This window comes from Kaistia sp. MMO-174, assembly GCF_037147815.1.
Classification (GTDB): Bacteria; Pseudomonadota; Alphaproteobacteria; order Rhizobiales; family Kaistiaceae; genus Kaistia; species Kaistia nematophila.
This window is the reverse complement of sequence record NZ_JBBCUO010000002.1, coordinates 845,543-903,051: the sequence shown is the minus strand read 5'-3', so window position 1 is coordinate 903,051 and position 57,509 is coordinate 845,543. Positions and strand designations below refer to the sequence as shown.

Sequence of the window (57,509 nt, the reverse complement as noted above, 5' to 3'; positions counted from 1 at the left end):
TGATCATGGCCGAGTGCCACCTGGCCGCCTATCACGAGGCCGGTTTCCCGGTCGTCGCGATCGCCTCGCGCACCAAGGCGAACGCCGCCAAGGTGGCCGAGCGCTGGTCGATCCCGACCGTGCACGAGACGCCGGAAGCGCTGATCGAGGATGAGACGATCGAGATCCTCGACCTCGCCTTTCCGCCCGACCAGCAGCCGGCGCTGATCCGCCACGCGCTGAAGCAGAAGCACATCAAGGGCATCCTGGCGCAGAAGCCGCTGGCGCTGACGCTGGAGGAGGCGATCGCGCTTCGCGACGAGGCCAAGGCCGCCGGCAAGATCCTCTCCGTCAACCAGAACATGCGCTACGACCAGTCGATGCGCGTGCTGAAGCAGATCCTCGACAAGGGCGAGCTCGGCACGCCTGTCATCGCCACCATCGAGATGCGCGCCATCCCGCACTGGCAGACCTTCCTGGAAGAGTACGACCGACTGACGCTCTCGAACATGAGCGTGCATCACCTTGATGTGCTTCGCTTTCTGTTCGGCGAGGTCGACGAGATCTACACCGCCGCCCGCACCGATCCGCGCACCAAGTTCGAGCACAAGGACGGCATCACCGCCTCGACGATCAAGTTCGCCTCGGGCGTCTTCGCCGTGTCGCTGGAGGACGTCTGGTCCGGCCCGCGCGAGGAAGGCTTCGACAGCGACATCTACATCAAGTGGCGGGTCGAGGGCACGGACGGTGTCGCCCAGGGCACGATCGGCTGGCCGACCGGCGCCGCCTCGACGCTGTCCTATGCCTCGAAGCGCACCACCGGCGGCAAGTGGGTCACGCCGGAATGGGACACGATGTGGTTCCCGCATGCCTTCAAGGGCGTGATGGAGCAACTGCAATACGCGGTGAAGACGGGCGATGCCCCGGCGCTCACCGTCGCTGACAACGTCAAGACCGTGGCGCTCATCGAGGCGGGCTACCGCTCGATGGCCGAGGGCCGCGCCGTCAAGCTTTCCGAAATCGCTATCTGAAGTTCAGGGAGGAACTCGATCATGATGCAGACCGGCATTTTCACCGGCTATTTCCCCTACGGCCTCGATGAGACCGCCAAGAAGATCAAGGGGCTCGGCTTCAACACCGTCCAGCTCGACCTGCACTTCAAGGATCTCGACCTCTCGGCCGGCCAGATCACCAAGGCCAAGGCCAAGCAGGTCAAGGACACCTTCCGTGACCACGACCTGCCGATCTGCTGCATTTCCGGCTACACCAACATCATCCACCCGGACAAGGATGAGCGCGCCCGCCGCGTCGGCTACCTGAAGGAGATCATCCGCAACGCGCGCGATCTCGGCAGCCCCTATGTCATCTCGGAAACCGGCACCTACAACACCGACTCCGACTGGGTGCACGACCCGAAGAATAAGACCGAGGAAGGCTTCGAGGAATGCCGCAAGGTCATCGCCGAGCTGTCGCAGGAGGCCTATGACCACGGCGCCGTCTTCCTGCTCGAGACCTACGTCAACAACGTCGTCGGCTCGGTCGAGGAGACCGTCCGCATGTTCGCGCAGGTCGATCATCCCGGCCTCGGCCTGCTGATGGATCCGACCAACTATTTCGAGACCCACAACATCGACCGCATGGATCAGATCCTGAACCAGGTGTTCGATACGCTGACGGACAAGATCAAGATCGCCCATGCCAAGGACGTGAAGCGTTCGGGCGACGACAAGAGCGAGAAGCACGCCGATATCGGCGATTCCGATGCACTCGAGAGCCACACCTTCCGCGGTGTCGGCGAGATCGAACTGCCGGCGCCGGGCCTCGGTTCGCTCAATTACGACCTCTACCTGCAGCGCCTCTCGGAAAAGCACCCGAACATCCCGGTGATCATCGAGCACCTGTCGGAAGACGACGTGCCGCGCGCCAAGAAGTTCCTCGACGGCAAGCTGCGCGCCAACGGTCTCTGATCCGGCGGGCTCGTCGAGCCTGGGGACAGACAGAAAAATTCCCTCTCCCGTTCGCGGGGGAGGGTCGGGCGAGACTTCCTTGCCCTCCACGAAACAGGACAATCAGGACACGACCATGGTGCAACTTTTCGGGCGGACTTTTTCGCGACGCGAACTGGCGGAGCATTCCGGCATGCTGTCGCAATTCGCGGGCGTCCGGCTGACGACGCTCGGCGACGGCGTCGAGCGCGGCATCCGCATGCTCGAATTCCGCACCGGCGCCGGCCTGCGCTTCACCGTGCTCGTCGACCGCGCGATGGACATCGCCGATCTCGATTATCAGGGAACCTCGATCGGCTGGCATTCGCCGGCCGGCTTCCGCAACGCCTTCCTGCACGAATATGAGGGTGAGGGCGGCCTCGGCTGGATGCGGTCCTTCTCCGGCCTGCTCGTCACCTGCGGCCTCGACCACATCCTGTTTATGCATGAGGCGCCGGCCGACAGCTATGTCTACGGCCCGCGCAAGACCGTGAAGCATTCGCTGCACGGCCGCGTCGGCACTATTCCCGCCCGCCTCACCGGCTATGGCGAGGCCTGGGACGGCGACGAGTGCACGCTGTGGGCGGAAGGCGTCGTGCAGCAGTCGACCGTCTTCGGCGAAGACCTGCACCTGATCCGCCGCATCGAGGCGAAGGTCGGCTCCAACGAGATCAAGCTCACCGACCGCGTCGTCAATCACGGCTTCTACAAGACGCCGCACATGTACTGCTACCACATCAATCCGGCGGCGCCGCTGCTGGAAGAGGGCGCCCGCTATGTCGCGCCGATCGAGGAAGTGGTCTGGGCAGCCCATGCCGGCGCCGACTATCGCAAGCAGGGCGTCGGCTACCGCACGCTGCCCGCGCCGCAGAAGAACTTCCATGAGCAGGTCTGGCAGCACGAGATGAAGGCCGACGCCAACGGCCTGGTGCCGGTGGCGCTGGTCAACGACCGTCTGGGCCTCGCCTTCGAGGTCGAGACCCGCAAGGACCAGTTCCCCTGCCAGTTCGAATGGCAGAACCTGCAGGCCGGCCAGTATGCCGTCGGCCTGGAGCCGTCGACCAACCACGTGCTCGGCCAGACCTATGCGCGCGAGCACAATGAACTGATCTGGCTCGAGCATGGCGACGAGCGCCGCTACGACACGACGTTCCGCATCCATGCCGGCAAGGAAGCGACGGCGGCGCTGGAGAAGCGCATTGCCGGTCTCGCCGTGCAGCCGACCGAGGAATACCCGGAGCCGACGGGCAACCACCGTCCGATCAAGGGACGCTGATGCGCGCTTCTGCCCGTCGCCCCAACTCGCCGTCATCCCCGCGAAAGCGGGGATCCCTCCCGCCGCTCAGTCGGGAATCTGGCGCCTCTCCTGTTGGCGATACGGCTGAATGGATCCCGGGTCGCGCTGCGCTTGCCCGGGATGACGGCAGAGTTTGCGATATTTGGAACTGACAGATGACCATCCAGAACAAGACCATCCTCTATACCGGCGCGGCAGGCGGGCTCGGCCTGCCCTCGACGCTGGCGTTCCTCGCGGCCGGCGCCACCGTGGTCGCCATCGACAACGACCCGGCCAAGGGAGAACTGCTCCGGGCGGCCGCCGCCGAGGCGGGCCATGACCGGCTCATCTTCCGGGCGCTCGACCTTTCCGATCTCGCCGGGCTGAAGACGGCGCTGGAGGCGATCTCCGCCGAGGTCGGCGGCTTCGACGTCGTCATCAACAACGCCGCGATCTACCCCTCGAAACCGTTCGAGGAGTACACGATCGAAGAGCATCAGGCGGTGCAGCGGATCAATGTCGATGCCGGCATCGTCTGCGTGCAGGTCGCGCTGCCCTCGATGCGCGCCAAGGGCTTCGGCCGCATCATCAACATCGCCAGCGTGACGCTCTCGGGCGGCTGGGCTAACCTGTCGCCCTACATCCAGTCGAAGGGCGCGCTGGTCGGCCTGACGCGGGCCTGGGCGCGCGAGTTCGGCCCCTATGGCGTCACCGTCAACGCCATTTCGCCCGGTGCCTTCCCGACCGATGCCGAGAAGATCCATCCCGATCCCGAAGGCTACACCCGCCACGTCCTCGACCATCAGGCGGTCAAGCGCCGGGGCGAACCGGCGGATATCGCCAACGCGCTGATCTTCTTCGCCTCCGAAGGCTCCGGCTTCGTCACCGGACAGACGCTGAACGTCGATGGCGGCTGGTGGATGACGTGACCCATTCGCATGCGCGCCGCCGTCATCCCGGGCGGAGCGAAGCGGAGACCCGGGATCCATGCGGCCTCCTCCAACGGGCCGGATGGATCCCTGCTTTCGCAGGGATGACGGATAGTTCGGATCTTTGAGGTTTTAGAAAATGGGCATTCTTTCCGGGTACCGCGTGCTCGATTGCTCGATCGCCATGGCGGGGCCGTTCGCGGCGCAGCGCCTGGGTGATCTCGGCGCCGACGTCGTCAAGGTCGAGCCGATCAATGGCGAGTGGCAGCGCCATGTCGCGGCCGGCGGCGCGCGCGGCAATAAGGTCAACGTCTCGTTCCTGTCGCTCAACCGCAACAAGCGCTCGCTCGCCATCGACCTGAAGAACCCTGACGGCAAGGCGATGCTGCTGGAACTGGTGAAGACGGCTGACGTCTTCCTGCAGAACTATCGTCCCGGCGTCGCCAAGCGGCTCGGCGTCGACTACGAGAGCCTGTCGAAGATCAATCCGAAGCTGATCTACGTCTCGATCTCCGGCTATGGCGAGGACGGGCCCTATCTGCACCGCCCGGGCCAGGACCTCGTGCTGCAGGGCATGTCGGGCGCCATGCTTTCGTCCGGCCGCGACGGCGAGCCGCCGACCGCCGCCGGCCAGTATCTGGTCGACGCGATCACCGCCTACACCGCCTTCGAGGGCGCGCTGGCGGCGCTGCTGCATCGCGAGCGGACGGGCGAGGGCCAGTTGGTCCAGGTCAACATGCTGGACGCGATTACCACGATCCAGATGCAGGAACTCTCCGTCTTCACCGTCGCCGGCAAGCCGCAGACCCGCTCGGCCGAGCCGCATGCGCATGTCTACATCCGCGCGCCCTACGGCGCGTTCGCGACGACCGACGGCTACATCATCGTCTCGTTCCCGAAGCTCGCGACGCTTGGCGCCGTGATCGGCGAGGACAGTTTCCTCACCATGGACGACGAGATCGACACCTGGGAGAAGCGCGACGAGATCTTCGCCAAGACGCGCGACAAGCTGAAGACCAAGTCCTCGGCCGAATGGCTGGAGCTCTTGCGCGCGGCCGATATCTGGTGCGGCCCGGTCTACGGCTATGCCGATCTCGTCGAGGACGAGCAGATCAAGCACAACGGCACCTTCGTCGAATATGACCATCCGACCGAAGGCCATGTGAAGACGCCGGGCTTCGCGATCAAGTTCTCGAAGACGCCTTCGACCGTCGAGCGCGGCGCGCCGCTGACCGGCGAGCATACGCGTGCCGTTCTGGCGGAGGCCGGTCTCGACGAGGCCGCCATCAACGACCTGATCGCCAAGGGCGCGGTGGGCGAGGGCGCAGCATGACCGACGACATCCTCTTCACCGTCGACGGTCCCGTCGCCACCATCACGCTGAACCGGCCGCAGAAGCTCAACGCCGTCACGCCGGAAATGTCGAAGGCGATCGTCGCCGCCGTGCAGGAATGCAATGACAGCGACACGATCCGCGTCGTCATCGTCACCGGCGCCGGCGAGCGGGCGTTCTGCGCCGGCTCCGACATCAAGGAGCTCGACACTTACGAGACGCCCTGGCAGTTCCGCAATCGCGCCGATTATTGCGACGCGATCCGCAAGCTGCTGAAGCCGACCATCGCGGCGGTGAACGGCTACGCCTTTGGCGGCGGGCTGGAGACGTCGCTCTCCTGCGACATCCGCATCGCCTCCGAGAATGCCCAGTTCGCGGCACCCGAGATCAAGCTCGGCTGGATCGGCGGCGGCGGCATGGCGACCTTCCTCGCCCATTCGGTCGGCCCGTCCAACGCGGCGCTGATAATCATGACCGGCGATCCGATCCCGGCCGAGAAGGCGCTGGCCTGGGGCCTGGTGTCGGAGGTCGTGCCGCAGGCGGACCTGCTGGCCCGCGCACGGGCGATCGCCGACGTGATCGCCAGTCGCGCGCCGATCGCGGCCGAAACGGCGAAGCTGAACCTGCAGGCGGCTTTCACCATGCCGCAGGAGCAGGCGATCCACTACGAGCGCGACCTGCAGACCATCTGCTTCGCCACCGAAGACGCCGCGGAAGGCCGCGCCGCCTTCAAGGAAAAGCGCCAGCCCACCTTCAAGAGACGCTGATCCATGACTGCTGCCAATGTCGTCCGCTTCGTGCGGACGCGCCGCGAGGCGACCGTTCTCGCGATGCTCGTTCTTGTCTTCATCGGCCTGACCTTCGCCAGCGAGTTCTTCCTGACGGGGCGCAACCTTTCCAATGTCGCGCGCCAGATCTCGGTCGTCGGCATCGTCGCGCTCGGCCAGGCTCTGGTGATCATCGCCGGCGGCATCGACCTGTCGGTCGGCTCGGTGATCGGCCTTTCGGCCGTCACCGGCGCGATCGTCTCGGCGACAACCGGCATGCCGTCGTTTGGCATCGCCGGCGCGATCGGCATCGGCATGGCGATCGGTTTCGCCAATGGCGTGTTGATCACCAAGCTACGGATCAATCCGTTCATCACCACGCTCGGCACGCTGTCGATCGCGCGGGGCGCGGCGCTGCTGATCACCAACGGCAATCCGCAGCGCTTCGACAACTGGGCGGCGTTTCTCGGCTACGGCAAGATCGGCGGCTTGCCGGTGCAGTTTATTCTGCTCGTCGTGCTGACGATCCTCGTCTGGCTGTTCGCGACGCGGACGCGCTGGGGTCGCAACGTCTATGCGGTCGGCGACAATGCCCGCGCCGCGCGGCTCGCCGGCATCGACGTGGCGAAGACGCGCATTCTCGTCTTCACCGTCTCGGGCAGCCTCGCCGGCCTCGGCGGCCTGCTGCTCGGCGGCATGCTGACCAACGCCAATCCCAATCTCGGCCTCGGCTACGAGCTCGACGTCATCGCCGCGGTCATCCTCGGTGGTGTCGCCCTGGCCGGCGGTCGCGGCTCGATCGGCGGCGTCGTTATTGGCGCGGCGCTGATCGGCCTGCTCCGCAACGCGTTCGTCCTGCTCAATGTCTCGGGCTACTGGCAGACCATCACCATTGGTCTCGTCGTCATCCTCGCCGTTGGCGCGGACAGCCTGAACCGCCGCAGCGAAGAAGACTGAGGCGGTCGCGACCGCCGACGTCTCACCAAGTTCAACTCTGGAGGAAACCATGACTACATTCGATCGCCGCCGCTTCCTGATGCTCTCGGCAGCCGGCCTCGCCTTGCCGCTGGTGCCGCGCCTGGCGCTGGCCGAGGAAGCAGCCCTCTCCGAAGCCGCCAAGGCCGTTGGTGGCACCATCGTCGCCCAGGGCCCGGCGCCGAAGCCGCTCCGCCTCGCCGTGCTGTCGTTCCAGGGCTCGTCCTTCTGGGAAGCCGCCGATAAGGGCATCGTCGCGGCGACGGAATACCTGAAGCCGCTCAACACGGCGGTCGACTACATCCAGCTCGGCACCGGCCTGACCGCCGAGGTCATGGTCGCCGGCATCGATGGCGCGCTGACCAAGCAGTATGACGGCATCGCCGCCGTGCCGATCTTCGACGGCACCGTCGCCAAGGTGAACGAGGTGGTCGCCGAGGGCGTGCCGTTCATCTCCTTCATCGCCGACTCGGCCGAGAAGTCGAACCGCAACGTCTCGATGGGCATGCTCGCCTATGACGCCGGCGCGAAGGCGGGCGAGTTCATCGCCAAGCAGACCGGCGGCAAGGGCAAGATCGCCGTCATCACCGGCTATCTCGGCGCGGCCCAGCACGACGCCCGCATGAACGGCGCGCTCGACCTCATCAAGAAGAACTACCCCGACATCACCATCGTCGGCCCGTTCGAGTGCAAGGACGACGACGCCACCGCCTATTCGCAGGCGACCGACGTCATGACCTCGAACCCGGACCTGTCGATCATCTACGTGACGGCGGGCGGTTCGGAAGCGGCGGCCAAGGCGGTGCGCGACGCCAAGGCGACCGGCAAGGTCGGCGTCGTCGGCTACGACAACCTGCCGGAGAAGCAGCAGTACAAGGACGGCGGCGAGATCCTCGCGCTGATCGATCAGGCGCCGGCGCGCCAGGCCTTCGACAGCATCGTCATGCTGCACAATATGCTGGGCTTCGGCGCCACCTATCCGGCCGAGATCGCGATCGACGCCCCGGTCGTGCTCGGCAAGGGCGCCAAGACCTGAGCCTCCGGCGCTTTCGCCCCATCGCAAACTCCCTCTCCCGTACGCGGGGGAGGGTTCCAATCCCCAATCCGAGATCCCCATGACCGACTGCCTTCTCTCCGCCCGCGGCATCGCCAAGTCCTTCGACCAGAACCGCGTCCTGCACGGGGTCGATTTCGATATCTCGGCCGGGCAGGTCGTGGCGCTCCTCGGCGAGAACGGGGCCGGCAAGTCGACCTTCGTCAACATCCTCTCCGGCGCGCTGCCGCGCGACGGTGGCACGATCGCCTGGAACGGCGCGGAGACGGTGTTCCGCGACACTCGCTCGGCGCTCGACGCCGGCATCATCCACATCCACCAGGAACTCTCGCTGATCTCCTCGCTGTCGGTGATGGAAAACCTGTTCATCGGCGACTACAGGACCGGCAGGTCCGGCTTCATCGACCGCAAGTCGCTGGCCGCCAAGGCGCGCGAGCTACTGGCGCGGGTGGGCGCCGCGCATATCGATCCGCGCGTCGAGGCCGGTTCGCTGTCGACCGCCGAGCAGCAGATCGTCGAGATCGCCAAGGCACTGGCGCGCAATGCCCGCCTGCTCATCCTTGACGAGCCGACCGCCTCGCTGACGCCGCATGAGGCCGAGGCGCTGTTCGCGATCGTGCGGGACCTCCGCGCCCATGGCGTCGCCATCATCTTCATCAGCCATCGCTTCGACGAGGTGTTCGCGATCTCCGACCGGGTCGTGGTGCTGCGCGATGGCCGCGTCGTCGGCGATCGGCCGGTGGCAGAGACCACCCGGGCCGGCATCATCGCCGACATGACCGGGCGCGCCTTCACCTTCGATGCGCTCGATGCGCCCGCTATCGCGGCCGATGCGCCGATCCGGCTGAAGGCCGATGCGATCGCCGACAAGGGCCGCGTCGGGCCCGTCTCGTTCGCGCTTCGCAAGGGCGAGATCCTCGGCATCTTCGGCCTGGTCGGTGCCGGGCGCACGGAACTTCTGGAACTCCTCTGCGGCATGCGGCCGCTCGCCGTCGGCTCGATCTCGCGACCGGACGGCGTCGTGCCGGGGAATGCCACCGAGGCGTGGCGAAGCGGCCTGGCGCTGCTCCCCGAAGGCCGCAAGACCAACGGCATCCTGCCCAGCCTGTCGCTGGCCGAGAACGTCGCCGTGGCGAAGCGGCAGAAGAGCAGCGGCATCCTCGACCTCGGCGCCGAAAAGTCGCTGTTTTCCCGCTTCCGCGAGGCGCTCGGCATTGTCAGCGAGGGGCCGGAGCAGCCCATCCGGCGCCTGTCCGGCGGCAACCAGCAAAAAGTGATCTTCGCCCGCTGCCTCGCCTCCGAGCCGGATATCCTGTTCCTCGACGAGCCGACGCATGGCGTCGATGTCCGCACCAAGGCGGACATCTACAGGCAGATCCAGGATCTGGCGAAGAAGGGCATGAGCGTCGTCTTCGTCTCGTCGGAGCTGCCGGAAGTGCTGGCGCTCGCCTCGACCGTCATGGTGCTGTCGCGCGGCCGGCAGACCATGCTCGCAGCCAACCAAGGGTTGACCGAGAACGACGTCCTGACCGCCGCCTTCGCCCAGGCCTGACCGCGAGCTTCGCCTGGGAAGAGCCCGCCGCAGTCCCGAACATCGCTCGCGGCGGTGCTGGCAGAGCGTTGCCAGTTCCGCTACCTTTGCGCGGCAAAGTTCGCGCATCCGAAGCTGCCTTCTCGAAGGCCGGCGCGGCGTGTGGAGCGGTGGAGACGGTTGGTTGGACGCGAGCATCTGTTCGAGGATTGCACAACTCTATGATGCTTCGGATGTCCTAGTCGCGGTCTATGACGGCTTCGACCGGCTTCGCTATGCCAATCCGGCCTTTCGCGCCGCCTATTTCGTCGAGGCGGACGAGGCGCCGACCTGGGCGGAGATCATGCGCCGCAACCATGCGCTCGATCGCGGCACGGTTCTGCGTGTCCCTGATCTTGAGTCCTGGCTGACCTCCACCCTGTCGCGTCGCGGCAAGACGGGTTTTCGCGCCTTCGAGACGGACCTGCATGACGGACGCTGGCTCTGGATGACGGAGACGGTCGAAGGCGATGGCTGGATGCTCTGCATCGCCAGCGACATCAGCCATATCCGCGCCGACGAGCGCTCGGTTCGCCAGGCGCGCGACGTCGCCATCAAGGCGTCCTACACCGACGACCTGACCGGCGTCGCCAACCGGCGATTCCTGACCGCCCGGATCGAACAGATCCTTGCCGATCATCATGTCTCGCCCCAGCATGCCGGCTGCCTCGCGGTGATCGACCTCGACAATTTCAAATTGGTCAACGACCGCTTCGGCCACCAGACCGGCGACCTTGTGCTGCAGGACTTTGCCAGCAAGATCCAGGGCCAGCTGCGGCGGTCGGACTGTTTCGGGCGCATGGGCGGCGAGGAGTTTGCGCTGACTTTCCCGGATACGCCGCTGGAACACGCCAGGCTGATGCTGGAGCGGATGCTGACCGTTGTGCGCCTGTCGAAGCCGCTCGCCAACTATCCCGACTTTTCCTACACTTTCTCCGCCGGCCTCACGTCGAGCCGTCCGGACGACGTGTTGAGCGACTTCTACCGGCGCGCCGACGATGCGCTCTACCGGGCCAAGGTGTCCGGGCGCAACCAGGTCCAGGCCTCGGACGGCTCGATCGATTGGGCCGAAGCGCGTTAGCCCGCAATTTCCAGACAATCGCCGATATTTCTAGCCTTTCGGCTGAGGGCTTGATCTTCACGGCCTCGAAATGGAGCTTCTGATGTCCGGTGTTCTCTTGTTCGACCTCGACGGGACGCTGCTCGATATCGATCACCTGCACTACGAGGCCTGGCGGCAACAGGTCGCCCGTCTCGGTGTCGCGCTCGACCCGCAGCGCTACCGGACACAGGTAATGGGCTTTCCGAACGAAACCATTCTCGCCGATCTCGTGCCCGCGCTTTCCCGCGAGGAGGGAGCGGCGCTGGTCGAGGCGAAAGAGGTACTCTTCCGCTCGCTGGCGACCGACCTCGTGCCGGCCGAAGGGCTGCTCGATTTCCTCGGCTGGGTCGACAATACCGGCGCGCGCTACGGCGTGGTCACCAACGCGCCGCGTCCGAATGCCGAGCAGGAACTCGCCGGCATCGGCCTTGCCGAACGGTTCGCGACGGTGGTCATCGGCGATGAACTGGCCCACGCCAAGCAGCATCCGCTGCCCTATCTCGTCGGGCTGGAGCGCCTAGGCGGCTCGGCCGCGCACAGCGTCGCCTTCGAGGATTCGATCTCCGGGATCCGCGCCGCCGTGGCTGCGGGGCTTGCCGTCGTCGGCCTTACGACGGGCCTGCCGGCCGAACGGTTGCTGCAGGAGGGAGCGGGGCTCGCCATCCCGCATTTCGACGATCCGCGTCTCCGACCGTTCGTCGCCGCCTGCCTGGAGGGCGTCCCGGCCTGACCGAGCCGCTTCAGGCCGAGGCTCGCATCACCAGCTTGCCCTCGAGACGTAGCTGCTGCGGCGGCCGATCGCCGTCAGCGGCATCCTCGCTCTCCACGCGCTCCAGCAGGATCGAGACGGCGTTCTGGGCGAGCTGGTCGAAATCCTGCGCCACCGTCGTCAGCGGCGGGCAGCCATAGCGGCTGTGCGGCTGGTCGTCATGGCCGGCAATGCGGATGTCGCAGCCGGGTTCGCGGCCGATGCGGAGACCATGCTGGAAGGCCGCGGCCATGACGCCGACGGCGCAGCGGTCATTGGCGCAGAGAACCGTGCGGGTCGGGAAGCCCGGCCCCCGCAGGACGCGCTGCGCTTCCTCGAAGGCTATATCCTCGAAGCGCCAGTCATTCTTGGCCGTCACCGCCACCACCTCGGGCTTGAGGCCGAGGCGCTGCATGGTCGTGACATAGGCCAGCTTGCGCTCTGGCCCGTTCTGGTTGACGGCCGGCATGTCGAAATAGGTCGGCGCGTCGCCGCTGCGGCACAGATACTCGGTGATCAGCGGGACGCTCTGGAAATTGTTGGTGCCGACGAAGGGCGTGTCCTCGTCGAGGCTCGAATCAAGGAAGACCATCGGGATTCGCGCCCTGAGGCTGCGGATCAACTGCTGGTCGGAGTGGACGCCAAGCGGGGCTACGATGGCGCCGGCGATCTTCAGCGACAGCAGCGTCTCGATCGAGCGGGCCTCCAGCTGCGCATCGCCGCGCGACGAAAGCACGATCGCGAGGTAGCCGCGCTCGACGCAGCGCATCTCGATCCGGCGCACCAGTTCGGAGAAGAACGTGTCGGCCGTGTCCGGCACGATCAGGCCGACGATCTTCGGCCGCTTCTTGTTCAGGTTCACCGCGAAGAGGTTGGGGCGGTACTCGTATTTCGCCAGCGCCTTCTCGATCTGCGCGCGGGTGGATTTGCGCACGCTGTCGGGGTCGTTGAAATATTTCGAGACCGTCGGTCGCGAAATGCCGCTCAGCGCCGAGAACTCCGCCATGTTCTTGATGGTGCGATCGGTCATTCGCGTTCTTTCAACTTCAGGCTCTGGCGGGGCATGCAGCCGTGCTTCACGGCGGCCGAGATAGACGTCCCGTCGACGCGTCGAGACGCCTTGCCGAATTTTCGGGCAAGGCCGGACGGGAGACGTAAAGGCAGACTAACAGACTGCTTTACGCGTGCAAATTTCCAAGTTGACGTACTGGGGCGGAATGTTAGCCTCCGGGAAGGGTTGCGGGACCGGGAGGAGGCGCGGGACTGAATGTCTCGCGCGCGGGCCCAAGCCAGCACGCATCATCGACGAAGCGCCGAAACCGGACGGACGTTCCGGCGGCCTGCTCCGTCGTGCGACCGGGGAGGGTCAGCATGAGCCGTGATCTCAAGGGAAAAGTCGCGCTGGTTACCGGCGCGAGTTCAGGCATCGGCCGCGCCATGGCGCGCATGTTGGCCGGGCAGGGGGTGCGTCTCGCGCTCGTCGGCCGTTCGGCGGAACGTCTTCAGGCGGTTCGCAGCGAATTCCCGGATGCCGAGGCGCTTGTCATCGCCGCCGACCTGACCAAGCCGGCCGAGGTCGAGCGCACCATCGCCGAGACCGTCGCCCGCTTCGGCCAGATCGACATCCTGCTGGCCAATGCCGGCCTCTATCTCTCGGGCGATCTCGTCGACGGCAAGGCCGACGATTTCGACGAGGTGATCGGTGTCAACATCAACGCCGTGTTCCGCGCCGTGCGCGCGGTCTTGCCCGGCATGATCGAACGCGGCTCGGGCGAGGTGATCGTCACCAGCTCGGTCGCCGGCCATCAGGCGATTCCGTGGGAGCCGGTCTACAGCGCCACGAAGCATGCGGTGCAGGCCTTCGTGCATGGCGTCCGCCGCCAGGTCGCGCCGCACGGCGTGCGGGTTGGCGCCGTCGCGCCGGGCGTCGTTCTGAACGAGCTCTGGGGCTATTCCGACCCGGGCGTGATCGCCGCCAAGGCGGCGGCGCGGGAGGGATTGCTGTCCGAGGACATCGCCGACGCGGTGCTGTTCATGTTGACCAGGCCGGCCAATGTCACGATCCGCGATCTGGTCATCCTGCCGCAGAACCAGGACATCTGACCCGCTTTTCGCGGCCGGGACGCGGTGAGCAACGCTCGCCGCGCAAGGTGGCCGGCTCGGAATTGGCGGGAATCTGCCAATTCCGCTTGGGTATGCCCTAGAGGCAGGCGTGCAAACTTAGCTTGCGTAAAATATCGGATTGACCTCGTCGAAGCGCGCATCTAGGCTTCCCTCAACAAATAAGAAATGGGAGGGCTTGGCTCTGCGGGGCCATCAGCCGGATTTGCTGGATTAGTCTCGGCGTTGCCTGTGATAGAGCGCGATCAGGATTATTTTGTCTGACGTTTGATGCGTCAGTCTGTGACGTTGCTTGCCGAAATTCTTCGCTATTCGATTTTCAGTTCCGGCGCGCATGGCGCGCCAGCGCCCAATCAAGGTCGCATCGGTCGCCGCAGGCGCCGTTGCCGGCCGAGACCATCCGCACGAACAGTCCCGAAGAAGGGCGTCGGCGGATGAACCACCGTTGCTAGGCAACAGCTTGCAATTCAAGGCAAACACGAGGGAACGCCATGAAGAGAATCGTTACTGCACTTGCGGCTCTTGCTGTCGGGGCGACCGTCCTGACCAGCTCGATCGCGGCCCACGCCCAGGACAAGAAGTTCACCGTCGCCCTGATCCCGGGCCTGACGACGGACGGCTTCTACATCACCATGCGCAAGGGCGCCGAGGCTGCGGCCAAGGCGGTCGGCGCCGAGCTCGTCTTCCAGGGCGCGCCGGAATTCAACCCGGTCCTGCAGGTTCCGGTGCTTGACGCCATCATCGCCCGCAAGCCCGACGCGATCCTGATCGCCCCGACCGACAAGGTCCAGCTGGTCGAGCCGCTCAAGAAGGCCCAGGCGGCCGGCATTCCGGTCATCACCGTCGATACCTTCATCGGCACCGGCAACTATCAGACCGGCGCCGGCGATGCCGACTTCCCGCTCGCCTACATCGCCTCGGACAACGTGCTCGGCGGCCGCATCGCCGCCCGCTCGCTCGCCAAGGCAATCGGCGAAAAGGGCAAGGTCTTCGTTTCGAACGTCAAGCCGGGCGTCTCGACGACCGACCAGCGCGAAGAAGGCTTCAAGGACGAGATGAAGAACTTCCCGGGAATCGAAGTCCTGGAAACCCAGTTCAACGACAACGACTCGAACAAGGCAGCCTCGCAGCTGCAGTCGGTCTTCGCCCGCAACCCCGACCTCGCCGGCGTCTTCGGCGCCAACCTGTTCTCGGCCCTCGGCGCCGCCAATGGCGTCCAGCAGGCCGGCCAGACCGGCAAGGTCAAGGTCGTCGCCTTCGACGCACCGCCGTCGATCGTGGACAACATCAAGTCGGGCCTGGTCGATATCGCCATCGCCCAGCATCCGGCTGAAATCGGCTACTACGGCCTGATCTCCGCCTTCGCCCATCTCACGGGCCAGTCGATCCCGGTCTCGATCGGCACCGGCTTCACCGTGATGGACAAGGATAACGTCGACAAGCCGGAAATCGCGCAGTTCATCTACAAGGATTGAGCCGCCGGCGCCGTCGGGCCACCGGTCCGGCGGCGCTCCCCTTCTGTTCGATACCTGTTACGGAGTGGCGCATGTCCGCCCATACGTCTACGGAATCGCGCGCGGACCCCACCCAGTCCCGGTCACGTCAGCTGATCGTTCGCATTGCGGCCCTGCGCGCCTGGCTGTTCCTCGCTCTGCTGCTGATCTTCTTCGAGACATGGTCCCGGGTCAGCTATGGCCAGACCTTCCTGTTCTCGGCCTATAACGCCCAGTCGATCGCGATCTTCGCCGTCGCCCCCCTGCTTCTGGCGCTCGGATCGACCTTTGTCATCATTTCCGGCGGCATCGATCTTTCGGTCGGCTTCATCATGGGCCTTGCCGCCGTCATCGCGGCGCATGCCACCAATCTCGCCGGCCATTCGCTGCCGCCCTTCGCGGCGATGCTGGTCGGCATCCTGGCCGGCCTCCTGGTCGCGCTCGGACCGGGCTTCGTCAACGGCTTCCTGATCTCCAAGCTGAAGGTGCCGCCCTTCATCGGCACGCTCGGCATGTTCGGCGTGGCGCGCGGCGTCGCCTTCCTGCTTGCCGGCGGCACCACGGTCCCGGTCGCCAATGCCTGGTTCGCCTCGCTCGGCAACGGCCGCATCTTCGGCATCCCCGTCATCGTCGTCATCACGATCCTGTTCGTGCTGCTGATGCACTATGTCCTGTCGCAGACCCGCTTCGGCCAGCACACCTATGCCATCGGCGCCAACGAGCAGGCGGCAATCCGCTCCGGCATCAACGTGCCGCGCCATATCCGCAAGCTCTACCTCCTCTCGGCGCTCTGCGCCGGCCTCGGCGGCGTGCTCTACGCGGCGCGCTTCACGGCAGGTGCGGCGCAGGCCGGCGAACCATTGCTGCTCGACTCGATCGCTGCGGTCGTGATCGGCGGCGCCAGCCTGTTCGGCGGCTCGGGCACCATCCTTGGCACGGTTGCCGGCGCCCTGGTGATCGCGGTGATCCAGTACGGTCTCGTCTTCATCAATGTCGAGCCGTTCTGGCAGTTCGTCGCCGTCGGCGTCGTCATCATCATCTCCGTGCTCGTCGACCAGACGCAGCGCAAGCTCGGTGGGGATCGCTAGATGTCCGTGCAAACCAGACTGCCGTCCCAGGAGCCCGTGCTTGACGTCCGCTCCGTCTACAAGCGGTTCGGCGGCGTGGAGGCCCTGAAGGGGGTCTCGATGTCGCTCTACCCCGGCGAGGTCGTGGCGCTTGCCGGTGACAACGGCGCCGGCAAGTCGACCCTGATCAAGACGATCTCCGGCGTGCATGGCCCCGATGGCGGCGAAATCCGTTTCGGCGGCGAGGTGGTCAACTTCGCCACGCCTGAAGCCGCCCGCGCGCATGGCATCGAGACGATCTACCAGGACCTCGCGCTCGCCGATAACCTGTCGATCGGCGCCAACATCTTCCTCGGCCGCGAGCCGATGAAGCGCGTCTTCGGCTTCATCCCGGTTCTCGACCGGCCGGCCATGGCCAAGGCCGCGAAGGAGACGATGGCGCGGCTCGATTTCCATGTGAACCGGCTCGATGCGCCGGTCGGACGGTTCTCGGGAGGGCAGCGGCAGGCGGTGGCGATCGGGCGGGCGATCTACTGGAACGCCCGTGTCCTGATCATGGACGAGCCGACCGCGGCGCTCGGCGTGCCCGAGCAGCGCAAGGTCGTGTCGCTGATCCAGAACCTGAAGGCGCAGGGTCGGGCGATCATCTTTATCTCGCACAATCTGCAGGACATCTTCGCGGTCGCCGACCGCATCGTCGTCCTGCGTCGCGGGTCGCTCGCCGGAGAACGCAAGATCGCCGACACCAACCCGGACGAGATCGTCAAGCTGATGGTCGGCGGCTGAAATCGACCTCCAGCACCGTTTCGACTTCCAGCCTGTGGCGGCCGCCTTCGCGCGGCCGCCATTTTCGTCCGGATATCGCGTCAGAGGCTGTCCAGCACCGCCTGCGCCGTGCGGACGTCGGTCACCAGCGCATTGACGAGCCCGGCCCGGACGGCGCCGAGGATCGCCGGCACCTTGCCGGCCGAGACAGCAACACCGATCACCAGCGGCGTGGCGCGCAGTTGCGACGGCGAGATGGCGATCAGGCGGTCCTCACCCTCCCAGGGCAGGGCATGGCCTTCGACATCGAAATAGTGGCGGACGACGTCGCCGGCGGCGTGGGCGAGCGCCTGCTCGTGCGGCGTCGCCGAGGAGGGGCCCTCGGCCGTATGCGTCAGGCCGATGCCGACGAGCGCTGCGTCGAGCCTTTCCCAGAGCGCGACGTTCTCGCGGATGATCGGATCGCTCAGGAAGGCGTCGCGGGTCTCCGGCGAGGGCAGGTAGGGCGCATGGATGAAATGTGGCGTGCCGGCCATCTGCTCGGCGGCGAGGCGGACGAACTCGTTGATCTGGAAGTGCGCGGCCGACTGCTGCATGCCGCCGGTCGCCGGCACGGTGATGACGCCGGGAAGGCTCGGCAGGCCGGCCTGGATCACCTCGCGGATGGCGCGGCCCCAGCCGATCGCCAGCACCGAGTCCTGTTTCAGCCCGGCATCGCGCAGAAGATTGCCGACCGGGGCGGCGAGAGCCGCCATGACGCCCGCCTCGGGTGCATCGACCACCGCCGCCTGCTTCAGCCCGAGCGCCTCGACTAGCCGCTGGTTGAGCTCTTCCGGCGTCGCGATGTCGGGGATCTCGATCCGCACGATCCCCTCGTCGCGCGCGCGCCGCAACAGCCGGGAGATCGTCGCCGCCGAGACGTTCAGCCGACGCGCGATCTCGACCTGCGAGAGGTCGGCCTCGTAGTGCAGCTTGGCGACGGTGTGCAGCATCGTGCGGGTCGCAGCGGTGTCCTGGGATGACGAAGAGGACAGCTTGAAATTCCTTTCTGAAAGATGATACACATACACGCATCAGCTTGAGGGAGCCACCGCAGAGACGCCGCGTGCTCGAACCGCCAGCCTTCCGTGCATAGTCCATTCGGGCAGGGGCGGTCCATAAAAGCGACGGGCATCGGCAAGGGATCGGGATTTCGCCGCCAGTTGCGGTAGAATGGACCGGTTCGGTGGCTTGAAGAACTTCGCCAGCGCCCGGCAAGGCCGGTGCCCAAAATCGGACCGCGCAGCATGACCCGTATGTCGACATCGGAATTCCGTGGCTACCAGCAGATCTGCGGGCGCGACGGCGCCATGATGGTGATCGCCTGTGACCAGCGCGGCGGCATGCGCACGCTGCTCGCGGCGTCTCCGGAAGAACAGGCGAAGATCAGCAACGACATACTGGGCGAGACCAAGTCGGACATCACCCGCTATCTCGCCAACGAGGCTTCCTGCGTGCTGCTCGACCCGCTCTGCGCCGTGCCGCATGTGATCGAGAACGGCTCGCTGGCGCGCGATACGGCGCTTCTGATCGGCCTCGACGCTTCCGGCTGGAACACCTCGCCCGAGGGCTATCGCCTGTCGACGCTGGTGCCGGGCGTCACCGCCCGCCGCGTCCGCGAACTCGGCGGCACGGGCGGCAAGATCATGGTCTATCTCCGCGCCGACAGGCCGGAGGCGAACATCGCCAATATCGAGATCCTGCGCCAGTCGATCGAGGATTTTTCCCGCGAGGACCTGCTGCTGGTGGTCGAGTTCCTGACCTACCAGCTCGAGGGCGAGAGCAAGGAAGACTACAAGGCGAAGACGCCCTGGCTGATCGAGGAAGGCGTGCGCATCTCGCTGGAACTCGGCGCCAAGGTGCTGAAGATCCCCTATCCCGGCACGGCGGAATCCTGCGCCAGGATCTCGGCCATGGCCGGTGACGTGCCCTGGGCCGTGCTCTCGGCCGGCGTCGACCACGAGACCTTCCTCGGCCAGGTCGAGATCGCCATGCAGAACGGCGCGTCGGGCGTGATCGCGGGCCGTGCGCTCTGGAAGGACTGCATCCATCTCGACCGGGACATCCAGCGCGAGCGGCTGACGACGATCGCCGTGCCGCGCCTGCGCCAGATCCAGGAAGTGCTGGCGCGCTATTCGGCCCAGGCGCGCAAGGCGGCCTGATCCAATCATCTTACGGCGACCGGGTGCATCATGCCTGATACGTCAACAGCCATCGGCATCGACATCGGCGGGACTAACCTCCGGGCCGCCCGCGTTTCCGCCGCGGGTGAGATCCTGGAGCGGGTGTCCGAGCGGATCGACCGCGACGCCGACACCGCCATCGGCCGCATCATCGAACTGGTGCGCCAGCTCGATCGTCCGGACGTCACGTCGATCGGCATCGGCGTGCCGGGCCGCGTCGACGCCCGGCGTCGAACCGTGCTTTCCGGCGGCTATCTGAACCTCGCCGGCGCGGCGCTGGCCGAGAGGGTCGAGGCGGCGACCGGCAAGCCGGTCATCATCGACAATGACTGCAACATGGCGCTCGTCGCCGAGATCGCCGTCGGCGCCGGACGCGGCCGCGAGAACGTGGTCATGTTCACGATCGGCACCGGCATCGGCGGCGCCATCGTCCAGGAAGGCCAGATCCTGCGCGGGCGCGGCACCGCCGGCCAGCTCGGCCACATCACCGTCGATGTCCATGGCGCGGCCTGCGTCTGCGGCCGTCGCGGCTGCGTCGAGACGACCAGTTCGGGCACGGCGCTCGCCCGCCATATCCAGGAAGCCGGCCTACCGGCCGATACCACGATCGACGACATTTTCCGCCGTGCTGCGAAAGGCGGCCAGGCTGCCCGCCAGGTGCTGGACGCCTGGGCCGGCCCGCTCCGCGCCGCGATCGACAGCGCCTCGGCCGCCTTCGATCCCGACCTCGTGCTTCTCGGCGGTGGTCTCGGCAAGGCTGCCCACAAGGCGCTGCTCAAGATCCCGGCGCTGGCGCCCTGGTATCAGTATCCGGTGCTGGCGGCCGAGCTCGGCGACGATGCCGGCGTCATCGGCGCCGCCGTCTGCGCCCTGATCGAGCATCGCGTGCCGCTGCCACCGCCAGCGCTCGCAATGCCCGCTGCGCCGAACCTGCTCGAGCGGTCCGCGTGACTTCATGAAGCGCGCAGTCCTCGTCAACGGCATCCCCGCCACGGGAAAGAGCACGGTCGCCCGCGCCATTTCAGGTCGGACCGGCTGGATCATCCTGACGCTCGACACCATCAAGGAGCCGTTCTTCGATCAACTCGGGGTCGGTGACCGGGAATTCAATCGCGCGCTCGGGCGGGCGAGCTATCACGCCATCTGGTCGATCATCCGCGACGCGCCGGATGGCTCGAGCTTCATTATCGACGCCTGGTTCGGCTTTCAGCCGCGCGAGGTGCTGGAGGCGCACATCGAGCGAGCCGGCGTCGAGGCGACGGCGGAGATCTGGTGCCATGCGCCGGGCGAGGTGCTGGCGAAGCGCTATGGCGACCGGCTCGACCAGCGCCATGCCGGCCATCCCGGCGCCGCGTTCATTCCGGAGTTGATCGAACTCGCCAAGCGCGCCGCGCCGGTCGATCGCGGTCCGCGCTTCGACGTCGACACCACGCAGCCGACCGATATCGAGGCGATCCTCGCCTGGCTCAAGCCGGCGCTGAGGCTGGAGTAGCCCCTAGGCTGCCCCAGTCGTCTCCACCCCGACGCCGAACTCCCGCCGCATCCCCAGGATCCGCCGCACGAAGATCTGCGTGTAGAGGCCGGGTCCGCTCGAATAGGTGCGCCAGCCGCCGTCGACGGCGATCGCGCCCTCGCGCACCCGGCTCCATTCGGCGCTCGCGTGGTAGCGGTCGCGGAAGGCCGCGTCGCTCGAGCTGAAATAGGTATTGCGCTGGCGGAGCGAGGCGTGCGGCAGCCGTTCCGTCACCGTGATCGGATTGGCGAGCGCCAGCGCCGCGCGCGCTGCGTCGACATCGCCGCTGACGGCCAGCGCCTCGCCATAGCGCAGATGCGCGTGCACATACATGAGACCGATCTCGCGGCCGAAGAAGGCGGCGGATTCAGCGCGCCGGAACAGCGTCTCGACGCCGCCATGATAGGCGACGGGCTTGTCCATCAGCCGCGCCCCGTCCGGGTCGAGCAGGTGTTCGCGGATCAGTTCCAGATGGCTGCGGGTCTGCGCGGCGGTGAACAGGCCGCCGAGGATCGCCTGCGTCATCGGGATCAGTGAATAGGAAAGCCCCGTGCGCCGGTCGGTCGGGTGCAGCAACAGTTCGACCCGGTCATGCCCCGGATCGAACAGGCCATAGCCGGCGATGACGCCGTCGCGGATCAGGTAGTGGTTGACGTCGCCGCGCATGACGCCGGCGAGCGAGGCAAGCGCCGCCGCCTCCGCCGGGTCGCCGGCTCTCTCCAGGATGGCGGCGTAGCGGCTCACCTGCTCGTAGAGCAGCGCCACCGTCCAGCTCGACACCATCCAGTCGCGCAGGTGCGGATCGGCCGGCTGCAGCGAGTCGTTCCAGTCGCCCTCGCCATAGCGGATCAGGTGCGTGCCGGGAATGAAGCGCTGCCGCACGGTGGCGAGCAGAAGCTCGACATGCGCGCGGATCGTGCCCTGTTCGTCAGTCGGCTTCAGGTCCTCGTCGCGGCGCCAGGGCAGGCGGACGTCGAGAATGGCGAGGTCGCCGGTCGCCTCGATATAGTCGCAGAGCGCCTTCAGCGGCCAGACGACGATATCGCCATGTGCGTCGCCGGCGCGGATGTTGGAGTAGGGCGGCAGCATGAACCATTGCGGCCAGTCGCCCCGCGTCTTGTACTGCTCGGCAAACAGCGTCGTCAGTATTTCGCGCGCGGTTTCGTCCTGGCGGAGCGCCAGCATGAATTCGAGCGGCCCCTGGCAGACGTCGCGCGTGCCCCAGGCCGCGCCCGTATACTGCTCCAGTCCGTGCGGAACGGTCAGATGAACGATGGCGTCATGCGCCAGCCAGGGGAGTATCGTTGCCTCCGCCGCAAGTCGGTCCGGGTCCGTCGCCTCGGGCAGCGCGCGCAACAGTCCGTTCCAGAACGCCTCGGCCGGCTGGAGCAGCGCCGCGTCCGCGACACCGGCGGCGAAGCGATCGGCAAGGCGGGCGGCCTCGGTCGCGTCGGTCATCGAGCCGACGACCGCGAAGGTGAGCTCGGTGGCTGCCTCCGTCCGCAGCGCGACATAGGGGCCGCCGCGCGCGACACCGTCCTCGTAAAGCAGCTCGTCGCCGCCGATCGCCTCGACGGCCTGCGGCGTGCTGGTGACGAGATGGTAGATGGCGTCGGGAAAATTCTGGCCCCAGAGCCAGTCCTTGCCGGGCTGGAAGCTGATGCGCTTCGCAGCCTTGTCGATGCGGATCCGGCCGCTCTGCTCATATTCGCGTTCGCCGAGCACGACCTGGCCGAAGACGAGGAAGCGCGCGGGGGTGCCCTCGACCGCGACGCGCCATTGCATGGCCGCGTCGGCGCCGGAGGCGATGGCCGAGACGGTCACGGTGCGGTCGGCGAGGCGGTAGATCCAGCGGCAATCGCTGAGCCCCATGTCGAAGGCGGATGGCACCGAGAGAAGATGCCAGCCTTCGCCGGCATCGATCAGGATGCGCAGGCCGCTGGCGCGGGTGATGTTGTAGGGATCGCGGGAAACGGAAAACAGCTTGTGGAACGAGGTGTTGCCGATGGTGAGCTGTGCCGCGAACACACCATGCATCCAGCAGGTCGCGGCCAGCGTCGCCTCGTCCGGCATCATGCCCTGGCCGCTGCGCAGGATCGCACCATGGCGGCGGGCGACAAGATCCTCCTTGCCGGCCAGCACGACATGGCGGTTCAGCGCACCGTCGGCGACGAAGAAGGAAAGCAGGCCGCCTTCGCCGTGCTCCTCCAACTGCCGCTCCGGATAGAGCCTTGCGAGCCAATCGCCGTCGAGCGGCAGGACGGCCTGGGCCGGCGCGTCCTGCAACAGGCTGCGCACGGTCGGGAGCGGCGCCGGTGCCGGTGAAACGGCTGGGACCGTGGCGGCGATGCCATCGAGACGGGCGAGATCGGCATCGCTCGACGCGAGCGGATGGTCGGCGACGAAGTGGCCGAAGAAGGTCCAGTTCGTCGTCGCGCCCGACGCCAGGGTCGCCGGCTTCGACTGCAGCGCCGGGCAGGCGAGCTCGTGCTGCCAGATTTCTGCCGGCAGGTCGGTGCCGAAGGGGCTGCCGATCTCGTCGCGGCTGCGGAAACCGGGGCCGAACAGCTGGATCGCGTCGGTGGCGAAGGCGACGGCGCCCTCGATGCAGCCGAGCGCATGCCAGGGGAAGCGGCCGCCCTGCGAAAGGTTCTGCCGGCTCAGCACGACCGGACCGAAAGTTGGGTGCTCGATCTTGCGATGGTCGATGTATTGCGAGGCATAGGCCTCGCTCCCCATCAGGAAGCCGCGCCCGCCGAGGCCAAGATCCTGCGCCAGTACGACGTCGCAGGGGATGGCGCTGTCGCCAAGGTTGGTGACTTCGATCCGCCAAGACCAGCGCGTCGTCTCGGCGTCGAGGCGCAGCGATACCCTGTGCGCGATGCCGTTGGTTTCGCCGTCCCAGGCGAACTGGTTCTCGTCGGCCGCGAACGCCACCTTGGCGCGCGGGCCGACCAACTGAGCCACGAACGGGTTCGCGCCTCCCACGCGCAGCCAGATCCGGCCGATGCCGCCCTCGATCGGCGCGCCGAGCACCTGGTTGATCATCACCGGCGCGCCCTTCTCCGGGCGATGGGTGATCGAGAAGATCGCGCCATTCGGCAGGGCGGAGATCGCGAGGCCCGCCGGATTGGAGAGGGTTCGCAGCCCGAGCTCTCCGTCGCGCGGTGTCATGAACTCGCGGCTTGTTGCATCCGACATCGTCGCCTCACCTGAATCGCCGGTCGTCCGGCAATCCATCTTAGCGGCCGGGCGCAGCCTTGCCGAATTTCTTCTGAGGGGGGTCGCGAAGGAGGGCTTATCCCCGACTCGCGGGCTATGATTCCGCTGCTCTGGCCTGCTCGACCGCGACGAATACGAAAACGGCGGGGCATTGCCCGACCGTTCCTGTTTGGTGGTGTTGGCGGCGGTCAGCCCTTGAAGGGCACCAGCGGCAGGCCCTTGACGCCGACGTCGAGCGCGAACAGGCCGCCGGGATTGGTCTGTCCTTTGAGCTGCTCGGGCGTGCGGTTGTAGATCGCGGTCGTCACATAGAGGACGTCGAGGTCCCGCCCGCCGAATTCGCAGCAGGTCGGCAGGTCCGTCGGCAGCTCGATCGTCCGCATCAGCTTGCCGGCGGGGTCGTAGCGCAGCACCTTGCCCTTGAACGGAACGGTCGCCCAGTAGCAGCCCTCGGCGTCGACCGTCGAGCCGTCGACCACCCCGCCCATCCCGGAAAGATCGAAGAAGGCGCGCTGGTTCTCGACCGTGCCCGTCGCGGGATCGAAATCCCAGGCCCAGACCACCGGGCCGTGGCTGTCGGTGTAATAGAGCGTCCGGCTGTCCGGGCTCCAGGCGAGGCCGTTGGAGCAGCCGAAGCCGCCGACGATCCGGTGCGCGGAGAGGTCGGTGTCGAGCCGGTAGAGCGAGGCATTCTTGACCACCGGCTTGCCCGGCGCCTCGAACATCGAGCCCGACCAGAAGCGGCCCTGCCGGTCGGTCTTGCCGTCGTTGAAGCGGTTGTCGGGCAGGTCCGCTTCCGGGTCGACGATCGGGTCGAATTTCCCCGTCGCCGGATCGAAGAAATAGAACCCGCTCGCCATTGAGAGCACGAGGCCGCCCCTTTCGCGCAGAGCGATACAGCCGAGCTTCTCCGGCGCGAAATAGGTTTCGGTCCGGCGCGTCTCGGGATCGAAGCAGTGGATCGCCTTGGCGTAGATGTCGATCCACCAGAGCCGCTGGCCCTTGGGGTCCCAATAGGTGCTCTCGCCGAGTTGCGCCTTGGCGTCGACGACGCATTCGATATCGGTCATGTGGTTCCTCAGGCAGATGGGCCGCGCGGCCGGCCGAAGCGGGGCAGGAAGGTGAAGAGGCTGGAGAGTGCCTCGCTGGCGAGCGAGACGGTGACGAGGATGACGACGCCGTAGACGATCAGCAGCGCGCCGCTGGAAAGGTTCAGCGCCGGCAGCAATCCGGTCAGGATGGTAAGGACGAGGGCGCCGGCGATGGTGCCGATATAGTGGCCGCTGCCACCGAGGATCGACGCGCCGCCGATCGCCACCGCCGCGATCGAGGTGAAGAGATACGGATCGCCCATGCCGAGATAGGCCTGCGCGGTGTAGCCGGTCAAAAGCATGCCGGCGAGCGCCGCCGTGAAGCCCGAGAGCGTATAGGCGAGAACGGTGGTGCGCAGCGTCGGCACGCCGGAAAACTCTGCCACCGTGGCGCTGGTGCCGATGGCGTAGAGATAGCGGCCGAACGCCGTCTTCGACAACAAGATGGTGGCGAGCGCGGCGAGCACGATCCAGAGGATCAGCACGACGGGAAAGCCGGCGATGCGGCCGACGGCGAGGAACTGGATCGCCGCCGGTGCGGTCGAGGTCGGGGCGCCGCCCGTGTAGACGAGGATGCCGCCCTGCAGGATGACGTTGACGGCGAGCGTCATGATGATCGGCGGCACGCCGAAGATGGCGACGCCGAGACCGTTGACCATGCCGACCAGCGCGCCGGCGGCGAGCAGCATCGGCACGATCCACAGAAGCGGCGCGTCCTGGCTGCCGGCGAGCAGCGTCATCAGCACGGCGGCCGAATTCAGCACCCAGGGCACGGACAGGTCGATGCCGCCGCCGATGATGACGAAGGTCTGGCCGAGCGCGACGATGCCGATGAAGGCGGCGAGCACGGCGGTGCTTCTCAAATGCGTCGGCGACAGGAAGCCTGGCGCGACGACGCTGGTCAGAAGCAGCAGGACGATCATGCCGAGATAGGCGAGCAGGATGGCGCGGTGCCGGCGGATGTTCATGAGAGGCTCCGTCGCGCGGATTTCTCGGCGATCGAGCTCGCCAGCACGGCGACGAGCAGGATGATGCCGGAGACGATCGGCTGCCAGTAGCTCGACACTTCGAGCACGAAGACGAGGTTGCCGATGATGGTCAGGATGAAGGCGCCGATGACGGTGCCGACCAGGCCGCCGCGGCCGCCGAACAGGCTGATGCCGCCGATCACCGCGGCCGCCACCGAGGGCAGGATGTAGTCCTTGCCGATGGTGGGCGAGCCGGCGCCGGTCTGGGTGGTGAGGTAGAGCGCCGCCAGCGCCGCGAAGAGGCCGGAAAGGCCGTAGGTGGCGATGTTGATGCCGATCGGCGAGACGCCGGAGAGGAAGGCCGAGCGCTCGTTCGAGCCGGTGGCGCGGATGGCGATGCCGAGCCGCGTCCGCTTGAACCAGAACCAGAAGACGAGGAGCAGAGCCAGCAGCCAGACCGAGGTCGAGAGGCCGAGCCAGTTGGTGACGCCGAACATCGTCCACCCGGTCGGCAGGCTGCCGCCATCGGTCGGCAGGATGATCATCGCCGTCCCCGAAAGGATCGACCAGGTGGCGAGGGTGACCAGGAAGGGCTGCAGGCGCAGAGCCGTGATCAGCACGCCGTTCAGCGCGCCGACGAGGGCGCCGAGGGCGACGATGCCGAGGGCCCAGGCAGTGGCCTGCGCCGGATCCGTGCCGAAGCGGGTTGCGGCCAGCACGGTCCCGAGCGAGATCATGCCGCCGATCGAGAGGTCGATGCCGCCGCGCAGCAGCACGATGGTCTGTCCGGTGGCGGCGAGCAGCAGCGTCATCGCCGCCGCGGTGTCGAGGTTCAACTCGTCGATGGTGAAGACGCCGTCGCGCAGCGACGCGTAGAGGCCGAGCAGGGCCGCCAGCATCACGCAGGGAATGATCAGCGAGGCGCGGTCGAGAAGCGCCGCCTTCCAGGCGGAGGCGCGCGACGGCCGGGGCGCGACGTCGCGGGCCATGGCCGCGCCCGTGCCTTTCACCGGGGTGATGGGGTCCGCGACGCTCATGCCGCCCTCGTTTCGATCATGGCGGCCCGCAGGATCTGGTGTTCGGTGTTGGCCTCGTCTTCGAGCACGGCGGCGAGGCGGCCGTTGCGCAGCACGGCGACGCGATCGGCGACATGCACGAGTTCGGCGAGGTCGCTCGAATAGAACAGGATGGCGTAGCCCTTGGCCGCGAGGTCGCGCATCAACTGGAAGATCTCGCCCTTGGTGCCGACGTCGATGCCGCGCGTCGGGTCGTAGAGCAGCAGGATGCGCGCTTCGGTCAGGAGCATCTTGCCGAAAATGACCTTCTGCTGGTTGCCGCCGGAAAGGGTTCCGGCCGGCTGCTCCGGCGTGCCGGCCTTGATCTTCAGCGTGGCGATCATCTCGTCGACCAGCGCGCCCTCGCGCTTCGGATCGGTGATGCCGAAGCGGGTGAAGCGCTGGATGACGGAGAGCGTCAGGTTCTCGCGTACGCTCTTGGAAAGCAGCAGGCCGTGATTGCGGCGGTCCTCCGGCACCAGCGCCAGGCCGTCGCGGCCGGTCAGCGCCTGGCGCGGCCCACGGATCGTCTTCGGCTTGCCCCAGACCTCGACGCGGCCCCGCGCGCTGCCAATGCCGAACAGCGCCTGGAACAATTCGCGCTGGCCATGGCCCTGCATGCCCGCGATCCCGAGCACCTCGCCCTCGCGCAGGTCGAGGTCGATGTCGCTGAGGCGGTGGTCGACGCCGAAACCGCGGAGGCCGAGCGCAACCTTTCCGGTCGACGTCGCCTTGCGCTCCGGATAGAGCCGGTCCATGCGGCGGCCGAGCATGTCGGCGATGATCGTCTCGTCGTCGACGGACTTCGTCTCGTAGGCGGCGACCGTCGCGCCGTTGCGGAACACCGTGATGCGGTCCGCGATCTGACGGACCTCGCCGAGCCGGTGCGAGATGTAGATCACCAGCGAGCCGGTGTCGGCGAGGCCTCTGGCGAGGCCGAGCAGCCATTCCGTCTCCTGCGGACCCAGCGCGGAGGTCGCCTCGTCGAGGATGAGCACCTTCGGATCGCGCGACAGCGCCTTGGCGATCTCGATCACCTGGCGTTCGGCGAGCGTCAGCCGGCGCAGTTCCTGGTCGGGGCGGATGGCGGGGAAATGATGGCGGGCGAACAGCGCCAGCGTCGCTTCGCGCATAGCGCGCGCCCGGACCGTGCGAACGGCCGAAAGCGGCTCGCGCCGGAACCAGATGTTCTCCTCGACCGTCAGGTCGGGGACGAGCGAGAGCTCCTGGAAGACCGGCGAGATGCCGGATTGCTGCGCTTCTTGCGGATTGCGCGGGCGATAGGGGATGCCTCCCAGCGTCACCGCGCCACCATCGGGACGTACCGCTCCGGCGAGAATCTGGATGAAGGTGCTCTTGCCGGCGCCGTTCTCGCCGAGCAGCGCGTGGACTTCGCCGGCGCGCGCGGAAAAGTCGGCGCGGCTGAGCGCCGTGATGCCGCCATAGCGCTTGTGAATGGCGGCGGCAGTCAGAAGTTCGGTCATGGGCGGCCGGACCTTCAGTCTGGAATTTCTGGACGAGGCGCGTCCTGGTTCAGAGAGCGCCAAGCAAGCTCCTCAGCCAATCCTCTCCCGCAAGCGGCGAGGACTGCAAGGCAAGCTCGGTCTGCTCCCTCTCCCGCGTGCGGGAGAGGGCGGGGGCGAGAGGGTCCCTCGCCCTGCCGGAAACGTTCCAGCGTTACGAGCCAGCAGCTTCCTGCGGCGTGATCTCGACCCAGTCGGGCGTGATCGGCAGCGACAGGCCGGGGGCCAGATCCGGGAAGGCGTTGGTGCCGACCTCGATTTTCTGCATTTTGACTTCCGGATAGAGCTTCGACGGCTGCGGATCGGTCGACAGGAAGGGGCCGTAGACGAAGACGTGCTTCTCCTTGGCTTCCTTGCCGTCGAGGATGTCGACCGCGAGCTTCAGCGCCTCGGCGGAGAGATAGGCCGGGTTGGTCTCCAGGATGCACTGGGCGCCTTCGGTCTGGGCGCAGACGAGCGAGGCGGTGTTGTAGCCGCCGCCGGCGACCGGGACGAGCGGACGGCCGGCATCCTGCAGCGCCTTGATGGCGCCCGAGCCATAACCCTGGGTCAGGATGGCGTCGACCTGCGGGTGGGCGGCGAGCAGCGAGGCGACGCCTTCCTGCTCCGGTCCGAGCGCGTAGTTGCCGTTGAAGTAGCCGACGATCTCGATGCCGGGATAGTTCTTCAGCACCTTCTCGAAGCCGGACTGCAGCTGTTCGGAGATCGGCGCGCCTGCGAGGCCGCGATCGACGAACACCTTGCCCTTGCCGCCGATCTTCTCGGCGATCCACTCGGCCTGGACGGCCGGCAGCATGCTCCAGTCCGATTCCACCTTGTAGGCGCAGTCGGCGGTAGCGACCTGGTCGAAGGTGATGACCAGGATACCCGCGGCGCAGGCCTTTTCGATCGTCGGGTTCAACGCGGTCGGCGAGCCGACGTCGATCAGGATCGCATCCGGCTTGGTGCGGATGATGTTGTTGAGCGAGTTGATCTGCGCCTGGGTGGTGGTCTCGACGTTCTCGACCTTCAGGTCGACGCGACCGGCCAGCGGCGCCTTCTTCACGACGGTGTCGGCGATGCGCAGCATCTGCTGGCGCCAGTCATTGCCGACGAAATTGTTGGAGAGATAGATCTTGTAGGGCTTCTTTTCCTCGGCCTTGGCCTGCGGAACGAGACCCGACGTCAGAACGATCGCCGACAAGGCGGCGAGTGCGGCGGCAGTGCGCTTCACGGTGTTTCCTCCCTCAAGGAATGCTTTCGAGCATGCGCGCGGATGCTTCTTCCGACAGGCGGCATCCGTCATGATAACGCTACCATAAGCTGTCGGCCTTGCAAGGGACCGACGGTCCGCCGCATCTCCTCCGTGCGGCGAATAAAGATATGCTATTATAATCTCTTGTGGTTGTCCAGACGGCGGACCGCCGTCAGATCATGTCGTTCGGCGCATCGTAGGAAAGGCTGAAGAGATCGGCGCGGTTCTTGTTGATGGTCAGTTCGACCGGCTCGCCGGAGGCCGAGAAGTACAGCATTTCCATGATCAGGATCGGACCGCCGACCTTGTAGTCGAGCGTTTCTGCCAGCACGTCGTCGGCGACATCGGCGCGAACCGTGATCCGTGCGCTGGAAAGCTGGATGCCGAGATGGCGCTGGACGGCGCGGAAGACGACGACATCGTCGAAATCCGTCCGCTTCAGCCGGGCGCCGATCGCCGGCGGAAAATAGAAGGTCGTCTGGCAGGCGGGCACATCCTTTTGATGCAGCGTCGCGCGCAGGCAGTGGCAGGTCTCGTCCGGCTTCAGGCCGAAGGCGGCGCTCGCCGCGGCGGAGCGCTCCTTGCGGTAGGAGTGAATCGTCAGCACCCGGTCCTTGGTCGATTCGGCGATCTGGGCGAAGCTGCGGAACGCGAAGCTCGGCTTGGCCGGCAATTCCGGCGTCGAGACGACGGCCGGCTTGGCGGCGCGCTTCTTGATCAGGCCGTCATTCTCGAGGTCGCGCAGGGCCTGGCGCACGGTGATCAGGCTGACGCCGAACTGCTCGGCGATGTCGGCCTCGCGCGGCAGCGAGGTTCCGGGCACCAGCGTGCCGTTGGCGATCGGCTCGCGCAGGATCGTCACGAGCTGGCGATAGAGCGGGCCGTCGTCGCGGGAGAGGGCGCGCGGCTGGAAGCTCTCGAGCGAGGCGGTGCCGGCGGAATCGGGTGCGCTGTCGACGGCTTGCTCCATCTTGCGTGCTTTCAACCTGCTCATTCCTCAGAATCGCTTTTGTTTGGCCGCCAAAATAGCGGCTTTTCCGACCTCGCACCAATCGCGGATCGCGGCGGTATCGCAGGGCAAACGGTTGCCGCTCTCCACAATAGATTATAGTATCATAATAGATAAATGAAGTCCGACCGGTTCGGACGAATGCCGGGGAGGGCAGGGGTGCATGCGTAGCGATCTAACGGGGAAGGTCGCCTTTGTCACGGGCGCCGCCGGCGGCATCGGCCGCGGCATCGTCGGCCGGCTGGCGGCGAATGGCGCGTCGATCGTCGTCGCCGACATCAACGAGGAAGGCGCGCGCCAAGTGGCGGCGACCCTGCCCGACGCGCTGGCCGTGGCGGTCGACATCCGCGATCCGGAATCGATCGACCGGGCCGTCGCCGCGACGGTCGCCGCCTATGGCCGGCTCGACATCCTGGTCAACAATGCCGGCGTCAACACCCACGCCCACCGCGTCGATGTCGACGCCTTCCCGATCGAGGAATGGCACCGCATCGTCGGCATCGATCTCGACGGCCTGTTCTTCATGACCCGGAGCGCGCTGGCGCCGATGCTGGCGGCCGGCCGGGGCGGGCGGGTCGTCAATATCGCCTCGGTGGTCGGTCTCGCCGCGATGCGGTTGCAGAGCCCGTTCGTGGCGGCCAAGGCCGGCATCATCCACCTGACCCGCTCGATGGCGCTGGAGCTGGGGCCGAAGGGCGTGGTCGCCAACGCGATCGCCCCGGGTTCGATCATGACCGAGGGCACCAAGGCGCTGTTCTATGGGTCGAACGGCCAGTTCCAGGCCAAGACGCAGGCGTTCATGCAGCATATCCCGCTCGGCCGGCCCGGCACGCCGGAGGAGATCGGCGAGGCGGTGCTTTTCCTCTCCGCGCCGGAATCCGGCTACATCAACGGCCAGATCCTCGCCGTCGATGGCGGCTGGACGGCCGGCTACATGATGTGAAACGACGAAGGGGTTAACACGGTTCGCGTGTTAACCCCTCTGTTAGCGTCGCGGTAACCATCCGTTGCCGGAGGCGGCGATCTCAGACCAGCAGGCGCAGCGGCGTCTCGATCAGATCGCGGAAGCGGGTGATGATGCCGGCGGCCTCGTCCTCGGCGATCGCATCGGCGTCATGCACGATGAGCGCCTCGGCGGTGGCGGCGTCGTCGCCTGCGACCACGAGGATGCGCAGCGCCACTCCGGCCGGCAGGCCGCCCGCCACCGGGCGGACGCCCTTCACGGCAAGCCGCGACACCACCATGGCGGCGTCCGCCGCCGCTGCAGCTTCCGCCTCGGCTCCGATCAGCCTTGCGATCTCCGTTGGCGCCAGCGCGACGGCGCGCGGGATCGTCACCGCGCCGCCTTCCGGCTTCATCCAGCGGATCGCCGATCCATGCTGGCCGGCGCTGCGCGCCGCCGCCCGGACCAGGAAGGCGTCGATCGAGAGTTCCGAGCCGGAGGCGGCGATGAATTCGGCGAGCGGCGCGAGCTCGATCGCCGCGGCGAAGGCCGAGATCGACCGCGCCGGCGCGACGACGGGAGCGGGCGCCGCCGCCGGAGCCGGCACGACGACGGCGGGAGCCGGTGCCGCAGCCATAACCGGCGCCGGGACGGCGACCGGGGTCAGCGGCACGTCGCCGGCGACGATGCGGCCGTTCGGGCCGGAGCCGGTGACGAGCGCCAGCGACACGCCGCGCTCGCGGGCGAGCCTTCTCGCATAGGGCGAGGCGAGGGTTCTCAGGGGGGCGTTCATGATGTCCCCCTCAGCGCCGGACGCTGCCGATGCGGCCGCCCATCGGCACGACCGCGCCCTTCTGCTGCTCGATCGGGCCGAGGATGCCGTCGACCGGCGCCTCGATCTCGACCACCGCCTTGTCGGTCTCGATCTCGGCGACGACGTCGCCGGCCTTGACCGCGTCGCCTTCCGCCTTCAGCCAACCGACGATCGTGCCTTCGGAGACGGTCAGGTCGCCGAACGGCATGGTGATCGGCTCGCCGTCGCCGACGGGCGCCGCGGCGGGGGCAGGCGTTGCCGCCGGGGCGGGCGCAGGCGCCGGCGCCGGCGCGACGGCCAGCTTCGGCGCCGGCGCAGCGGGAGCGGCGGCGAGCTGGCCGCCGAGATAGCGCCAGTGCTTCGGCACCGGCGGCTTGCCGGCCAGCACGCCCTTCGCACCGGCGACAATCCTGTCGGCATCGACCAGTATGGCGCGCTCGAGCGCCGGGGCAAGCGGATGCGGCTGTGCGTCGGTATGCAGGCGGCCGACCGGCGCGTCGAGATCGTCGAAGGCGAGCTCGTTCATCGCCTGCGCCACCTCGGCGCCGACGCCGAACGCGCCCCAGCCCTCGTCGGCGATCAGCAGGTGATGCGTCTTGGCGATCGACTTCGCCACCGTGCCGACATCGAGCGGCATGATGGTGCGGAGATCGATCACCTCGGCCGAGACGCCTTCCGCCGCCAGCTTCTCCGCCGCCTCCAGCGCGCGGTGCACCAGCTGGCCGGCGGCGACGATGGTGATGTCGCTGCCCTCGCGGGCGATCCGCGCCAGGCCGAACGGCACCAGATGCTCGCCGGTCGGCACCTCGCCCTTGGAGGCGAACAGCGCCTTCGGCTCCAGCATCATCACGGGATCGCCGGCCCTAAGCGCCGTCTTCATCAGGCCCTTGGCGTCGGCCGGCGTCGACGGCATGCAGACGATCAGGCCCGGGATGTTGGCCCAGCTCGGATGATAGGTGCCGCTATGGTGCGGACCGGCCGAGCGCACGGCGCCGGAACCGACGCGCACCACCATCGGCGCGTTCATCTGGCCGTTCGACATGTAGCGCAGCTTCGCGCCCTGCAGCACGATCTGGCCGGCCGCCTCGAAGGCGAAATCGGCGAACATCAGGTCGGCGATCGTCCGCGTCCCCGTCGCCGAGGCGCCGATCGCGGCGCCGGTGAAACCCTGCTCGGAGATCGGCGTGTCGATCATGCGGTGCGCGCCGAATTCGGCCCAGAGGTTCTTGGTGTGGGCGAAGGTGCCGCCGCGCTCGCCCGTGCCCTCGCCGAGATAGAGCAGATGCGGGTTGCGGCGCATCTCCTCGGCTATGCCGTCGCGCACCGCGTCGAGCCAGCTCTGCGTCTGGCTTCCCGTCGGCGCCGCCTGCACCAGCGCCTCGGGCGGGTTCAGCGGCTCGGCATAGACATGCAGCGCCGTGGTGGCGGGGTCCGGCTCCGGCGACTTGCGGGCGAACTCCAGCGATTCCTGCACGATCCGGTCGATCTTCGCGTCGATCGCGTCGAGATCGGCGGCCGAGGCGGAGGCGAAATCGTCGAGGATGCGGGCGCGCAGCATCTTGATCGGGTCGCGCTTGGCCCATTCGTCGACCTCCGCCTGGGTGCGGTAGGTGCCCGTCACCGGGTCGCCCTCGTGGTGGCCGACGGTGCGGTAGGTCTTCGCCTCGATCAGCGTCGGGCCCTGGCCGGAGCGGGCGCGGGCGATCGCCTCCGACATCACCTGCCAGACGGCGATGACGTCGTTGCCGTCGACGGCGACGCCGGGAATGCCATAGGCGGCGGCGCGGCTGGCGATCTCCGGGTTCAGCGTCGCGGAGGCGAGCGGCGTCGCCGTCGCATAGAGATTGTTCTCGCAGACGAAGACGGCCGGCGCCTTCTGGATGCCGGCGAAGTTCAGCGATTCGTGGAAGCCGCCATGGTTGGTGGCGCCGTCGCCGAAGAAGGCGACGCCGACATCGTCGCGGCCCTGCGTGCGGGCCGACATGCCGGCGCCGACGGCGTGGCTGATGCCGGCGGCGACGATGCCGTTGGTGCCGAACAGGCCGGTCGAGCGGTCGTAGAGATGCATGGTGCCGCCGCGGCCGCCGCAGCAGCCGTCGCGCTTGCCGAACAGCTCTGCCATCAGGATGTTCGGATCCATGCCCTTGGCGAGCGCATGGCCATGGCCGCGATGGGTCGAGGTGATCCAGTCGGAGGGACGGAGATGCGCGCAGACGCCGACGGCGGTCGCTTCCTCGCCGATATAGAGATGCAGGAAGCCGGGGGTCTCGCCCTTGCGGCAGGCGGTCTGCGCCACGCTTTCGAACCGGCGCAGCAGCACCATCCGCTCATAGAGCTGGAGCAGCGCCGCGGCGGTCAGCCCGCGCGGCAGCGTCTTGCCGGCCGCGCTGCGAAAAACAGGATTGTGGATCTCCACGGCGCGAATCGCCGGGTTCATCACTTGAGCGCTCATTGTTCCTCCCAAATCCCGCTTGGCGCGGGTCGATGCGGCCTCTAGCCCGGTGATGGACATCGCATCAAAAATTATAATAGCATGATGTTATGTTAACGAGCCGCGCCTTGCCAAGGTCAAATCGTGGGGCAGGCTCAAATCGGAAGCGGAAAACCGGCGTTGCCAGGCGCGGGCCGGTGCCGCATAGCTTGGTTCGGGGGGAATGCCATGGAAGTCGATATTGCCGGCCAGACGGCAGAGGTCGCGGGCGAGGACAACCTGATCCTCGCCGCCGTCGTCGCCGCGCTCGGCGCCAATGGCGCGACGGTTTCGCATGCCGGCTCGGGGGGAGAGACGGGCGAGGGCGCGCCGGACATCCTGATCCTGTCGCATCCGCTCGCGCCCGACGTGGCGGGCGGGCCCGGGGACCTCGCCGCGCTCGCCGAAACGCGGGCCGCCGCCATGGCGGCGCGCGGCAAGGGCCGCATCGTCCATCTCGTCTCGGCCGCCGGCCTGGTGCCGATGCGCCGCCATCCGGCCTGGTCGGCGCAACATGCCGGCGCGATTGCCGCGATGCGCGGGCTCGCCATGGCGAGCGGCCCGGCCGTGCAGGTCAACGCCGTCGCGGTCGGCCGCATCGACGAGACGGCCGGCGACGCCGCCATGCTCACCCATGTGCCGCTCGGCCGCGCCGGCACGGCGGCGGACGTCGCCCATGCCGTGCTCTTCCTGGTCGACCCGCTGAACAGCTACACCACCGGCCAGTCCCTCGCCGTCGACGGCGGCTGGACGACTGGCTACGGCCGGAATTTCTGACGTTTTCGGGGCGGGCTCGGTGGCTCTGCACCTCTCCCAGGGGGAGAGCTCGGCGCGAAGCGACGGGTGAGGGGGTGCGATCCATCCGATGACGCCTGAACCCCTCACCCGCCGGCCCGTGGCCGTCGACCTCTCCCCATGGGAGAGGTGAGGGAAGGTGCCGGCCCGTCGTCTGGGAGCCTCCAAACCCTCGCCGTCATCCCAGACCCGGGATCCATTCAGCCGGGCTGCCGGGCCGAAAGAGCGCGACTTCCAGCGCCAAGGCGCCGGCCGGATGGATCCCTGCTTTCGCAGGGATGACGGGCAGGGTGTCGTCGCGTCGAGACCTGTCCGGGAACGGTATCTTTGAGCGAGGAAGCGGCCCGTCGACACCATCTCCGTCTTCGGCGAAGGAACGCCCCGCCGATCCCACCCTCCGCCGTCATCCCTGCGAAAGCGGGGATCCACCTTCCTGCCTTCCAGGCAAGCCGACCGCAGACGACCGAAAAATCTTAAAGCCCCCACCTTCCGCCCGGATACCGGGCGGCTAACATCGCCTCAACCAACAAGACCCATGGAAACGCCAGCATGATCGAACTCGCCGCCGGAGACTTGACCGTCACGCTCGCCCCGGAAATCGGGGGCTCCATCGCCACCTTCCGCAGGAACGGCGTCGACGTCATGCGGGCGCTGACGCCGGAGCGGGCGGCGAAGGGCGACGTGCTCGGCGTCGCCTCCTTCCCGATGCTGCCCTATGCCAACCGCATCGACGGCAACCAGTTCACCTTCGACGGCGTCACCTATCGCTTCGAGGCCAACAACGGCGCCGAGCGCTTCAACGTGCACGGCACCGGCTGGCATTCGAAATGGCAGGTAGAGGCGGCGACGGAGACGACGGCGCGGCTGACGCTGGATCGCCGCGTTGCCGGCGAGCCCTATCAATATCGGGCCACGCAGGATTTCACGCTCGCGCCCGAGGGGCTGACGCTTTCGACGACCCTGGAAAACCTCGGGCCGGTCCGTATGCCGTTCGGCTTCGGCCATCATCCCTGGTTCGACCGCGACGCCGATGTCGAGCTGCGCTTCAAGGCCGATCATTTCTGGCTCGAAGCGCCGGACGGCGTCGCCGGCTCGCGCATCACCACGCCGCCCGAGCTCGATTTTTCGCGCGGCGCCGGCCTGCCGCCGCACTGGCGCAACAACAATTATGCCGGCTGGGACGGCACCGCCGAACTGCGCTTTCCCGCGCGCGGCGTGACGCTGGTTATCGAGGCCGACCCCATCCTTTCGAGCTTGATGCTCTACGCCGACCCGAAGCAGAGCTTCTTCTGCCTGGAACCCCAGACCAACGTCCCCTGCGCGGTGAACAAGCTCGAAGCCGGCGAGGAAGGACTGGGGCTGGTCGTGCTCGCCCCAGGCGAGGCGATGGCGGGGGTGGTAAGATTTGGGGTGAGGTGAATATTTCGAACATGGACTCAGATGGTCGGCGACGCATCTCGATTGATACCGCGAATGGCATCGTCGACCATTCTTTCCAGTCGCATGACTTGGCGTACTATCTTCTTTGAGCCAAACGCTTTGGCTGCTCGTCGCGCATACTTCGAGAAATTTCGTGCACCAACGGGCGCAAATCGCCTTCGCAATCTTTTAGTATAGACCTTGTCCGATCGGCCATCCAGTATGGCTTGCTCGCCTATCGATTGCGTCGTCTTGATTGCCCTTCGCGCCTTCCGCCATTGTCTTGCCAATGAAGATGGACGGATCAATGCTCCGCTTCGTGACATGGTGAAACCTAGGTACTGGAAAATATCCTCCGCGTCGGCGCCGAATACCGCGCGTTCGGTTTTCTCATCCTTTATTTCGAGCTTGTGGGCGCCGATCGCAGACTTCAACGCTAAGACGATCTCCGTCTCAGAATCGGGTGGGCAAATCACAAGAATATCATCGGAGTAACGCTGATAGAGCGCTCCAACTTGCGCGCAAAGGGAGGCCATCGACGCGTCTATATCGAGCATGTAGAGGTTTGATAACGCGCTACTTATTGGCGTCCTTTGCGGAATGCCGAACTTAACTTTGTTAGTCTCGATCGAGATGCCGGCCGCCCGCACTTCCGCGATTGTTGCGATTGGCTCCCGCGAGCGGCTAGCGATTCTTTTTCCGAAGGCTGGGTTCGCCTCTAGATCTCCGCGCGCCACTTTGCTGAATTTAGTGACGCTCCGGAATACTGCATACCAGTCGGGAGATAATTCATCGACGCCGAGCAGACCTTTGAGCCTGTTCTTTAAAATTGCGTGGTCGAGATTGTCGAAGAAGCCCGTAATATCGAAACACAGGACGACACACGGTTGATGCGCTTCTGCGTATCGATATGCGTCGGATGCGAAGTTGTAGTTTGCGCGTCCCAGCCTGCGGTAGGCGATCACGTGATCACTCAAGCCGATTTTTCTGTAACATTCGTCAAGAAATGTCCCGATATCGAAAGCATATTTTGCGAGAATGCAGGAATCGCGATGACTCGCAAACATAATGGGGCGATCTTTGTAGACCGTCTTCCCATCTTTGCTTTTGTAGCGCTTTATCCGCTTCGTGTAATGAATCAGGGGCAACCAAGAGTGCTTGGCCACGAAGGCGGGATCTGATGCCTTTTGGGTGTATGAAATGCTTACCGGGGCATCGAAATGGCGATAGCCTCGTGTCTTGAACCAATCATGCCGCACTAGGTCCCCCTTAGTATTGCAGTGATCGGGAGGCTAGCTCCAACCCCGAACCTCGGCTCACGCCGAACGCCTCCCAATCGCACGCCTCTATCCGTCGGCTTCTTCCCGTTGTCTCAAACAGGCGTTCCCCCAACGCGGGTTTTTAAAACGCATGGCGGTATAGTGTAGTCGTAGGAGTGCGAACCATGTTCACAGTCTCATGGTATGACCTTGCCGGCCCGACGATGACAATCGTCCTGGCCTGCGCGGCGATCATGTTTCCAGTTGACCGTGCCAACTGGCCAATTCCAGAGGCTTATCGGACGTGGTGGTGACCTTGAGGTTGTGCAAGGGATGCGAGTGCTGCTGCAATGAATATTTCTGAATCTCTACAGCAACAGCGCCGTCAGCCCGCCATCGGCCGTGAAGGCGCTGCCCGTGACGAAGGACGCGTCGTCGGAGATGAGGAAGGCGATGGCCTTGGCGAGTTCGGACGGGTCGGCGACGCGCGGGACCTTGCGCTCGTCGAAATAGAGACCGGCCGCTTCCACGCGTTCGCGCGCGTCCGGCGCGTCGCCCAGCGTCATCCTTGTCGCCACCGAGCCGACGATGACGGCGTTGACGCGGATGCGGTCGATCGCATAGTCGAGCGCCATCTGCTTGGAGAGGCCGACCACGGCCGCCTTGGTGGCGGCATAGGCCGGGACGCCCGGCACGGTGGCGATCGCGTGCACCGAGGCCAAGTTGACGACCGAGCCGCCGCCCGAGGCGCGGATCAGGGGCAGGGCGGCGCGGCAAACGCGAAAAATCGCGGTCAGGTTGACGGCGACGGTCAGGTCCCATTCGGCGTCGGTGACGTCCTCCAGCCGCTTGCCGGTGGCGTAGATACCGGCGCAGTTGACCACGGCGTCGAGCCGGCCGCTCGTCTGATGCGCCTGCGCGACGGCGGCGCGCAGCGCCGCGTCGTCGGTCAGGTCCACCTCGGTGAAGAAGAGCGGCAGGCGGCGCGCGGCATGGTCGGCGGCGAGCGCGCGGCCTGCCGAGCCGTCGAGGCCGATGCCGTGCACGATGGCGCCTTCGGAAACGAGGTGCTCGGCGGTGGCGCGGCCGATGCCGGTGGCGGCGCCGGTGACGAGGATGACCTTGCCGTCGAAACGCTTCGCCATCATGCGCGCCCCGCGCCGGCGGCGAGCGCCTGCTGCTGCATTTCTGCTTGCGCCGCCGTGATGGCGCGCAGCACCTTGTCCTCGCTGCCTTCGCCGCGGGTGAATTCGTCGACGATGCGGCCGTCCGCCACCACCAGGCAGCGGTCGGCGATGCCGATCACTTCCTCCAGTTCCGAGGCGACGACGACGAGCGCCACGCCCTTGTCGGCGAGGTCGACGATCAGCCGGTAGATCTCGTGGCGCGTCGCGGCGTCGACGCCCTTGGTCGGCTCGTCGAGCAGCAGCACGCGCGGCGCGCTCATCAGCACGCGGGCGAAGAGCAGCTTCTGCTGGTTGCCGCCGGAGAGATGGGCGACGGAGGCCTGCGGCGAGCGCGCCTTGACGTTGAGCGCGCGCATGGCGGTGAGCACGGCGCTCTTCTCGCGGCCCTCGCGCACCATGCCGTGGCTCGACAGCGGCGCCAGGTTGCCGATGGTGATGTTGGCGCCGACGGGGAGGTTGAACAGCAGGCCGTCGCGCTTGCGGTCCTCGGTCAGGAGCGCCACGCCGGCCGCGCGCGCATCGCTGGAGCGCGCGATCGCGACCTCCCGGCCGTCGATCTCGATCCGGCCGGAGAAGGGGATGCGGCCATAGATGGCGTGCAGGATCTCGGTGCGGCCGGAGCCGAGCAGGCCGGCGAGGCCGAGGATCTCGCCGGGGCGGACGTCGAAGGAGACGTCGCTGACGCCGCGATTGACGCCGAAGCGGCCGGCGATCTGGAGCCCGCGCACCGAGAGAAGCGGCTTCGTGTCGGCCGGCGGCGGCACGTGGTCGGGATAAAGGCGCTGCAGCTTCTGCCCGGACATGGCGAAGATGAAGTGCTCCTCGTCGAAATGCTCGCGGTCGATCTCGGCGGCGACGCGGCCGTCGCGCAGCACGGTGGCGCGGTCGCAGATGGCGAGCACCTCGGGCAAGCGGTGGGTGATGAAGATCATCGTCTTGCCCTGCGCCTTCAGGCGGCGGAGCACGGAGAACAGTCGCTCGACCTCGACGCCGGAGAGCGAGGCGGTCGGCTCGTCCAGCATCAGCACGCGGGGCTTGAAGGAGAGGGCGCGGGCGATCATGACGAGATGGCGCTGCGCCGAGGTCAGGCTCGCGACCAGCATGCGCGGGTCGATGGCGAGGCCGAGCTCCTGGAACAGGGCGCGCGTCTCTGCCTCCATGCGGCGGCGGTTGATGATCGGGCCGCGGCCGAGGCCGGTATGGCCGGCGAAGACGTTTTCGGCGACGGTCAGCTGGTCGAGCACCTCGATTTCCTGCGGCACGTAGCCGACGCCATGGGCGCGCGCCTCCGAGGTCGAGGCGAACTGCGCCGGCCTGCCGTCGACGAGGATCTCGCCGGAATAGGAGCCGGCCTTGTGGACGCCGTTCAGGATCTTGACGAGGGTGGACTTGCCGGCGCCGTTCTGGCCGAGCAGCGCGTGGATCTCGCCCGGATGGACGGCGAAATCGACGCCGCGCAGCGCCTGCACGCCGGCGAAGCTCTTGACGATGGCGCGGGTCTGGATGACGGGCGGGGCGGCGTTGGTCTCGGTCATGTCGGCGGTCCCCGAAGGTCTATTCATTGCGCGCAGTCTGCTACTTAACCTCTCCCTTGGGGAGAGGTCGGAGCGAAGCTCCGGGTGAGGGGATGCGGGCCATCCGGCGAGGGCTGAACCCCTCACCCGCCGGCCTGCGGCCGTCGACCTCTCCCTCAGGGAGAGGTGTCGGGACGGCATAGTCCCAAAACACCCTGGTTCCGCTTCGAAGAAACTCCCTCACCCAACCCTCTCCCGCAAGCGGGAGAGGGCCGAGGGAAGTACCCCTCCCGCTTGCGGGAGAGGCCGAAGGAGGGCTGGCTTACTGGCCGGCGCTGTCGAGCATCTTGTAGTAGGGCTCGAGGTCGGCGGCGGTGATGACCGAGGCCGGCAGGGGGTTCATGTAGGCCACTTCCTTGCCCTCGGCGAGGTCGTTGGCGAGCTGGGCGGTGAGGGCGCTTTCCTCGTAGAGCGGCTGCGCCACGACGCCATAGGCCGCGCCCGACTTCACGATGTCGAGGTTCTGGCGGATGTAGTCCATGCCGATGATGACGAGCGGACGCTCGGCCTTGCGGGCGGCGCCCGACCAAGTCTGGGCGCCGTTGCCCGTCGTCGAGAAGGCGGCGACGACGTCCGGATTGCCCTGCAGCAGGGCGACGGCCTTGCCCTCGGCAGCGGAGGGCTCGAAGCCTTCCATCTGGGTCTCGAGGATTTTGATGTCCGGATACTTTTCCGCCATCGTCTTGCGGAACGAGTCCGACATGACGTTCTCGGTGTCGTTGGACGAGCCCTGCGTCAGCGCGATGACGCCCTTGCCGCCGAGCTTCTCGCCCATCGAGAGCGCCGCCGCCTTGCCGGCCGACGGGATGTCCTCGCCGGTCGCGGCCTTCAGGCCGGGAACCGAGCCCTCCGGCGGCAGCACGTGCCAGGTGACGACCGGGAAGCCTTCCTTGCCGAGCTTGCCGATGAACGGATAGATCTCGGGGCCGGGGCCATAGACGGCGATGGCGTCGAACTTGGTGCGGGCCATGGCGGCCTCGGCGAGCGGGATCGAGCCCGGAACGTCGTAATTGGTCGCGCTCGGATTGCCGACGACCTCGCAGTTGTTGCCGAGCTCCTTGCACTTGTTCAGGAAGCCGGCCTGCATCAGGCGATGGACCGGGTGGTCGCGCATCGGCTGGACCCAGAGGATGTTCTTGCCGGCGGCGACGCCGGCATCGGTCATGGCGAACAGGCCGCCCGTCATGGCGACGGTCGCAAGCAGCGCCGTCCTGGCAAGGCCGGTGATACGTGTCTTCATGGTAGTCCTCCCTCTGGTGTGCCGGCGTTGGTGCCGGCGTTTTGATCGATCGCGCCGCGCCCCGCCGCGTCCCGGCGGAGACGCGGCGGATCGGAACGCTCAGGATGCCTTGGTGGTGGTCTCGGCGGCCGCCGGCTGGGCGCTGGAGCCGGCGATGAAGTAGCGGCGGCGCAGGATGTCGAGGCCGACGGCGAGAACCATGATCACGCCGACGGCGATCTGCTGCCAGTTGGCGTTGACGCCGACGACGACGAGGCCGCTGGTGACGACCTGCAGCAGCAGCACGCCGAGCAGGCCGCCCGCCATCGTGCCGGCGCCGCCGAACAGGCTGACGCCGCCGACGACGACGCCGGCGATGACGTTCAGTTCCCAGCCGCTGCCGATCGAGGTGGTGCCCGAGGCGAGGTCGGCCATGACGAACATGCCGGCGATGGCGGCGAGCGCGCCGACGGTCATGAAGGCGCCGATCTTGTAGTGCGCCGTGTCGATGCCGACGAGGCGGGCGACTTCCGGGTTGCCGCCGGTCGCATACATGTTGCGGCCGAGCACGGTCCGGCGCAGCACGAAATCGGCGGCGAGCGCCGCGAACACGAAGAAGACGAAGCTCCAGCCGAGGCCGAACACGAAATCGGCATAGCCGATGTCGGTGATCACGGGCGGCAGCGGATAGACCGGATAGCCGTTGGTGACGACCTGGATCAGGCCCTGGCCGATGAACAGCATGCCGAGCGTCTGGATGAAGGCCGGGATCTTCAGCTTGACGACGACGAGCCCGTTGATCAGGCCGACACCGGCGCCGACCAGCACGCCGCCGAGGAGCGCCAGCGGCACGGGCAGGGCCAGCGCGGTCATCAGCTTGGCGCTGCAGACGGCGGAAAGTCCGGCGACCGCGCCGACCGACAGGTCGAATTCGCCGCCGACAAGCAGGATCGTCTGGCCGATGGCGATGATGCCGATGAACGAGACGACGCGCAGGATGGCGCGGATGTTGCGCTCCGACAGGAACGCCGGCTCCATGATGTAGAAAAAGGCGACCAGCACGATCAGCGCGAGCAGGACACCCACTTCGCCCACCGCGACAAACCGCGTCAGTCGATCGCGCAGCGCGCGGCCGGATCCCTCGAAGCCGGAATCCCGCTCAACGGTACGTTCCATGTTTTCCTCCCTTGCCACCGGGGCGTCCTCCTCGACGCGCACTCGGCGGAGCCGCTTCAGAACGTCGAAGCGGCCGGCTCACATAACATCATGCTATTATAATTTTATCAATGTCAGGATCGAGCGACCCCGGAAATATTCAGCGCCCTCTGTCCGGACGTCGCAAGGGCCGAGCCGTGCATGTCGCTCGAAGCCGGCGGATGGCGGCGGTTTCCCTGGGGCAGCCGGGTCGGCGCCGGTCGAATTCGCGATGTGGCCGGGCTGTGGATGGCGGGTGGCGGGCGAACCCGGATGCGCTCCCTGTCCCGCAAGCGGGCGAGGGCTTTTGGCCGGGGTCGTGTCGAGCGGGGAGGCTCATCCGGCATCTCGAAAGGATTCTGCACCGAAGGGCTCGACGTGCTCCCTCTCCCGCGAGCGGGAGAGGGTTGGGGAGAGGGGCTTTCCCATGGTCTCGAAGCCGCCAGAATCAAAAAAGCCCGGCGGGCGTCCCCGCCGGACTTTGGTCTATTCCAGCCCTCGCCTTTGACAAGGGCGAGGCAGGCCGGTCAGCGCAGGCTGGCGGCGGCGTTGATAAGGCCTGCCGTCGACGAATCGCGCGACGCGGGGTCGGCGCGGCCATCGACCATCGGCAGCAGCTGCAGCGCGAGCTGCTTGCCGAGCTCGACGCCCCACTGGTCATAGGAATCAATGCCCCAGATCGCGCCCTGCACGAAGACCTGATGCTCGTAGAGGGCGATCAGGCGGCCGAGCGTGTAGGGATCGAGCGTCTTGTAGAGGATCGTGTTGGACGGACGGTTGCCCGGGAAGGTCTTGTGCGGGGCGAGGCGCTCGACCTCCGCCGGCACCTTGCTTTCGGCGGCGAGCTCGGCGCGCGCCTCGTCGGTGGTGCGGCCACGCATCAGCGCCTCGGTCTGGGCGAAGCAGTTGGCGAGCAGCAGCGCGTGGTGGACGCCGTCGGTCTCATGCGCCTTCGCCGCGATCAGGAAATCGCAGGGGATGACGTCGGTGCCCTGGTGGATGAGCTGGTAGAAGGCGTGCTGGCCGTTGGTGCCGGGCTCGCCCCAGACGAGGGGGCCGGTCGGCATCGTCACCGGGGCGCCTTCGAGCGTCACGCGCTTGCCGTTCGATTCCATGTCGAGCTGCTGCAGATAGGCGGCGAACCGCTCCAGCCGCTGGTCGTAGGGCAGCACCGCCTTGGCCGGGAAGCCGAGCACGTTGCGGTTCCAGATGCCGACGAGGGCCAGCAGCACCGGCAGGTTCTTGTCGAGCGGCGCGGTGCGGAAATGCTGGTCCATCGCATGGGCGCCGGCCAGGAAGTCGCGGAAGTTCCTGGTGCCGATGGCGATCATCACCGGCAGGCCGATCGCCGACCAGACCGAATAGCGACCGCCGACCCAGTCCCAGAAGCCGAAGGCGCGCGACGCGTCGATGCCAAAGGCATTGACCTTGTCGATCGCCGTCGACATGGCGGCGAAATGCGCGCCGACAGCTTCCTCGCCCAGCGCCGCGACGATCCAGCGGCGCGCGGTGGCGGCGTTGGTCATCGTCTCGATCGTGGTGAAGGTCTTCGACGCCACGAGGAAGAGCGTGGTGGCCGGGTCGAGATCGGCCAGCGTGTCGTGGATGTGGGCGCCGTCGACATTGGAGACGAAATGCAGGCGCGGGCCGTCGTGATAGGGGCTGAGCGCGCGCGTCACCATGGCCGGGCCGAGATCCGAGCCGCCGATGCCGATATTGACGACGTCGGTGAAGCGGCCGCCGGTGCCGGCGATCGAGCCGTCGCGCACGCCCTCGGCGAATTTCGACATCGCGGCGAGGACCGACTGAACGTCTTCCACGACATTCTTGCCGTCGACGACATAGCTCTCGTCCGGCCTGGCGCGGAGCGCGACATGCAGGACGGCGCGGTTCTCGGTGACGTTGATCTTCTCGCCGGCGAACATGGCGTCGCGGCGTTTCTCGACGCCGGCGACGCGCGCCAGATCGAGCAGCGCCACCATGGCGGCGGTATCGAGCCGGTTCTTGGAATAGTCGAGCAGCAGGCCGTCGTCGCTGGCGGAAAGGCGGCTGAATCGGGACGGATCGGCCGCGAACATGTCGCGCATGGTATGCGCTTCCACGCGGTCGCGCTCTGCGCGAAGCGTGGCGAACGCGTCTGTGATGGCGGCCGCCGTAGCGGCGGTTCGGGCGACGGTCATGGGTGGACGTCCTTCGAAGCGATGGGCCTACGGGAGCAGAGGACGACATACGACGGCAGGCCCCGCGCGGCAAGCGCGGCACCCTTCGTCAGGGTGTGGACATCACTGCGCCACGTTCACACGCGAATTCTGCTATTCACGGCTGATGTGAAGCCATCAATTGCGCTTTGCAAATCAATTATCGATAGACCATTCTGCCGGCGCGGAGGAGAATCGTGCAGAGCAAAGCCGATACCGAACTGGTGCGCCGTCAGAACCGTGGCCTCGTTCTCGGAGCGCTTCGTCGCGCCGGGCCGCTGGCGCGCGTCGAACTCGGGCGGGAGACCGGGCTCAGTCCGGCGACGATCTCCGCCATTACCGGCGACCTGCTGGCCGAGCACATCCTCGTCACCGCCGACATCGACGAACGGGCCGAACGCCCGCTGGGCCGCGGCCGTCCGCGCGTGGCGCTGACGCTGAACGACGAGGCCGCCTATGTCCTCGGCGTCAAGATCTCGCTGAATTCGGTGACGCTGCTGCTCAGCGACTATTCCGGCCATCTGCGCCATAGCCATCACTACGCCGTCGCGACCATGGGAGCAGAGGCGACCGGCTTCGTGGCGCGGCTGATCGAGATCATCCGCGGCTATCTCGTCGAGCGCGCCATTTCGCCGTCGCGCGTCGCCGAGATCTCCATCGCCATTCCCGGCACCACGGACGAGACCACGGGAACGCTGCTCTGGAGTCCGGTGGTGGCGGTCGAGGTCGGGCCGGTCCCAGGACCGGTCTCCGAGGCGCTCGGCATCCGCGCCTCGATGACCAACGACGTCAACATGATGGCGCAGGCGCTGCATTCGCGCGATCCCGTGCGGTTCGGCGGCACCTTTGCCACGATCTTCATCGCCTATGGCGTCGGCATGGGCCTCTACATCAATGGCCGCCTGTTCACCGGCGCCTATGGCTCCGGCGCCGAGTTCGGCCATGCCAACCATATGCCGGGCGGCGCGCTCTGCCGCTGCGGCCGGCGCGGCTGCGTCGAGGCCTATGTCGCCGACTATGCGATCTACCGGGCGGTGGAGAACCTGCCGCCGGACGTGTCGCCGACCGAGATCGATCCGGAACCCGAGACCATGCATGCGCTGGAGCTGCGGGCGCGGGCCGGCGAGGATCGGGTTCGGATGGCCTATCATCAGGCGGGCCTCGCGCTCGGCTATGGCCTGTCGCGGCTGATCGCGTTGCTCAATCCGCAGCGGGTCGCCTTCACCGGCCGCGGCGTCGCCGCTTTCGACCTGATGGAAGCGGGCTTCCGCGCCGGCCTCGACGAGGGCCTTGTGAGCGAGCTCGCGCGCATGACGGAGGTCGAGGTGCTTTCGGCCGAGGACGATCTGGTCGATGTCGGCATCCTGGCCGGTGCCATGCAGCGGCTCGACCGCGAGGTGTTCGCAAGCTCCGACCATGATCCGGTCGTGCTGCCGAAGCCGAGCGCGGCCCGCGAGCCGGCCGAGGCCTGATCGTTCAGGCCAGCCAGCGCTCCAGCCGCTCCGCCGCCTCGGCGATCTCCGTCGTCGCGCCGGCGAACGAGAAGCGGATATGCGCGGGGCCGTGCACGCGGTCGAAATCCGCGCCCGGCGTCGCCGAAATCCCCGCTTCGGCCAGCATCTTCTGTGCGAAATCGGCCGAATCGTTCGAGAAGCGGCGCACCGACGCATAGATGTAGAAGGCGCCGTCGACGGGGAAATAATCGTCGAAGCCGATCTTCGGCAGCCGGTCGAGCAGCAGCCGGCGGTTGGCGGCATAGCCGGCCTTGATCGCCTCCAGTTCCTCTGTCGCCTCGAAGGCGGCGATCGCCGCGCGCTGCGACAGGTCGGGCGCCGATATGTAGAGGCTCTGGGCGATCCGCTCGACGGGGCGCACCAGCGTCTCCGGCAGCACCATCCAGCCGATCCGCCAGCCGGTCATGCAGTAATATTTCGAGAACGAGTTGATGACGATGGCGCGGTCGCTGGTGGCGAGCGCCGTCTCGGCGCCGCCGTCATAGACGAGGCCGTGATAGATCTCGTCGGAGATGAAGCGGATGCCGAGCTCGTCGGCGGCGCGGATGAGGGCGGCGAGCGCCTCCGGCGTCATCATGGTGCCGGTCGGGTTGCCGGGGCTGGCGACGAGGATGCCGGCGAGCGGCTTCTCGGCATGGACGCGCTCCAGCATCGCCGGGGTGATGGCGTGCCGGGTTTCGGCCGTCGTCTCGATCTCGACCACTTCCAGCCCGAGTGCGGCGAGGATGTTGCGATAGGCGGGATAGCCGGGCGAGGCGATGGCGACCCGCTCGCCGGGATCGAAGGCGGCGAGGAAGGCGAGATTGAAGCCGGCCGACGAGCCGGTGGTGATCGCGATCCGCGACGCCGGCACCGCGATGCCGTGCGTATCGGCATAATATCGCGCGATGCGTTCGCGCAGCGGCCGCCAGCCGAGCGCTTCCGTGTATCCGATGCGGCCATGGTCGAGGGCGGCGCGGGCGGCGTCCAGCACCGGCTTCGGCGCCGATGCGCCGGGCTCGCCGATCTCCATGCGGATGATCCGCTCGCCGCGGGCGATTCGCTCGAACGCGGCCGACATCACGTCCATCGCGATGAAGGGGGCGACGGCGCTGCGGCGCGACGGGGGGCGATCGGGAGGCATCATGGCAAGGGGTTCCGTCCGCGGGATTAAAAGTCTTGCTATCGCCCCATTTTCTGCGCATCCGTCCAAGGGGGATGCCGGCTGGCGCGCGCGCGAGGCGGCTTCATACAATTCGCCGGCCGCGAGGGAAAGGCTGGAGGAGGGGCGATCTGTGACGACTTCAGTACAGCGCGTTGTGCGGGGCCTGCTCGGCGGCGTGATCGGCATCGCCCTGCTGGCGCCGCTCGCGGTCGAGCCCGCTGCCGCCCAGTCGCGGCCGAACCTGGTGCGGGACGCCGAGACGGAGGCGCTGATCCAGGATTACCTGCGCCCGATCTACAAGGCGGCCGGGCTGCGAGCGACTTCGGTCGAGCTCTATCTCGTCAACAATCCGTCCTTCAACGCCTTCGTCGCCGCCGGTGACAAGATCTTCGTCAATACAGGCGCGATCATCGATTCGAAGACCCCGAACGAGTTGATCGGCGTGCTCGCGCACGAGACCGGCCATCTCGCCGGCAACCACCAGATCCAGCTCCGCCAGCAGCTCGAGACCGCCAAGACGATGGCCATGATCGGCAGCGTCGTCGGCATGGGCGCGGCGATCGCCGGCGCGGCATCCGGCTCCGGCGACGCGGCGCGGGCCGGCGGCGGCATCGCGATGGGCTCGAACGAGCTGATCCGGCGCGGCCTGCTCGCCTATCAGCGCTCGGAGGAAATGGCCGCCGACCGCCTGGCGCTGACCTATCTCGACAAGAGCGGCCAGTCGGCCAAGGGCATGATCACCACCTTCCAGCGTTTCGCCGACAACACGCTGTTCTCCAGCCAGGGCGCCAATCCCTATCTGCAGAGCCATCCGATGCCGAACGAGCGCATCGACCTGATCGAGAACGCCGCGAAGAAGAGCAAGTTCTACAACACCAAGGATTCGCCGGAGCTGCAGGCGCGCCATGACATGGTGCGCGCCAAGCTCTCCGCCTTCTCCGAGGATTCGATGCTGGTGATGCGGCGCTATCCGCCGAGCGACACCTCGATGCCGGCGCGCTATGCCCGCGCGATCCTCGCCTATCGCACCGGCAATTCGCGCGCCGCGATCGACCAGGTCGGCGCGCTGATCAAGTCGCGTCCGAACTTCCCTTATTTCTACGAGCTGCAGGGCCAGGTGCTGCTGGAAAGCGGCCGCGCGAAGGAGGCGGTCGCGCCGCTGCGCAAGGCGGTCGCGGCCGCGCCGAAATCCGGGCTGCTCCGCATCATGCTCGGCCAGGCCCTCGTCGAGGTCGGCGATCCCAAGTCGGTCGACGAGGCGGTGAAGAACCTGACCATCGGTCTGCAGACCGATCCGGACATGCCGATCGGCCATCGCACGCTGGCGCGCGCCTATGCGCTCAGGGGCGACGTCGCCATGGCCGATCTCGCAACCGCGCAGGGCGAATTCGCCGAGGGCCGCTACAAGGAAGCGAAGTCGCGCGCCAGGCGCGTGCAGAAGCAGTTCAAGGAGGGATCGCCGGCCTGGCTTCGTGCCGACGACATTCTGTCCTATACACCGCCTTCAAAGACCAATTGATCCGCTCACCCGGCCGATCGCCTCCAGCGATCGCCAAACCGGACGCACAGAAATGATCGCATTGTCGAAACCCTTCCTCGCCGCGGCCTTCGCCGCCATCACCCTGGTGGCCGCCGCGCCGGCCCAGGCCGCGAGCTTCTCCGAGGACCAGCAGGCCGAGATCGGCGCGCTGGTCAAAGATTATTTGATGAAGAATCCGGAAGTGATCCGCGACGCGATGGAAGAGCTCCAGCGCAAGGAGCAGGCGGCCGAGGCCGAGGCCCGCAAGTCCGGCGTCGCCAAGTACGCCGACCAGCTGTTCAATTCGCCGCGCCATGTCGTGCTCGGCAACCCGAAGGGCGATGTCACGCTGGTCGAGTTCTTCGACTACAACTGCGGCTACTGCAAGCGCGCCCATGCCGACATGCAGAAGCTGCTCGACGAGGACAAGGGCCTCCGCGTGATCCTGAAGGAGTTCCCGGTGCTCGGCCAGGGCTCGGAGGAGGCGGCGCAGGTTGCGGTCGCCGTCAACAAGGTGGCGCCTGAGAAATACAAGGCTTTCTACGACGAGCTGCTGATGAGCCGCGGCGCCGTCGACGGCGCGCGCGCCATGGCCGTTGCCGCCGATATCGGTCTCGACAAGGCCGCAATCCAGGCGCACCTCAAGGATCCGGAAGTCGCCGCCACGATCAATGAGTCGTACGCGCTCGCGCAGGTTCTCGGGATCAACGGCACGCCTTCCTACGTGCTGCAGAACGACGTCGTGGTCGGCGCGGTCGGCTATGATGCGCTGAAGGAGAAGATCAAATCGGTAAGGGCCTGCGGTTCCGTGACCTGCTGACGGAGCGGTCGAGAATCATGGGAGAGGATTCCCGGAGCGACGGTTTCGGGGCTTTTCCTTTATTCCCCGAGTCCCTATAACCTGCCAACCTCGCCGCAAGGGCTCTTTGTCCTTGCGTGGCTTTCGGTAGAAAATCATCGATGACAGTCGCAGTTCTCGTTCTCAACGGTCCCAACCTCAACATGCTCGGCAAGCGGGAGCCAGGTGTCTACGGCTCCAAGACGCTGGGCGAGATCGAGGCGGATACCAAGGCTGCTGGCGAGCGGCTGGGCATGGCGGTGGATTTCCGCCAATCCAACCATGAGGGGATGCTGATCGATTGGATCCACGAAGCGCTCGGACGGTTCCGGGGCATCGTGATCAATCCCGGCGCCTACACGCATACCTCGATCGCCCTGCATGACGCGATCCGCGCCGTGGGGCTTCCCACGATCGAGCTGCATCTTTCCAATGTCTTCGCGCGCGAAGATTTCCGACATCATTCCTATGTTTCTCCTGTCGCCGCCGGCGTGATCTGCGGTTTCGGAGCCGCGGGCTACGGGCTGGCGCTGCAAGCGCTGCAGCCGCTCGTCGAGTGAGCCAGGAGAAACGGACCATGAAAGAAAAAAGGGCATGACGAGCAAAAATTCGACGATCGATCAGGACCTGATCCGGCAGCTGGCGCTGCTGCTGACGGAGACGGATCTCACCGAGATCGAAGTCGAGCACGAGGATCTGCGGATCCGCGTCGCGCGCAACGTCACGGTCGCCCCGGCCAGCTATCAGGTGGCTGCTGCTCCCGTCCTGGCCGCCGCGCCTGCGATCGTCGCGGCCGCAGCCCCGGCCGAGGTCAGCCTGGCCAACCATCCCGGCACGGTGCCGTCGCCGATGGTCGGCACCGCCTACCGCTCGCCCGAGCCGGGCGCGAAGCCCTTCATCGAGATCGGCGACACGGTGCGCGAGGGCCAGACCCTTCTCATCGTCGAAGCCATGAAGACGATGAACCAGATCCCGGCGCCGCGCTCCGGCGTCGTCAAGGCCATCATGGTCGAGGACGGCCAGCCGGTTGAGTATGGCGAACCGCTCCTGATCATCGAATGAGCGTCGTGGTGCCGATGTTCAACAAGATCCTGATCGCCAATCGCGGTGAAATCGCCCTCCGGATTCTCCGCGCCTGCAAGGAACTCGGGATTCAGACGGTCGCCGCGCATTCGACGGCGGATGCCGACGCCATGCATGTCCGCCTCGCCGACGAGAGCGTCTGCATCGGCCCGCCGCCCGCGCGCGAGAGCTATCTGAACATTCCCTCGCTCTTGGCCGCCTGCGAGATCACGGGCGCCGACGCCATCCATCCCGGCTACGGCTTCCTTTCGGAAAATGCCCGCTTCGCCGAGATTCTCGAGGCGCACAACCTCACCTTCATCGGACCGAAGTCCGAGCACATCCGCATCATGGGCGACAAGATCGAGGCGAAGCGCACCGCGCAGCGTCTCGGCATTCCGGTTGTTCCGGGCTCGGCGGGCGCGCTCAAGGACGAGGCCGACGCCATCCGCACCGGCAACGAGATCGGCTATCCCGTGCTGATCAAGGCTTCGGCCGGCGGCGGCGGACGCGGCATGAAGGTGGCGCGCTCGGCCGAGGACGTCGCGATCGCCTTTGCGACGGCCCGTTCCGAGGCGAAGGCCGCCTTCGGCGACGACGCCGTCTACATGGAAAAGTATCTGGAGAAGCCGCGCCACATCGAGATCCAGGTTCTCGGTGACGGCAAGGGCTATGCGGTGCATCTCGGCGAGCGCGACTGCTCGCTGCAGCGACGCCACCAGAAGGTCTGGGAGGAGGCGGGTTCGCCGGCCCTCAACGCCGAGGAGCGCGACAAGATCGGCGCCATCTGCGCCAAGGCGGTCGCCGATCTCGGCTATTCCGGCGCGGGCACGATCGAGTTCCTCTACGAGGACGGCGAGTTCTATTTCATCGAGATGAACACGCGCCTGCAGGTGGAGCATCCGGTGACGGAAGCGATCACCGGCATCGACCTCGTCAACGAACAGATTCGCATCGCCGCCGGCAGCGGCCTGTCCTTCCGGCAGGAGGACGTGACGTTCGAGGGCCATGCCATCGAATGCCGCATCAATGCCGAGGACCCGCGCACCTTCGCGCCGTCGCCGGGCAAGATCACCTACTACCATCCGCCGGGCGGTCTCGGCGTGCGCGTCGATTCCGGCGTCTATCAGGGCTACAAGATCCCGCCCTACTACGACAGCCTGATCGGCAAGCTGATCGTGCACGGACGCAACCGCGTCGAGTGCATGATGCGGCTGCGGCGCGCGCTCGACGAGTTCGTCGTCGACGGTATCCATACGACCATCCCGCTCTTCCGCCAGCTGGTGGACGATCAGGACATCGCCGATGGTCGCTATGACATCCATTGGCTGGAGAAGAAGCTGGCTGTGGACCACTAGGTCCGCTGCCACATCCCCCTTTGAGGCGGCGTGGGAACATGACAATGTTCCCACGCTCTTCTGAGGAGGGGGCACGATGCTGGAGATTCGATCGGCCAGGATGGAAAGAGACGCTGCAGCAGCGGCTCGGCTGAGGCGTGATCCCGGTGTTGCCTGATGGCCCGCAAGTCAGATCGATTTCCTGAGATAACGCCGCAGATCCTGCTCAAGGCGTATGCGTCCGGCATCTTCCCGATGTCCGACTCGGCCGATGATCCCGGCCTCTACTGGATCGAGCCCGAAAGCCGGGGCATCTTTCCGCTCGACACCTTCCACGTTCCGCGCCGGCTGGCCCGCACCATGCGCCACCAGCCTTACGAGATCCGTATCGATTCGGATTTCGACGGCGTGATCGCCGGCTGCGCCGGCAATGCCGACACGCCCTATCGCGACAAGACCTGGATCAACCAGCGCATCCGCACACTCTATCACGAGCTGTTCACGCTCGGATACTGCCACACGGTCGAGGCCTGGCAGGATGGAAAGCTGGTCGGCGGGCTCTATGGCGTCCGCCTGCGCGGCGCGTTCTTCGGCGAGAGCATGTTCAGCCATGCCCGCGACGCCTCGAAGATCGCGCTCGTCTATCTGGTGGCGCGGCTGAAGGCCGGCGGCTTCAAACTGCTCGACGCCCAGTTCACCACCGAGCATTTGTCGCAGTTCGGCGCGATCGAGGTCGACCGGGCCGAGTATCACCGCCGCCTCGATGACGCGCTCGAAAGCGACGGCGAGTTCTACGGCTTGGACGGCTTGGCGACGGTCGACGAAGTCTTGCAGTTGGCGAGCCAGACGTCATAGACGGCGTGGTCGACGGCGTGCAGGCCGGGGCTGTCGGCGAACATCCAGCCGGTGAAGATCCGGCGCACCTTGCGGTTCAGCGTGATCTCGTCGACCTCGACGAAGGAATCGGTCTGCGGCGGCTCGGTGGGCGGGCGCGAATAGCAGACCCGCGGCGTCACCTGCAGCGCGCCGAACTGCACCGTTTCGTCCATGTAGACGTCGAAGGTGATGATCCGGCCGGTGATCTTGTCGAGACCGGCGAACTCGGCGACGGGATTCGTGATCCGCTCCGCGTGGGCGGGCGTGCCGACGAAGAGGGAGGCCAGGGCAGCCGCGGCAAGAGCCGGACCGCTGCGTCGTGAAATGAAACGTGTCATGGGATTCCGATGATGACCTCTGCACCGCCGAGTGGGTGCTTAACACGCGATTCCGGCGGGGAAAAGGCGTTGCGCGCATAGCTGGCTTCCGATTGTCGCGGCGGGCTTGAGCGCGCGGCCGTTGCATCGCGGCGGGGCACAACGCGGTTGCGCGCCGCTCGAGGCGGATCCTATGATCGCGTCGTTGCATGGGATCGATCGAGGAGGCGGCCCAGGGCGGCCGGATCGGCATGAGCGATGCCTCGGCAGGACGGGATGCGGCGCCGCGCAAATTCGGCATGGGCGCCTCGGTCCGGCGCAAGGAAGACCCGGCGCTGATCACAGGCCGCGGTCATTTCACCGATGACTACACGCCGTCCGGTACGCTGCACGCCGTCGTCGTGCGCTCGGCCATGGCGCATGCACGCATTTCCGTCGGAGGGCTCGAAGCGGCGCGGGCCGCGCCGGGCGTGAGCCTGGTCCTCGGTGGCGCCGACGTCGCCCGTTATCCCGGCCCGCCGCCGAAGGAGTTCCCGCCCGTCGTGCCGGGCACGGAGCGGCTCTTTCCGCCTCGGCCGCTGCTCGTCGCCGATATCGCCCGCCATGTCGGCGACCCCGTCGCCTTCGTCGTCGCCGATACGGTCGAGGCGGCGCAGGCGGCGGCGGAACGGATCGACATCGACTATGACGGCCTGCCGGCGGTGACCGGCGCGCGGGAGGCCGTCGCGGCCGGCGCGCCGCTCGTCTATCCCGAATTCGGCACCAATGTCGCCTTCACCCATCATCGCGGCAGCAAGGAAGCCACCGACGCCGCCTTCGCGCGGGCGGCGCGCGTCGTCCGCATCGAGGTCGTCAACCAGCGCCTCGTCGCCAACTACATGGAAACGCGCGGCGTGGTGGCCGAGTACGACCCTGAGACCGAGCGCTTCACGCTGACGCTCGGCACGCAGGGCGGCCACAAGATGCGCGACATCATCGCCGAGGACATTCTCGGCATCGATCCCGGCCGCATCCGTGTCGTGACGCCGGACGTTGGTGGAGGATTCGGCACCAAGTCCTTCGTCTATCACGAATATCCGCTCGCGGCGCTGGCGGCGCAGACGCTCGGTCGGCCGGTGAAATGGATCCAGGAGCGGGCCGAGCACTTCCAGATCGACGCGCATGGGCGCGACAACGTCACCACCGCCGAGATGGCGCTCGACGCCGAGGGCCGCTTCCTGGCGCTCCGGGTCGATCTCCTGTCCGATCTCGGCGCCTATGTTTCGCAATATGGCGCCGACATCGCGGTCGGCGGCGTCACCATGTCGACCGGGCTCTACGACATCCGGGCCATGGACGTGACCGTGCGCGGCGTCCTCACCACGACGACGCCGACGGACGCCTATCGCGGCGCCGGGCGGCCGGAGGCGGCCTATCTGATCGAACGGCTGGTCGACCTCTGCGGCCGCGAGACCGGCCTCGGCCCGGTCGAGATCCGCAAGCGCAACTTCATCCGGCCCGAGCAATTGCCCTACCTGACCCAGGGCGGCCGGAAATACGACACCGGCGATTTCGCCGGCCATCTCGATCGCAACCTGCAGATCATGGACTATGCCGGCTTTCCGGCCCGGGCCGAGGCGTCGAAACGGCAGGGCAGGCTGCGCGGCTTCGGCATCGCTACCTATGTCGAGGCCTGCGCCTTTCCGGGCTCCGAGCCGGCCACGGTGACGCTGAACGGCGACGGCACGCTGACGCTCCTGATCGGCACGCAGACGAACGGGCAGGGCCACGCCACCGCCTATTCGCAGTTCATCGCCGCCCATCTCGGCGTCGAGATGGACCGGATCTCCGTCATCCAGGGCGACACCGACAAGGTCCCGACCGGCGAGGGCACCGGCGGCTCGCGCTCGATCCCGCTCGGCGCCGTCTCGGTCGATCGCGCCTCGGTCAGGCTGGTGCGGCAACTGAAGGAGATCGCCTCGGACGAGCTCGAGGTCGGCGTCGAGGATCTCGAGGTGGCGGACGGCACCATCCGCGTCGCCGGCACCGACCATTCGATCACGCTCGCCGAGATCGCCAGGCGCGCCAAGGATCCGGCGCTGCTGACGGCGGTCGGCGAGTTCGTGCAGGACGAATGCACCTATCCGAACGGCACGCATATCGCCGAGGTCGAGATCGATCCGGACACGGGCGTGGTGCGGGTTGTCGATTTCTCGATCTGCGACGATTTCGGCGTGACGGTGAACCCGATCCTGCTCGCCGGCCAGCTGCATGGCGGCGTCGTGCAGGGGATCGGGCAGGCGCTTTACGAGCGCACCGTGCATGACGGCGACGGCCAGCTCCTGACCGCCAGTTTCCTCGATTACTGCGTGCCGCGGGCCGACCATCTGCCGGAGATCCGCTTCGCCACGCACAACGTGCCGTCGACGACCAACGCGATGGGCATCAAGGGGGCGGGCGAAGCGGGCACGATCGGCGCCACGCCGGCGGTGATGAACGCCGTCGTCGACGCGCTGGCGCGCGCCAGGGGGATCACCCACATCGACATGCCGGCAACCCCGGAGCGGGTCTGGGCGGCACTGCACGCCAACTAGAGCGCCGGACCGCTTCTTGGCGGGCGGAAGGAACCTAACTCGCAGTTTGGTCGGATTTCTTCGATCAAGGCCATATCCACTTCGAGCGAATCCAATCTAGACTGCGATACTGCCTGCTTCGAACCGGGCAGAACCATCGCAACCAAAGCCCAGAAGCCGGCCGCAACTTCCGCGGCCCACGAATGAAGAAACGGACCGCCCCCCGGTCCGATCGGGTCCATGGAAACGCCACAACGGGGGCAGCCGCTTTTCGGCG

At 66.9% G+C, this 57,509-nt stretch carries 49 protein-coding genes (2 of these 49 running past the window's edge); 30 read left to right on the top strand and 19 right to left on the bottom strand.

Annotated elements, in window-relative coordinates:
- From WFK98_RS10200 to WFK98_RS10150, 11 genes are all read left to right on the top strand, one after another.
- Positions 1–1,010, top strand: the 3' portion of a protein-coding gene (locus WFK98_RS10200) for a Gfo/Idh/MocA family protein (protein WP_336800124.1). It extends 79 nt beyond the left edge of the window; 1,010 of the gene's 1,089 nt are visible here — the last part of the coding sequence; its start codon lies off the left edge, out of view; the stop codon is at positions 1,008–1,010.
- 21 nt (positions 1,011–1,031) lie between these two features.
- A complete protein-coding gene (locus WFK98_RS10195; RefSeq protein ID WP_266337894.1) occupies positions 1,032–1,946 on the top strand; it encodes a sugar phosphate isomerase/epimerase family protein in 915 nt (304 codons plus the stop codon).
- A 115-nt stretch (positions 1,947–2,061) separates the two neighbouring features.
- On the top strand, positions 2,062–3,240 hold the full coding sequence (locus WFK98_RS10190) for an aldose 1-epimerase family protein (RefSeq protein ID WP_266337893.1): 1,179 nt from the start codon (positions 2,062–2,064) through the stop codon (positions 3,238–3,240).
- A gap of 176 nt (positions 3,241–3,416) precedes the next feature.
- Positions 3,417–4,169, top strand: a complete 753-nt coding sequence (locus WFK98_RS10185; RefSeq protein WP_266337892.1) for an SDR family NAD(P)-dependent oxidoreductase — start codon at positions 3,417–3,419, stop codon at positions 4,167–4,169.
- 139 nt (positions 4,170–4,308) lie between these two features.
- On the top strand, positions 4,309–5,502 hold the full coding sequence (locus WFK98_RS10180; protein WP_336800123.1) for a CaiB/BaiF CoA transferase family protein: 1,194 nt from the start codon (positions 4,309–4,311) through the stop codon (positions 5,500–5,502).
- Positions 5,499–6,269 (top strand): enoyl-CoA hydratase/isomerase family protein, encoded by a 771-nt coding sequence (locus tag WFK98_RS10175; RefSeq protein WP_336800122.1) that lies wholly within the window; start codon positions 5,499–5,501, stop codon positions 6,267–6,269. The genes WFK98_RS10180 and WFK98_RS10175 overlap by 4 nt, the downstream gene beginning before the upstream one ends.
- A 3-nt stretch (positions 6,270–6,272) precedes the next feature.
- Entirely contained in the window at positions 6,273–7,226 is a 954-nt protein-coding gene (locus WFK98_RS10170) for an ABC transporter permease (protein WP_336800121.1), read from the top strand.
- 49 nt (positions 7,227–7,275) lie between these two features.
- On the top strand, positions 7,276–8,280 hold the full coding sequence (locus WFK98_RS10165; RefSeq protein ID WP_336800120.1) for a sugar ABC transporter substrate-binding protein: 1,005 nt from the start codon (positions 7,276–7,278) through the stop codon (positions 8,278–8,280).
- Between the two features lie 79 nt (positions 8,281–8,359).
- Complete coding sequence (locus tag WFK98_RS10160) at positions 8,360–9,850, top strand: sugar ABC transporter ATP-binding protein (RefSeq protein ID WP_336800119.1); 1,491 nt, start codon at positions 8,360–8,362, stop codon at positions 9,848–9,850.
- Positions 9,851–10,013: 163 nt separating this feature from the next.
- Positions 10,014–10,949, top strand: a complete 936-nt coding sequence (locus WFK98_RS10155) for a sensor domain-containing diguanylate cyclase (protein ID WP_266337886.1) — start codon at positions 10,014–10,016, stop codon at positions 10,947–10,949.
- A gap of 82 nt (positions 10,950–11,031) precedes the next feature.
- On the top strand, positions 11,032–11,700 hold the full coding sequence (locus WFK98_RS10150) for an HAD-IA family hydrolase (RefSeq protein ID WP_336800118.1): 669 nt from the start codon (positions 11,032–11,034) through the stop codon (positions 11,698–11,700).
- A gap of 10 nt (positions 11,701–11,710) precedes the next feature.
- Here the strand turns inward: WFK98_RS10150 and WFK98_RS10145 are convergent, their stop codons facing one another.
- Positions 11,711–12,748, bottom strand: a complete 1,038-nt coding sequence (locus WFK98_RS10145) for a LacI family DNA-binding transcriptional regulator (protein ID WP_336800117.1) — start codon at positions 12,746–12,748, stop codon at positions 11,711–11,713.
- A gap of 341 nt (positions 12,749–13,089) precedes the next feature.
- Here WFK98_RS10145 and WFK98_RS10140 point away from each other — a divergent pair, with 341 nt between their 5' ends.
- The 4 genes from WFK98_RS10140 to WFK98_RS10125 all read left to right on the top strand — a co-directional run bounded on the left by WFK98_RS10140 (position 13,090) and on the right by WFK98_RS10125 (position 17,185).
- Entirely contained in the window at positions 13,090–13,821 is a 732-nt protein-coding gene (locus WFK98_RS10140; protein WP_266337883.1) for an SDR family oxidoreductase, read from the top strand.
- Between the two features lie 509 nt (positions 13,822–14,330).
- On the top strand, positions 14,331–15,314 hold the full coding sequence (locus tag WFK98_RS10135) for an ABC transporter substrate-binding protein (protein ID WP_266337882.1): 984 nt from the start codon (positions 14,331–14,333) through the stop codon (positions 15,312–15,314).
- Positions 15,315–15,385: 71 nt separating this feature from the next.
- A complete protein-coding gene (locus WFK98_RS10130; protein ID WP_266337881.1) occupies positions 15,386–16,420 on the top strand; it encodes an ABC transporter permease subunit in 1,035 nt (344 codons plus the stop codon).
- On the top strand, positions 16,421–17,185 hold the full coding sequence (locus WFK98_RS10125) for an ATP-binding cassette domain-containing protein (RefSeq protein WP_266337880.1): 765 nt from the start codon (positions 16,421–16,423) through the stop codon (positions 17,183–17,185). It abuts the gene before it with no gap.
- Between the two features lie 80 nt (positions 17,186–17,265).
- Here WFK98_RS10125 and WFK98_RS10120 read toward each other — a convergent pair whose 3' ends face one another.
- Complete coding sequence (locus tag WFK98_RS10120) at positions 17,266–18,156, bottom strand: sugar-binding transcriptional regulator (protein WP_336800116.1); 891 nt, start codon at positions 18,154–18,156, stop codon at positions 17,266–17,268.
- Between the two features lie 294 nt (positions 18,157–18,450).
- On the opposite strand from WFK98_RS10120, the gene WFK98_RS10115 reads away from it, so the two are divergent.
- From WFK98_RS10115 to WFK98_RS10105, 3 genes are read left to right on the top strand one after another with little or no spacing between them, the layout of a single operon-like run.
- Positions 18,451–19,365 (top strand): tagatose-bisphosphate aldolase, encoded by a 915-nt coding sequence (locus WFK98_RS10115; RefSeq protein ID WP_336800115.1) that lies wholly within the window; start codon positions 18,451–18,453, stop codon positions 19,363–19,365.
- 30 nt (positions 19,366–19,395) lie between these two features.
- Complete coding sequence (locus WFK98_RS10110; RefSeq protein ID WP_266337877.1) at positions 19,396–20,337, top strand: ROK family protein; 942 nt, start codon at positions 19,396–19,398, stop codon at positions 20,335–20,337.
- Between the two features lie 4 nt (positions 20,338–20,341).
- Positions 20,342–20,878: an AAA family ATPase gene (locus WFK98_RS10105; protein ID WP_336800114.1), complete on the top strand. Its 537-nt coding sequence runs from the start codon at positions 20,342–20,344 to the stop codon at positions 20,876–20,878.
- Positions 20,879–20,881: 3 nt separating this feature from the next.
- On the opposite strand, the gene WFK98_RS10100 is transcribed toward WFK98_RS10105, so the two are convergent.
- The 7 genes from WFK98_RS10100 to WFK98_RS10070 all read right to left on the bottom strand — a co-directional run bounded on the left by WFK98_RS10100 (position 20,882) and on the right by WFK98_RS10070 (position 30,977).
- Positions 20,882–24,100 carry a cellobiose phosphorylase gene (locus tag WFK98_RS10100; RefSeq protein ID WP_336800113.1) on the bottom strand — a complete coding sequence of 1,073 codons (3,219 nt, stop codon included), beginning with the start codon at positions 24,098–24,100 and terminating at the stop codon, positions 20,882–20,884.
- Between the two features lie 209 nt (positions 24,101–24,309).
- Positions 24,310–25,191, bottom strand: a complete 882-nt coding sequence (locus tag WFK98_RS10095) for an SMP-30/gluconolactonase/LRE family protein (protein WP_336800112.1) — start codon at positions 25,189–25,191, stop codon at positions 24,310–24,312.
- Between the two features lie 8 nt (positions 25,192–25,199).
- The gene (locus WFK98_RS10090; protein ID WP_336800111.1) at positions 25,200–26,180 is read right to left on the bottom strand and encodes an ABC transporter permease; all 981 of its coding nucleotides are present in this window, start codon (positions 26,178–26,180) and stop codon (positions 25,200–25,202) included.
- Positions 26,177–27,217: an ABC transporter permease gene (locus tag WFK98_RS10085; protein WP_336800110.1), complete on the bottom strand. Its 1,041-nt coding sequence runs from the start codon at positions 27,215–27,217 to the stop codon at positions 26,177–26,179. The genes WFK98_RS10090 and WFK98_RS10085 overlap by 4 nt, the downstream gene beginning before the upstream one ends.
- Positions 27,214–28,719 carry a sugar ABC transporter ATP-binding protein gene (locus WFK98_RS10080; RefSeq protein ID WP_336800109.1) on the bottom strand — a complete coding sequence of 502 codons (1,506 nt, stop codon included), beginning with the start codon at positions 28,717–28,719 and terminating at the stop codon, positions 27,214–27,216. Before WFK98_RS10080 ends, WFK98_RS10085 begins: the two co-directional genes overlap by 4 nt.
- A gap of 193 nt (positions 28,720–28,912) precedes the next feature.
- Positions 28,913–29,971, bottom strand: a complete 1,059-nt coding sequence (locus WFK98_RS10075) for a sugar ABC transporter substrate-binding protein (protein ID WP_336800108.1) — start codon at positions 29,969–29,971, stop codon at positions 28,913–28,915.
- 193 nt (positions 29,972–30,164) lie between these two features.
- Positions 30,165–30,977 (bottom strand): GntR family transcriptional regulator, encoded by an 813-nt coding sequence (locus WFK98_RS10070; protein ID WP_266337868.1) that lies wholly within the window; start codon positions 30,975–30,977, stop codon positions 30,165–30,167.
- Positions 30,978–31,164: 187 nt separating this feature from the next.
- On the opposite strand from WFK98_RS10070, the gene WFK98_RS10065 reads away from it, so the two are divergent.
- A complete protein-coding gene (locus tag WFK98_RS10065; RefSeq protein WP_336800107.1) occupies positions 31,165–31,944 on the top strand; it encodes an SDR family NAD(P)-dependent oxidoreductase in 780 nt (259 codons plus the stop codon).
- Positions 31,945–32,026: 82 nt separating this feature from the next.
- Here the strand turns inward: WFK98_RS10065 and WFK98_RS10060 are convergent, their stop codons facing one another.
- Complete coding sequence (locus WFK98_RS10060; protein ID WP_336800106.1) at positions 32,027–32,737, bottom strand: E3 binding domain-containing protein; 711 nt, start codon at positions 32,735–32,737, stop codon at positions 32,027–32,029.
- A gap of 10 nt (positions 32,738–32,747) precedes the next feature.
- Positions 32,748–35,210, bottom strand: a complete 2,463-nt coding sequence (locus tag WFK98_RS10055) for a thiamine pyrophosphate-dependent enzyme (protein WP_336800105.1) — start codon at positions 35,208–35,210, stop codon at positions 32,748–32,750.
- Between the two features lie 207 nt (positions 35,211–35,417).
- Between WFK98_RS10055 and WFK98_RS10050 the strand changes: the two genes are divergently transcribed.
- Entirely contained in the window at positions 35,418–36,005 is a 588-nt protein-coding gene (locus WFK98_RS10050) for an SDR family NAD(P)-dependent oxidoreductase (RefSeq protein ID WP_336800104.1), read from the top strand.
- 567 nt (positions 36,006–36,572) lie between these two features.
- The gene (locus tag WFK98_RS10045) at positions 36,573–37,442 is read left to right on the top strand and encodes an aldose 1-epimerase (RefSeq protein ID WP_336800103.1); all 870 of its coding nucleotides are present in this window, start codon (positions 36,573–36,575) and stop codon (positions 37,440–37,442) included.
- Positions 37,443–37,459: 17 nt separating this feature from the next.
- On the opposite strand, the gene WFK98_RS10040 is transcribed toward WFK98_RS10045, so the two are convergent.
- From WFK98_RS10040 to pgi, 6 genes are all read right to left on the bottom strand, one after another.
- The gene (locus WFK98_RS10040; RefSeq protein ID WP_336800102.1) at positions 37,460–38,701 is read right to left on the bottom strand and encodes a reverse transcriptase domain-containing protein; all 1,242 of its coding nucleotides are present in this window, start codon (positions 38,699–38,701) and stop codon (positions 37,460–37,462) included.
- A gap of 368 nt (positions 38,702–39,069) precedes the next feature.
- Entirely contained in the window at positions 39,070–39,849 is a 780-nt protein-coding gene (locus tag WFK98_RS10035; protein ID WP_336800101.1) for an SDR family NAD(P)-dependent oxidoreductase, read from the bottom strand.
- Complete coding sequence (locus WFK98_RS10030; protein ID WP_336800100.1) at positions 39,846–41,423, bottom strand: sugar ABC transporter ATP-binding protein; 1,578 nt, start codon at positions 41,421–41,423, stop codon at positions 39,846–39,848. The genes WFK98_RS10035 and WFK98_RS10030 overlap by 4 nt, the downstream gene beginning before the upstream one ends.
- Before the next feature lie 301 nt (positions 41,424–41,724).
- The gene (locus tag WFK98_RS10025; protein WP_336800099.1) at positions 41,725–42,702 is read right to left on the bottom strand and encodes a sugar ABC transporter substrate-binding protein; all 978 of its coding nucleotides are present in this window, start codon (positions 42,700–42,702) and stop codon (positions 41,725–41,727) included.
- 99 nt (positions 42,703–42,801) lie between these two features.
- Positions 42,802–43,857, bottom strand: a complete 1,056-nt coding sequence (locus WFK98_RS10020) for an ABC transporter permease (RefSeq protein WP_266337858.1) — start codon at positions 43,855–43,857, stop codon at positions 42,802–42,804.
- A gap of 545 nt (positions 43,858–44,402) precedes the next feature.
- Entirely contained in the window at positions 44,403–46,055 is a 1,653-nt protein-coding gene (gene pgi, locus WFK98_RS10015) for a glucose-6-phosphate isomerase (protein ID WP_336800098.1), read from the bottom strand.
- A gap of 215 nt (positions 46,056–46,270) precedes the next feature.
- On the opposite strand from pgi, the gene WFK98_RS10010 reads away from it, so the two are divergent.
- Complete coding sequence (locus WFK98_RS10010; RefSeq protein WP_266337856.1) at positions 46,271–47,545, top strand: ROK family protein; 1,275 nt, start codon at positions 46,271–46,273, stop codon at positions 47,543–47,545.
- 4 nt (positions 47,546–47,549) lie between these two features.
- On the opposite strand, the gene WFK98_RS10005 is transcribed toward WFK98_RS10010, so the two are convergent.
- Positions 47,550–48,710: a pyridoxal phosphate-dependent aminotransferase gene (locus tag WFK98_RS10005; RefSeq protein WP_336800330.1), complete on the bottom strand. Its 1,161-nt coding sequence runs from the start codon at positions 48,708–48,710 to the stop codon at positions 47,550–47,552.
- Positions 48,711–48,861: 151 nt separating this feature from the next.
- On the opposite strand from WFK98_RS10005, the gene WFK98_RS10000 reads away from it, so the two are divergent.
- The 6 genes from WFK98_RS10000 (at position 48,862) to aat (ending at position 54,342) form a co-directional block, all read left to right on the top strand.
- Positions 48,862–50,250 carry a M48 family metalloprotease gene (locus tag WFK98_RS10000; protein ID WP_266337855.1) on the top strand — a complete coding sequence of 463 codons (1,389 nt, stop codon included), beginning with the start codon at positions 48,862–48,864 and terminating at the stop codon, positions 50,248–50,250.
- 52 nt (positions 50,251–50,302) lie between these two features.
- A complete protein-coding gene (locus WFK98_RS09995; protein ID WP_266337854.1) occupies positions 50,303–51,070 on the top strand; it encodes a DsbA family protein in 768 nt (255 codons plus the stop codon).
- 140 nt (positions 51,071–51,210) lie between these two features.
- A complete protein-coding gene (aroQ, locus tag WFK98_RS09990) occupies positions 51,211–51,648 on the top strand; it encodes a type II 3-dehydroquinate dehydratase (protein WP_266337853.1) in 438 nt (145 codons plus the stop codon).
- Positions 51,649–51,682: 34 nt separating this feature from the next.
- Positions 51,683–52,150 (top strand): acetyl-CoA carboxylase biotin carboxyl carrier protein, encoded by a 468-nt coding sequence (gene accB, locus WFK98_RS09985; RefSeq protein WP_266337852.1) that lies wholly within the window; start codon positions 51,683–51,685, stop codon positions 52,148–52,150.
- Between the two features lie 14 nt (positions 52,151–52,164).
- Positions 52,165–53,508 (top strand): acetyl-CoA carboxylase biotin carboxylase subunit, encoded by a 1,344-nt coding sequence (gene accC / locus WFK98_RS09980; protein WP_266338194.1) that lies wholly within the window; start codon positions 52,165–52,167, stop codon positions 53,506–53,508.
- 156 nt (positions 53,509–53,664) lie between these two features.
- Positions 53,665–54,342: a leucyl/phenylalanyl-tRNA--protein transferase gene (gene aat, locus WFK98_RS09975; RefSeq protein WP_266337851.1), complete on the top strand. Its 678-nt coding sequence runs from the start codon at positions 53,665–53,667 to the stop codon at positions 54,340–54,342.
- Here aat and WFK98_RS09970 read toward each other — a convergent pair.
- Positions 54,279–54,701 (bottom strand): DUF2155 domain-containing protein, encoded by a 423-nt coding sequence (locus WFK98_RS09970; protein ID WP_266337850.1) that lies wholly within the window; start codon positions 54,699–54,701, stop codon positions 54,279–54,281. The two genes, aat and WFK98_RS09970, sit on opposite strands and share 64 nt — an antisense overlap.
- A gap of 230 nt (positions 54,702–54,931) precedes the next feature.
- Between WFK98_RS09970 and WFK98_RS09965 the strand changes: the two genes are divergently transcribed.
- Both WFK98_RS09965 and WFK98_RS09960 read left to right on the top strand, forming a co-directional pair.
- Positions 54,932–57,253, top strand: coding sequence for a xanthine dehydrogenase family protein molybdopterin-binding subunit (locus WFK98_RS09965; RefSeq protein ID WP_336800329.1), 2,322 nt, complete (start codon positions 54,932–54,934; stop codon positions 57,251–57,253).
- Positions 57,254–57,472: 219 nt separating this feature from the next.
- Positions 57,473–57,509, top strand: partial view of a DMT family transporter gene (locus WFK98_RS09960; protein WP_336800097.1) — the beginning only. The gene runs 905 nt beyond the window's last position; 37 of the gene's 942 nt are visible here — the first part of the coding sequence; the start codon lies at positions 57,473–57,475; its stop codon lies off the right edge, out of view.

Bases quoted from the DNA above. Each gene is read 5' to 3' on its own strand.
- WFK98_RS10035 (WP_336800101.1), bottom strand. From the start codon at position 39,849: ATGATGGCGAAGCGTTTCGACGGCAAGGTCATCCTCGTCACCGGCGCC.
- WFK98_RS10135 (WP_266337882.1), top strand. From the start codon at position 14,331: ATGAAGAGAATCGTTACTGCACTTGCGGCTCTTGCTGTCGGGGCGACC.
- WFK98_RS10175 (WP_336800122.1), top strand. From the start codon at position 5,499: ATGACCGACGACATCCTCTTCACCGTCGACGGTCCCGTCGCCACCATC.
- WFK98_RS10105 (WP_336800114.1), top strand. From the start codon at position 20,342: ATGAAGCGCGCAGTCCTCGTCAACGGCATCCCCGCCACGGGAAAGAGC.
- WFK98_RS10080 (WP_336800109.1), bottom strand. From the start codon at position 28,719: ATGACCGAACTTCTGACTGCCGCCGCCATTCACAAGCGCTATGGCGGC.
- WFK98_RS09965 (WP_336800329.1), top strand. From the start codon at position 54,932: ATGAGCGATGCCTCGGCAGGACGGGATGCGGCGCCGCGCAAATTCGGC.
- WFK98_RS10110 (WP_266337877.1), top strand. From the start codon at position 19,396: ATGCCTGATACGTCAACAGCCATCGGCATCGACATCGGCGGGACTAAC.
- WFK98_RS10060 (WP_336800106.1), bottom strand. From the start codon at position 32,737: ATGAACGCCCCCCTGAGAACCCTCGCCTCGCCCTATGCGAGAAGGCTC.
- WFK98_RS10165 (WP_336800120.1), top strand. From the start codon at position 7,276: ATGACTACATTCGATCGCCGCCGCTTCCTGATGCTCTCGGCAGCCGGC.
- aat (WP_266337851.1), top strand. From the start codon at position 53,665: ATGGCCCGCAAGTCAGATCGATTTCCTGAGATAACGCCGCAGATCCTG.
- WFK98_RS10005 (WP_336800330.1), bottom strand. From the start codon at position 48,710: ATGCCTCCCGATCGCCCCCCGTCGCGCCGCAGCGCCGTCGCCCCCTTC.
- WFK98_RS10150 (WP_336800118.1), top strand. From the start codon at position 11,032: ATGTCCGGTGTTCTCTTGTTCGACCTCGACGGGACGCTGCTCGATATC.
- WFK98_RS10125 (WP_266337880.1), top strand. From the start codon at position 16,421: ATGTCCGTGCAAACCAGACTGCCGTCCCAGGAGCCCGTGCTTGACGTC.
- WFK98_RS10190 (WP_266337893.1), top strand. From the start codon at position 2,062: ATGGTGCAACTTTTCGGGCGGACTTTTTCGCGACGCGAACTGGCGGAG.
- pgi (WP_336800098.1), bottom strand. From the start codon at position 46,055: ATGACCGTCGCCCGAACCGCCGCTACGGCGGCCGCCATCACAGACGCG.
- WFK98_RS10095 (WP_336800112.1), bottom strand. From the start codon at position 25,191: ATGACCGATATCGAATGCGTCGTCGACGCCAAGGCGCAACTCGGCGAG.
- aroQ (WP_266337853.1), top strand. From the start codon at position 51,211: ATGACAGTCGCAGTTCTCGTTCTCAACGGTCCCAACCTCAACATGCTC.
- WFK98_RS10090 (WP_336800111.1), bottom strand. From the start codon at position 26,180: ATGAACATCCGCCGGCACCGCGCCATCCTGCTCGCCTATCTCGGCATG.
- WFK98_RS10045 (WP_336800103.1), top strand. From the start codon at position 36,573: ATGATCGAACTCGCCGCCGGAGACTTGACCGTCACGCTCGCCCCGGAA.
- WFK98_RS09995 (WP_266337854.1), top strand. From the start codon at position 50,303: ATGATCGCATTGTCGAAACCCTTCCTCGCCGCGGCCTTCGCCGCCATC.
- WFK98_RS10100 (WP_336800113.1), bottom strand. From the start codon at position 24,100: ATGTCGGATGCAACAAGCCGCGAGTTCATGACACCGCGCGACGGAGAG.
- WFK98_RS10140 (WP_266337883.1), top strand. From the start codon at position 13,090: ATGAGCCGTGATCTCAAGGGAAAAGTCGCGCTGGTTACCGGCGCGAGT.
- accC (WP_266338194.1), top strand. From the start codon at position 52,165: ATGTTCAACAAGATCCTGATCGCCAATCGCGGTGAAATCGCCCTCCGG.
- WFK98_RS10030 (WP_336800100.1), bottom strand. From the start codon at position 41,423: ATGACCGAGACCAACGCCGCCCCGCCCGTCATCCAGACCCGCGCCATC.
- WFK98_RS10115 (WP_336800115.1), top strand. From the start codon at position 18,451: ATGACCCGTATGTCGACATCGGAATTCCGTGGCTACCAGCAGATCTGC.
- accB (WP_266337852.1), top strand. From the start codon at position 51,683: ATGACGAGCAAAAATTCGACGATCGATCAGGACCTGATCCGGCAGCTG.
- WFK98_RS10065 (WP_336800107.1), top strand. From the start codon at position 31,165: ATGCGTAGCGATCTAACGGGGAAGGTCGCCTTTGTCACGGGCGCCGCC.
- WFK98_RS10055 (WP_336800105.1), bottom strand. From the start codon at position 35,210: ATGAGCGCTCAAGTGATGAACCCGGCGATTCGCGCCGTGGAGATCCAC.
- WFK98_RS10050 (WP_336800104.1), top strand. From the start codon at position 35,418: ATGGAAGTCGATATTGCCGGCCAGACGGCAGAGGTCGCGGGCGAGGAC.
- WFK98_RS10130 (WP_266337881.1), top strand. From the start codon at position 15,386: ATGTCCGCCCATACGTCTACGGAATCGCGCGCGGACCCCACCCAGTCC.
- WFK98_RS10020 (WP_266337858.1), bottom strand. From the start codon at position 43,857: ATGGAACGTACCGTTGAGCGGGATTCCGGCTTCGAGGGATCCGGCCGC.
- WFK98_RS09970 (WP_266337850.1), bottom strand. From the start codon at position 54,701: ATGACACGTTTCATTTCACGACGCAGCGGTCCGGCTCTTGCCGCGGCT.
- WFK98_RS10085 (WP_336800110.1), bottom strand. From the start codon at position 27,217: ATGAGCGTCGCGGACCCCATCACCCCGGTGAAAGGCACGGGCGCGGCC.
- WFK98_RS10170 (WP_336800121.1), top strand. From the start codon at position 6,273: ATGACTGCTGCCAATGTCGTCCGCTTCGTGCGGACGCGCCGCGAGGCG.
- WFK98_RS10160 (WP_336800119.1), top strand. From the start codon at position 8,360: ATGACCGACTGCCTTCTCTCCGCCCGCGGCATCGCCAAGTCCTTCGAC.
- WFK98_RS10120 (WP_336800116.1), bottom strand. From the start codon at position 18,156: ATGCTGCACACCGTCGCCAAGCTGCACTACGAGGCCGACCTCTCGCAG.
- WFK98_RS10025 (WP_336800099.1), bottom strand. From the start codon at position 42,702: ATGAAGACACGTATCACCGGCCTTGCCAGGACGGCGCTGCTTGCGACC.
- WFK98_RS10195 (WP_266337894.1), top strand. From the start codon at position 1,032: ATGATGCAGACCGGCATTTTCACCGGCTATTTCCCCTACGGCCTCGAT.
- WFK98_RS10180 (WP_336800123.1), top strand. From the start codon at position 4,309: ATGGGCATTCTTTCCGGGTACCGCGTGCTCGATTGCTCGATCGCCATG.
- WFK98_RS10185 (WP_266337892.1), top strand. From the start codon at position 3,417: ATGACCATCCAGAACAAGACCATCCTCTATACCGGCGCGGCAGGCGGG.
- WFK98_RS10145 (WP_336800117.1), bottom strand. From the start codon at position 12,748: ATGACCGATCGCACCATCAAGAACATGGCGGAGTTCTCGGCGCTGAGC.